Genomic DNA, 53841 nt, shown 5'->3' with positions numbered 1-53841 from the left:
GCCGCCTACCTGGACGCGGAAGCCGAGCTCGCCAGCCTCGTTCCTGATCAGCTTCAGGCCCACGTCGTGCCAGCCGGTGGCGGCACGGTCTTCGGTGGCGCCGCTGATCGCGATCTTGAACTTGCGCGGCAGGAAGGCGAATTCGGGGTGCAGCGTGCTCCACTGCCGCATGATTTCGGCGAAGGGGCGCGGATCGGCCACTTCGTCGACCGCCACGCCCGCGCGCTCGTCGCTGGTGATGTTGCGGATGCAGTTGCCGCTGGTCTGGATGCCGTGCATGTCGACCGAAGCCAGCAGGTCCATCACGTCGGCGCTCTTGGCCAGCGGGATCCAGTTGTACTGCACGTTCTGGCGCGTGGTGAAGTGCGCGTAGTGCGTGGGCAGCTTGAGCGAACCCAACTTGCCCTGCGTCTCGATCGCCTTCTGGTAGACGGCCGCCTCGGGCTCGTCGTATTCGCGGGCGATGCGGGCCAGCACGCGCAGTTGGCGGCTCGAGAGCTCGCCGTAGGGCACGGCCACGCGCAGCATGGGTGCGTAGCGTTGCACGTACCAGCCGTTTTGCAGCCGCAGCGGACGGAAATCGTCCTCCGGGAGCTTGCCGGCCTGCCAGCGTTCCAGCTGGTCGCGAAACTGCGCCGCGCGCAGGTGCACGAACTGGCGATCGAAATCTGTGTATTGGTACATCGTGTGAAAGTCTTGAAGTGCGGTGCGTCCGGCGCCACCAAGAACCGGCGACTGTAGGAGGGCAAGGCACGGAAACCAACTATTTTTTGGTTCGCGGCTTATGTGGATAAGCTTATGCGCGAGCGCTCATGCGGGTTTCCGGCCCTTTCAAGACCTTTTCTGGATAAGGAAATCAGGGGTGTCGGCGACACCCCGACGGTGCGGGCTCAGCCCGTCACGAGGCTCAGGATGTTGCCATCCGGGTCCTTGAACCATGCGATGCGCATGCCTTGCGAATGGTGGACGTCGCCCTCGAGCTGCGTGTCGGGCATGTCCGGATAGTGCTCGAAGCGCACGCCCTTGGCGGCGAGCGCCCGCGCGATCTGCTCGATCTCCTCGCCGACCGCCCAGCTCATGGCGGTGGCCTGGTTGCTGCCGGCGAAGTCGGAGCGGTAGACGAAGAACTGCGAGGCGCCGCTCTGGAACGTCAGCACGTCTTCGCATTCCGATGCGACCTGGGTCAGGCCCAGCGTGTCCTCGTAGAACTGGCGCGCCGCCTCGATGTCCTTGACGGCAAGATTGGCAATGGCTTCCTTGTTGGCGAGCATGGCGGTCTCCTTCCGGAAATTCCGGGAAGCGATTGCAGCGCCGAACGCCCGGCGCTGGCGTAGGACAGGTGCTCTGTTGCGTCTGCCGGTGTCCGGTCAGCTCGCGTGCCGCTTGACCTGCACCGAGGCTTCGAGCCCCACATAGGCATCGGGCTCGCCGAACCAGCTGCCCGAGACCGGCGCCGCGAAGGCCGGGTCGCGCGCCACGCCGACGCGGATCAACTGGCTGCCGCCCAGCAGGTTGTTGGTCGGGTCGTAGGCCACCCAGCCCGCGCCGGGCAGGTAGGCCTGCAGCCAGGCGTGCGTGGCGCCGGCGCCGGTCATCGCGCCTTCGCCTGCGGGTGCGGCGACGTCGAGCGCGCTGTCGTAGAGGTAGCCCGAGACGAAGCGCGTCGCCACGCCCAGGCGGCGCATGGCCTCCATCATCAGCAGCGCGTAGTCGCGGCAGCTTCCGCCCCCGAGCGCCAGCGTCTGCAGCGGGGTCTGCGTGCCTTCCTCGTCGCGTGTCTCGTAGCGGAAGTTCTGGTTGATGTGCTGGTTCATGCGCCCCAGCAGGTCGCGCGTGCCGGTCGGGCCGTCGTGGCGGAAGAACTGGTGCGCCCAGGCGATCAGCGTGCCGTCGGGGTCGTCGTGGTGCGGGCGCAGGTAGTGCTCCAGGTCCAGCCGGTCCTGCAGCGAATAGGCGAAGGGCAGGAACTCGGCCGAGGGAGAGAGCAGGGAGAGGTCCTGGGTGACGTCGGCGCGCTCGATGGTGAACGAGGCCACCAGCCGCAGTTCCAGCGAGGGCTGGATCGGCTGGACCAGCGCCACCGAGTTGGAGTGCGGGTCCTGGATCATGCGCACGATCGCCTCGGGGCTGACCTGCAGGTCGGTCGCCAGCACCCGCAGGTCGTGGCTGTCGCGCGGACGGAACATGACGCGGTGCTCGCCGAAGGTGACCGGCGTGCTGTAGCGGTAGACCGTGGTGTGGGTGATGTCGTAGCGGGTGGGCATGGCCCATTCTGCGCGCGCCGTGCGACAGGTTGATCCAGTCGGGCTTTTTCTGCGTATAGCCTGCTAGCGGCGCCCCATCGCGGTGCCACCCAACGAGGACACGCGCATGCCGCAAGCCACTGAAGTCGCCATCCGCTCGGTCGAGCGGGGTCTGGTGCCCGATCGCCTGGTGCGCCTCGGCATTCGCCGCCTGCTGACGCAGCGCCTGGTCGAACTGCAGGACCACGATGCCGAGGCATCGGCCGCGCTCAAGCAGGCCTTCGTGCAGGAGCTGCAGGCCGCTTCGCTGGCGCCGCTGCCGGAGAAGGCCAACGCGCAGCACTACGAGGTGCCGGCCGCCTTCTTCGGCGAGGTGCTGGGCATGCATCGCAAGTACAGCAGCTGCCACTGGCCCGAGGGTGTCGAGACGCTGGCCGACGCCGAGGCGGCGGCGCTGGCGGCCACCTGCGAACGCGCGGGGCTGGTCGACGGGCAGGTGGTGCTGGAGCTGGGCTGCGGCTGGGGCTCGCTCACGCTGTGGATGGCCGAGCACTATCCGCACAGCCGTATCACGGCGCTGTCCAACTCCAATTCGCAGCGTACGTACATCGAGGCCGAGGCCAGGCAGCGCGGGCTCGCCAACGTGCGCGTGCTGACCCGCGACATCAACCAGTTCGACACCGCCGATCGCTTCGACCGCGTGGTGTCGGTCGAGATGTTCGAGCACCTGCGCAACTGGCCGCAAGCCTTCGCCAACGTGGCGCGCTGGCTGCGGCCCGATGGCCGCTTCTTCATGCACGTGTTCGCGCACCGTGGCGCACCGTACCCCTTCGTCGAGCGCGATGCGAGCGACTGGATGAGCCGCTACTTCTTCTCGGGCGGCATGATGCCCAGCGACGACCTGCCGCTGCGCTGCCAGGACGACCTGCGGCTGCTGCAGCAGTGGCGCTGGGACGGCACCCACTACCAGCGCACCTCCGAGGCCTGGCTGCGCAACATGGACCAGCGCCGCGCCACGCTGATGCCGCTGTTCCGCGAGACCTACGGCGAGGAGGCCGACGTGTGGTGGGTCCGCTGGCGGCTGTTCTTCATGTCGGTGGCCGAGCTGTTCGGCTACGACGACGGCCAGCGCTGGTGGGTCAGCCACTACCTGTTCGAGCGGCGCGCATGACGGTCGCCCTGGCCCCCATGGCGGCGCCTCCGACCTCGCCCGCGGCCATCGCCGGCCGACCCACGCGCACGGTGCTGCTGGCCAACGTCGCGCTGTCGCAGCTGGCCTGGTTCGCGGCGGTGCTCGGTGCCGCCCACCACATGCCGCTGGCCGGCACGCTGTGCGTGGTGGCCGTGATCTGTTGGCACCTGTCGGTGTCGGCGCAGCCGGGCCGCGAGGCGCTGCTGGTGGCGCTGGCCTGCGCGATCGGCTTTTCGGTCGAGACGGTGGTGGCGCTGCAGGGCCACGTCGCCTACCCGTCGGGCCAGCCCGATCCGCACTTCGCGCCCTACTGGATGGTGGCTCTGTGGGGACTGTTCGGCATCGCGCTCAACGTCAGCCTGCGCTGGCTCCGGCCCCGGCTGTGGCTGGCGGCGCTGCTGGGCGCGATCGTCGGGCCGGTCGCGTTCTCCTCGGGCGTGCGGCTGGGCGGCGCGGCCTTCGTCCACACCGTGCCGGCGCTGTTCACGCTGGCGCTGGTCTGGGGCGGGGTGCTGCCGCTGCTGGTGCGGCTGTCGGTGCGTTTCGACGGCGTGCGCGCCGAGGAGCCGAAGCCATGAGCGCGTCGACCGCCTTCGCCGGTCTGGCGCTGACCGTGGCGCTCGCCGCGCTGACCTGGCTCGCGAGCCTGCGACGCGACGACGTCAGCCTGGTCGACAGGGTCTGGTCGCTGCTGATCGTCGGCGCGGGCTGGGTCTACCTGCTGCTGACGCCGGACGTCGGTGCGCGGGCGTTCTGGATGCTGGCGCTGGGCAGCATCTGGGCGCTGCGCCTCGCCCTGTTCATCACCTGGCGCAACTGGGGCCATGGCGAGGAGCGGCGCTACCGGGAGATCCGCGAGCGCAACCAGCCGGGCTACCGTTTCAAGAGCCTGTATCTGGTGTTCTGCCTGCAGGCCGTGCTGGCCTGGGTGGTGTCGGCGCCGTTCCTGGTCGGGGCGGCGGCTGCACGGCCGCTGAATGCGCTCGATGCCCTCGGCCTCGCATTGGCCGCCTTCGGCATCGTCTTCGAGGCGATCGGCGACGCGCAGATGGCGCGCTTCAAGGCCGACCCGGGCCACAAGGGCCAGGTGATGGACCTCGGCCTGTGGCGCTACACACGCCATCCCAACTATTTCGGCGAGGCCTGCGTCTGGTGGGGGCTGTGGCTCGCGGCCCTGGCCGGCGCGGGCTGGGCCGGGGCCTGGAGCGTCGTGTCGCCGCTGCTCATGACGGTGCTGCTGCTGAAGGTCTCGGGCGTGAAACTGCTCGAGAAGGACATCGCCGAGCGTCGGCCGGCCTACCGCGACTACATCGCGCGCACCAACGCCTTCGTGCCCGGTCCGGTGCGCCGCGCCGGGAAGGGGTCTGCGCCATGACATGGCTCCGGGTCTGCGCCTGGGGCCTGTGCGCGGCGGGTGGCGCCGCGACGGCGGCCGAATCCAACTTCACCGCCTTCCTGGACGGCAAGCCGATCGGCGAGCACCGCTTCGTGGTCGGCGGACCGCCCGAGGCGCGCGAGGTGCAGAGCGATGCGCGCTTCGCCGTCAAGCTGCTGGGCCTCACGGTCTACCGCTACCGGCACCAGGCCACCGAGCGCTGGCGCGGCGACTGCCTCGACCAGCTGAGCGCCACCACCGACGACGACGGCACTGTCAGCCGCGTGCGCACCGAGCCGGCGGGCGAGGGCCTGTCGGTGACGGCCGAGACCGGGGCGGTGCAGGCGGTGCGTGTGCTGCCGGGCTGCGTGATGAGCTTCGCCTACTGGAACCCCGCCATGCGCCAGCAGAGCCGGCTGCTCAACGCCCAGACCGGCAAGGCCGAGACGGTGCGCGTGAGTCGCGTCGGCAGCGGCCCGATCGAGGTCCGCGGGCAGCCGCTGACGGCCACGCGCTGGCGCATCGAGGGGCCGCCGCAGCCGATCGACGTCTGGTACTCGGCGCAGGGCGAATGGGTCGGACTCGATTCGACGCTCGAGGGCGGACGCCAGCTCAGCTACCGGCTCAAGTGATCCGCGGCAGGGGTCGATGCGTATGCAGCGCGAGGCCGCCGCGCCTCGTTCCCTCTCACGCACAGGAGCTACGCATGACCTTCCGGCAAACCGCCGTCGCCTACCTGGCCACGGCCGTGGTCTTCCTGGCGCTCGACGCCGTCTGGCTCACGACCATGGCCGACCGGCTCTATCGCCCGGCCATCGGCCACCTGATGCGCGAGCCCTTCGCGGTCGGCCCGGCCGTGCTGTTCTATCTGATCTATGTCGCGGGCGTGGTGGTGTTCGCGGTCATGCCGGCGCTGTCCAGCGGTCGCTGGGCCACGGCGCTGGGCTTCGGCGCGCTGCTCGGCCTGCTGGCCTATGCGACCTACGACCTGACCAACCAGGCCACGCTCAAGGACTGGTCGTGGCAGGTGACGATCGCCGACCTGTGCTGGGGCACCTTCGTGACGGCGGTGTCGGCGGCCGCTGCCGCGCGGCTCACGATGGCCTTCGGCGGGCGCTGAAGCTGCCGGTCGGCCTCACATGCCGACCAGCGACCCCAGCATGCGGGCCAGCGCGCCCCGGAACAGCACCTTGCCCTCGACCGAGGCCAGGCAGATGCAGTCGCCGCCGGCCTGCACCGTCGGCTGGTGGTGGAAGCTGCCGTCGGCCTCGTCGAAATCCCCCGGACCGAACAGCGCGCGACCGTCGTGGAAGGTGCCGTAGAGCACCTGCGTGAGTTCGCATTCGCTGTGGGTGTGCACCGGCAACTGCTTGCCGGCGCCGATGCGCAGCAGGAACACGTTGGCCTTCGGGTCGTCGGGCAAGGTCACGCGGCTCCAGCGCATGCCGGGCCCGAGCCAGCGCCAGGGCGTCGCGCTGCAGTCGCGCAGCGCGCGCGGCCATTGCATGTCGGGTGGCAGGGTGGGGTGGGGGCCCGCGTTCGGCGGGGCCACGGGCGTGCGGGGCAGCGCGTCGATGGCGGCCAGCGTGCGCGTCAGCGCGTCGGGCGCCAGCGTTTCGGGCGGCAGGGCCTCGAGCAGCGCGCCGCCCACGGCTTCCAGCAGGCGCAGACGCTCGCGGCAATGGCCGCAGCCTTCGACGTGGGTCGCGACGACCACCGCCGGGCCGCGTGACAGCCGGCCGGCCGTGTGGGCCAGCAGCAGGTCGTCGTCGGGATGGTGTTGGATCGTGGTCGTCATGGTTCGAGTCCGTCGAGCAGCCGGCGCAGGTGGTGCATGGCCAGCCGCACCCGCGACTTGACCGTGCCCAGCGGGATGCCCAGTTCCTGCGCGATCCGCGCATGGGGCTGCTCCTCGTAGAAGGACATGCGCAGCACCTGCAGCTGGTCGGGCGAGAGCCGGTTCATCGCTTCGCGCACGCCGGCTTCGCGCTGGCGCGCGAGCAACTGCTCGTCGAGCGCCGGCAGCGTGTCGGCCAGCTCGACTTCGTCGCCGATGTCGCTGGCATGGCCCTCGGAGAGCCGGTTGCCCTGGCGCCGGAAATGGTCGATGCGGAGGTTGCGGGCAATGGTGAAGATCCAGGTCGAGACGCTGGCACGGCTGGCATCGAAGCCGTCGGCCTTGCGCCATACGTTGACCATGGCTTCCTGCGCGAGTTCCTCGGCCAGGCTGTCGGAGGTGCCCAGGCGCATCAGGTAGGACTTCACGCGCGGGGCGAAGTGCTTGAACAGCGCGGCGAAGGCCTGCCGGTCGCCGCTGCGTGCGATGGCACGTGCCCACTCGTTCAGTTCATCGCTTGTCGGCATCTCGCTTTGGCTGTGATGCAGCCTCACGATCGACAGCCAGGGCGCACGCAGCGTTCTTCTGGCTGGCGCAAGGGAGGCCGCGGGGTGTCGGGCGGTGTTCATGGTGCTCCTACGCACCGCCCGCGGAATTAGATCACAGGGGCTTCGCCGTGCTCCCCCTGTTCGCCGGGCAAATCCAAATCGCCGATGGCTGCGTACAAGCAGCAACAACCCATTCGGAGCACCCCCATGACGACCGCCTTTGCGCCCGACGGCTCGGCCCCCACCCATGGGCACGACGGCTCTTCGCAGGACATCGCCGTGATCGGCAGCGGGATCTCCGGGCTGTCGGCGGCCTGGCTGCTGGCGCAGCGCCACCGCGTCACGCTGTTCGAGGCCGACAGCCGGCCCGGCGGCCACAGCAACACGGTCGAGGCGCCGACGGCGGCCGGTCCGGTGGCGGTCGACACCGGCTTCATCGTCTACAACGAGCCGGCCTATCCGAACCTGAGCGCGCTGTTCGCCCATCTGGGCGTGGCGACGCAGGCCACCGAGATGTCTTTCGCCGTGAGCCTGGACGGCGGCCAGCTCGAGTATTCGGGCACCGACCTGCGCGGCCTGTTCGCGCAGCGCGGCAACCTGCTGAGCCTGCGCTTCTGGTCGATGCTGCGCGACCTGGTGCGCTTCTACCGCCAGGCGCCGGCCGACGCCGAGCGCTTCGGCCTGATCCCGCTCGACAGCTACCTCGATGTGCGTGGCTTCGGCAAGGCCTTCCGCGAAGACCACCTCTACCCGATGGCCGCGGCGATCTGGTCGACCTCGGCGGCCCGCGTCGGCGAGTACCCGACCGAAGCCTTCGTGCGCTTCTGCGAGAACCACCATCTGCTCAAGCTCAGCGGCCGGCCCGCCTGGCGCACGGTCACCGGTGGCAGCGCGCGCTATGTCGAACGCCTGACGGCCGGGCTGGGACAAGGCCTGCGCCTGGACCAGGCCGTCACCGAAGTGCGGCGCACCGCCGAGGGCGTCTGGGTGCGCACCGAGGGCGCGGCCGCGCCGCAGCGCTTCGACCAGGTGGTGATCGCCACGCACGCCGACCAGGCGCTGCGCCTGATGCCCGACGCCACCGCCCACGAGCAGCGGGTGCTGGGCGCCTTCGACTACAGCCGCAACCGCGCGGTGCTGCACAGCGACCCGGCCCTGATGCCGCAACGCCGCGCCGTGTGGTCGAGCTGGAACTACGCGGCCAACCGCAGCCGCGCCGAGGCGCCCTGCGTGACCTACTGGATGAACCGGCTGCAGGCCATCCCCGACACCACGCCGATGTTCCTCACGCTCAACCCGACGCTGGAGCCGCGCAGCGAGCACCTGATCCGAAGCGAGATCTACGAGCACCCGGTCTTCGACATGAAGGCGATCCGCGCGCAGGACGAACTCTGGAGCCTGCAGGGCCGCCGCCGCACCTGGTTCTGCGGCGCGTACTTCGGCGCCGGCTTCCATGAAGACGGCCTGCAGGCCGGGCTGGCCGTGGCCGAGGCCCTGGGCGGCGTGCGGCGGCCCTGGAACGTGGCCAACGAATCGGGCCGCATCCGCATTCACACCCCGTCGAGCGCAGAGGTCGCAGCGTGACCACCGACAGCGCCGCCGTCACGGCGTCCGCGCTCTACGCCGGCCGCGTGATGCACCAGCGGCTGCGGCCCGCGAAGCACCGGCTCGGCTACCGCGTGTTCTCGCTGCTGCTCGACATCGACGAACTGCCCGCGCTCGCGCGCCGCTTGCGGCTGTTCTCGCTCAACCGCTTCAACCTGTTCAGCCTGCACGAGCGCGACTACGGCGCCGGTGACGGACTCGGTCTTCGGCCCTACGTGGAGCGCCAGCTCGTCGCAGCCGGCCTGCGCGCGGGCGGCGCGATCCGGCTGTTGAGCATGCCGCGCATCCTGGGCTATGCCTTCAATCCGCTGAGCGTCTACTACTGCGACCATCCGGACGGCAGCGGGCTGCAGGCCATCCTCTACGAGGTCAACAACACCTTCGGCCAGCGGCACAGCTACCTGATCGCGGTCGACGCCGAAGGGCGCGACGGCCGCGACATCGCCCAGCGCTGCGACAAGCAGTTCCATGTCTCGCCCTTCCTCGGGCTCGACCTGCGCTACGACTTCCGGATGCAGGCGCCCGATCCGGCGCGTCCCGGCCTGGCGATCGGCATCACGGTGGCCGACGACACGGGCCCGGTGCTCGTGGCGCGCTTCGATGCGACGCGCCGTGCGCTCGGCGATGCCGCGCTGGCCGCCGTCTTCTTTTCCCATCCTCTGCTGACCCTCAAGGTGGTGGGTGCCATCCATTGGGAAGCCCTGCGGCTGTGGCTCAAGGGCGCGCGCTTCCATGCCTGCCCCGCCGCCCCCGCGCACGCCGTGACCATCGCCGGAACCAAAGACTCATGAGCACTTCCTCCACCCCGTCGAACGGCCTGCAGGCCGAGTCCCTCGAGCAGGCCGCGGCCGCGTTGCGCCCGGGCTGGACGCGGCATCCGCTGCGCCGCCTGCTTGCGCGCCTGATGCGCGGCATGGCCTGCGGGACGCTGGTCGTCGAACTGCCCGACGGCCAGCGGGTCGAGGGCCGCGGCGCGGCGCCGGGCCCGCATGCGGCGATCACGCTGCACCGCTGGCGTCCGCTGGCGCGCATGCTGCTGCGCGGCGACATCGGGCTGGCCGAGTCCTACCGCGACGCCGACTGGTCGACGCCGGACCTCACGGCGCTGCTCGAGTTCGGCATCCGCAACGAAGCCGGGTGGGGCCGCGTGTTCGACGCCTCGCTGCCCGCGCGCTGGGCCGGCCGGTTGCTGCACCGCGCGCGCGCCAACACGCGCCGCGGCAGCCGCCAGAACATTTCCTTCCACTACGACATGGGCAACGCGTTCTATGCGAAGTGGCTGGACCCCGACATGGTCTATTCGAGCGCGCTCTACGCCTCGGGCGACGAGACGCTCGAGCAGGCGCAGGCCGCCAAGCTGCAACGCATCGTCGAACTGCTCGACCTGAAGCCCGACGCGAAGGTGCTCGAGATCGGCTGCGGCTGGGGCGCGCTGGCGCTGGCCCTCGCCAAGCAGGGCGCGCAGATCACCGGCCTCACGCTGTCGACCGAGCAACTGGCGCATGCCCAGCAGTGCGTGGTGGCCGAGCAGCGCGAACAGCAGGTCGACCTGCGGCTGCAGGACTACCGCGACGTCGACGGCCGCTACGACCGCATCGTCTCCATCGAGATGCTCGAAGCCGTGGGCGAGCGCTACTGGCCGGTCTACTTCGACACCTTGCGCGAGCGCCTGGCGCCCGGGGGCACGGCCGTGGTGCAGGTGATCACGATCGCCGAAGCGCACTTCGACCACTACCGCTGCACGCCCGATTTCATCCAGCGCTTCATCTTCCCGGGCGGCATGCTGCCGTCGATCGAGGCGATGCAGGCGCAGGCCGAGCGTGCCGGTCTCACGCTGCAGGTCGAAGAGCTCTTCGGTCTCAGCTATGCCGCCACGCTGGCCGAATGGCGCCGCCGCTTCCTCGCGTCCTGGCAGGACATCGAGCGGCTGGGTTTCGACGACGCGTTCAAGCGCCTCTGGGCGTACTACCTCTGCTATTGCGAAGCGGGCTTCAGGTCGGGGCGGGTCAATGTCGGGCTGTTCAGCCTGAAGCACGCACCGGCCGCCTGAGCGGCCCGCGTCAGCGCCGCTGCGTCGACAGCGCCTTCGCCAGCGCGTTCGACAGCGGCAGCGGCTCGCCATGCCACTGCGCGGCCAGCAGCTCGGCGCACAGCGCGGCGAAGCTCAGGCCGCGCGAGCCCAGCGCGGTGCAGACCCACAGCCCGGGTCGCTCTTCCAATGGACCGACCAGCGGCCTGCGGTCGGCCGAGGCGCAACGGATGCCGGCCCAGGGCGCGGCCTGGTCGAAGGTGCTGCCCAGCGCCGCGGCGGTGGCGGGGTGCAGCCGTTCGAGCTGCGCGCGGTTGGCCGCGTGGTCGGCCTCGCGCGGCGTGGTGTCGGTGCTGCCGCGCTCGTAGGTCGCGCCGCTGAGCCAGTGCCAGCTGCCATCGGCGCCGGGCACCTGCGGGATCAGATGGCCGTCGCCGTTGACCGGCGTGGCCGCCAGCGGCGCTGGCGACGCGCCCCAGGCGACCTGCCCGCGCACCGCTTGCAGCGGCAGCGCGGGCGCGAAGCCCAGGCTGTCGAAGCCGGCCGCGACGACCACGCGGTCGGCCTCGGCGACCAGGCGATTTTCCGCATCGAACAACTGCCAGCCCGGCGCCGAGGGCGCGAGCCGCGCGACGTCGACCGCCGTGCGCAGCCGGATGCCGGGCTGTGCCAGCCAGGCCGCGACCAGTGCCGCCGGCTTGACCCAGCCTGCACGCCCATGCCACAGCGCAGCGGCGTCGGCGGGCAGACCGGCCGCGGCCAGCCGGCCGGCATCGGCGTGCCATGAGAGGTTGGGGCCGGCGGGCGTCCAGCCCGGCGGCAGCCGCGGTGTCGGCACCGCCGGCCGGCGTTCGACCACACCGCTGGCGCGCCAGTCGCGGCCCTCGACCAGCAGGTCCTCGAGCTGTTGCCAGGTGGCGCGGATGCCCGCGCGCGTGAGGCGAGAGAGCAGGGCGTCGTCGGAGGAGACGTGCGGCGCGATCATGCCCACGGGCAGGCCCGAGGCCCCCGCGGCTGCACGGTCGGCGCGTTCGAGCACCTCGACCTGCCAGCCACGCCGCGCCAGGCTCGCGGCCACGGCCGCGCCCGCGAGGCCGGCGCCGATCACGACGCAACGGCCGGGCGTGGCCGCCGCAGTGGCGGGCGTGCGTTGGCGCGGCGTCCAGGCCGGGTCGAACACGCCGCGCAGGCAGTCGCGCTTGGGCGGAAAGCCCGGCGCCTTGCGGACCTGGAAACCGAGCTGCGCGAGCGTGTCGCGCACCGCGCGCGCGATGGTCCAGGTCGCGAGGCCGGTGCCGCGCCGGGCGAAGCGCGAGACCGCCTTGAGCGTGTCGGCCGACCACATGTCGGGGTTCTGCACCGGGCTGAAGCCGTCGAGGAACAGGCTGTCGGCCTCGAAGCGCTGGGCCTTGAGCACGGCCTGCACGTCGCCCACGCACAAAGTGAGCAGCACGCGGCCGCCGTCGAAGGCCAGGCGGTGGAAGCCGGGCAGCAGCTCCAGCCATTGCGCGGCCAGTTCCTCGGCCAACGCATGCAGTTCAGGGTAGGAGGACGCGGCGCGGCGCAAGTCCTCGGCGCCCACGGGATGGGCCTCGATCGACACGAAGTGCAGCAGCGCCGGACGCGCCGGGTCGTCGCGCCAGGCCTGCCAGGTCGCAAGGAAGTTGAGGCCGAAGCCGAAACCGGTCTCGAGGATGCGCCACTGCGGCAGGTCCGCCCAGGCGCCGGGCAGGCCGCAGCCGCCCAGGAACACATGGCGCGACTGCGCCAGCGCACCGGTTTCGGTGTGATAGATGTCGCCGAAGCGTTCGCTCAGCGGAACGCCATCGGCACGCCACGTGACGGGTTCGGTCATGGGGAATTCACTCCCTCTCCCTCCGGCAGGGGGCGGGGGTGAGGGCCGCCGGCGTGTCCATGGATGACACCGTGCCCCCATCCCGGCCTTCCCCCGGCGAGGGAAGGAGGAAGACGGTCGATTCGGTCATGGGGAGTGACTCCCTCTCCCTCCGGGAGAGGGCGGGGGTGAGGGCCGCCGGCGTGTCCATGGATGACACCGTGCCCCCATCCCGGCCTTCCCCTGGCGGGGAAGGAGGAAGACGGGTCAGGCCGTCGGGGGAACGTAGCCCTGCGCCACATCGGCGCCTTCGCCGAAGAAATGCTTCTCCATCTGGCGCTTGAGGTATTCCCGGGCGCGCTGGTCGGCCAGGTTCAGCCGGTTCTCGTTGACCAGCATCGTCTGCTGCTTGAGCCAGGCGGCCCAGGCTTCCTTGCTGACGTTTTCCCAGAGCCGCTTGCCCATGTCACCAGGGTAGGGAGGGAAGTCGAGTCCCTCGGCTTCTTTGCCGAGCTTGATGCACTGGACCATGCGAGCCATTTGGATTTGCCTTTGCGTGTGGGTTGCGGAGCGCCTTGAGTGGGGCTCCTTAGTTGATTTCGCTATTTAGAACTGAGAACTCGGTCGTTCCAAGTTCCTTATGCCGAATTCAGAATCGGCAGCTTCATCGATATGCCCCTTGCATTGAACAGAGAGCAGAACACCATGAGCCTTCGCCGCGACTTTATCAAGCTTTCCATCGGCACCGCCCTCGCGAGCAGCATGGCCCTCACGGCGCTGCCGTCGTTCGCCCAGACGGTGAACCTGCTCAATGTCTCGTACGACCCGACGCGCGAGCTCTACGTGGACTACAACAAGGCCTTCGCCGCCTACTGGAAGGGCAAGACCGGCCAGGACGTGGTGGTCAAGCAGTCGCATGGCGGCTCGGGCAAGCAGGCCCGTTCGATCATCGACGGCATCGACGCCGACGTCGCCACGCTGGCACTGGCCGGCGACACCGACGCGCTGGTCAAGCATGGCGGCCTGGTCAAGCCCGACTGGCAGAAGCGCCTGCCGCACAACTCGGCGCCCTACACCTCGACCATCGTGTTCCTGGTGAAAAAGGGCAATCCCAAGGGTCTGAAGGACTGGGACGACCTGATCAAGCCCGGCGTGCAGGTGATCACACCCAACCCCAAGACCTCGGGCGGCGCGCGCTGGAACTACCTCGCGGCCTGGGAATTCGCCAAGCGCAAGTACGGCGGGGAGGATAAGGCCAAGGACTTCGTCGGCAAGCTGTTCAAGAACGTGCCGGTGCTCGACACGGGCGCGCGCGGCTCCACCATCACTTTCGTCCAGCGCGGCGTGGGCGACGTGCTGCTGGCCTGGGAGAACGAGGCCTACCTGGCGCTGAAGGAATTCGGTCCGGACAAGTTCGACATCGTCGCGCCCTCGATCAGCATCCTGGCCGAGCCCACCGTGGCCGTGGTCGACAAGGTGGTCGACCGCAAGGGCACGCGCGCCGTGGCCGAGGAATACCTGAAGTACCTCTACTCGGACGAAGGCCAGGACATCGCCGGCCGCAACTACTACCGCCCGACCTCGGACAAGGCGAAGGCCAAGTACGACAAGCAGTTCCCGAAGCTGACGCTGTTCACCATCGACGACGCCTTCGGCGGCTGGGCCAAGGCCGACAAGGCGCACTTCGCCGATGGCGGTTCCTTCGACCAGATCTATACGAACAAATAAGTGCTCGCCTTCCAGGCTCCGGCGCACTGCGTGTCGCCTCCTCCCACCCCCCCTACCGGGGGGCGGGCCGGCCGCTTCGGGCGGCCGCGCGCGGCGGCCCTCACGCCTAAAAACCTCAGAAAGCTACAGTGACAGTTCTCCTCATTGCCGGCAGCCCGACCGCCCCCTCGCGTTCGTCGGCCCTGCTCGAAGCGGTGGGCCAGCGGCTCGAAGGCCGCGGCGCCCGCCTCGATCGCATCGCGGTGCGCGAGCTCCCGGCCCAGCCGTTGCTGCATGCGGACTGGAACCATCCGGCCGTCCAGCGCGTGATCGCGCAGGTGGCCGAGGCGCAGGTGGTGGTGGTCGCGACGCCGGTCTACAAGGCCGCGTACAGCGGCGTGCTCAAGGTGCTGCTGGACCTGCTGGCGCAGGACGCGCTCAAGGGCAAGACGGTGCTGCCCCTGGCCACCGGCGGCAGTCCGCACCACATGCTGGCGCTGGACTATGCGCTGCGCCCGGTGCTGCAGTCGCTGGCCGCGCGGCAGATCCTGCCGGGCGTCTACGCCACCGATGCGCAGGTCACGCTCACGCCCGAGGGCGCCTACCAGGTGCACCCCGACCTCGCACGCCGGCTCGACGACGCGGCCGAGGCGCTGGCCACGGAAGGCCTGAAGCTGGCGCCGCGGCGCGGCTTCGATCCGGTGCCGTTTTCGCAGGTGCGATGTAGTTTTTAGCTCCCCCCCGATAGCCGGCGCGCACTTCGTGTCGCTTGGCTTTCCCCCTCGAGGGGGCAACACCAGCGGCCCGGCGAAGCCGGTTCCGCGGTGTTTCACGAACAGAGTCCCGTGGCGCCGCCGTGGTGTGGCCATGGGGAAGGCTTTGCCTGTGTTTCGCAAAAGGACATCTCCATGCATCCCGTGAATTCCGAAGACTTCGCGATCGATTCCGATCCGCGCCCGCTGTGGCAGTCGCTGCGCGACCTCGCGCTGAGCCTGCTGGTGGTCGCGGCCATCGCGCTGATCACGGCCTTCCTGACCGCCACCTCGGCGCCCTTGAACTGATTCGCCCTTCATTCGACCTGTCCGAAGAAAGCCCGCCATGACATCGATCTCGATCCCCCGCCGCCGCCTGATCCAGGGCGCCGCCGCCGCTATCGCGCTGCCTTCCTTCGCCGCACTGGCACAGCCGCCGGCGCGCACGCTGCGCATCGGCAACCAGAAGGGCAACCTGAGCCTGCTCAAGGGCCGCGGCACGCTCGAGAAGCGGCTCGCGCCGCTCAACGTGTCGGTGAAGTGGACTGAGTTCACGGCCGGCCCGGTGCAACTCGAAGCGCTCAACGTCGGCTCGATCGACTTCGGCGACGTGGGCGAAGCGCCGCCGATCTTCGCGCAGGCCGCGGGCGCGCCGCTGGCCTACGTGGCCGCCACCGTGCCGCGCCCCGCGTCGGAAGCGGTGCTGGTGCCCAAGGGCTCGGCGCTGCGCACCGCGGCAGATCTCAAGGGCAAGAAGATCGCGCTCAACAAGGGCAGCAACGTCCACTACTTCATCGTCAAGCTGGCCGAGAAGCACGGCCTGGCCTATACCGACCTGAACCTGGTCTACCTGCCGCCGGCCGATGCGCGTGCCGCCTTCGAAAAGGGCTCGGTCGACGCCTGGGTCATCTGGGACCCCTTCCTCGCCGCCGCCGAGAAGACGCTCGACGCGCGCGTGCTGGCCGACGCCACCGGCGTGGTGGGCAACCGCGCCTTCTACTTCTCGTCGCTCGACTACGTGGCGAAGAACCAGGACGTGCTGTCCATCGTGACCGAGGAGATCAACGTGATCGACAAGTGGGCCGAAGCCCACAAGGACGCGTTCGCGACCGAGCTCGCGGCGCTGCTGGGCCTGCCCAAGCCGGTGCTCGACCTGACGGCGAGCCGAGGCCGCTACGGCACCGGTCCGATCACCAAGGCCATCCTGGCCGAACAGCAGCAGATCGCCGACACCTTCTTCGCGCTGAAGCTGATTCCCAAGAAGATCAACGTGCTCGAGGCCGCTGCGGCCAGCATCGCCTGAGTCCGCCGCCATGCAATTCTTCTGGTTCCTTCCCACGCACGGCGACACCCGCTACCTCGGCAGCGCCGAGGGCGCGCGGCCGGTCGAGTTGTCGTACCTGCAGCAGATCGCCGGCGCCGCCGACCGCCTCGGTTACGAAGGCGTGCTGATTCCCACCGGCCGTTCCTGCGAGGACCCCTGGGTCATCGCGTCGAGCCTGATCGGCGCGACCACCAAGCTCAAGTTCCTGGTCGCGGTGCGCCCGGGCCTGCACCAGCCCAGCCTGGCCGCGCGCATGGCCGCGACCTTCGACCGCCTCTCGGAGGGCCGCCTGCTGGTGAACCTCGTGACCGGCGGCGACCAGACCGAGCTCGAAGGCGACGGCGTGTTCCTCGACCACGCTTCGCGCTACGAGCAGTCGGCCGAGTTCATCCGCATCTGGCGCGAGATCCTGGCGCGCAGCCATGACGGCCAGAGCTTCGACTACGAAGGCAAGCACCTGACGGTGAAGGGCGCCAAGCTGCTGTACCCGCCGGTGCAGACGCCGTACCCGCCCGTGTGGTTCGGCGGCTCGTCCGAGGCCGCGCACGAACTCGCGGCCGAGCAGGTCGATGCCTACCTGACCTGGGGCGAACCGCCGGCCGACGTGGCGAAGAAGATCGCCGACGTGCGTGCCCGCGCGGAGCGCAAGGGCCGCAAGGTGGAGTTCGGCATCCGCCTGCACGTGATCGTGCGCGAAACCGACGAAGCCGCCTGGCAGGCCGCCGAAGACCTGATCAGCCGCGTCGACGACGCCACCGTGATCCGCGCCCAGGCCGCCTTCGCGAAGATGGACTCCGAAGGCCAGCGCCGCATGGCCGCGCTGCATTCGAAAGGCGCCAAGCGCACGCGCGCCGACCTCGAGATCTCGCCCAACCTGTGGGCCGGCGTGGGCCTGGTGCGCGGCGGTGCGGGCACCGCGCTGGTCGGCGATCCGAAGACCGTGGCGGCGCGCATCGAGGAGTACGCGGCACTCGGCCTGGACAAATTCATTCTCTCGGGCTACCCGCACCTCGAGGAGGCCTACCGCTTCGCCGAGCTGGTGTTCCCGCTGCTCTCGCACAAGGTGAAGGCACGGCTGGCCGGCGGCCTGCCGACCGGGCCCTTCGGCGAAGTCGTGGCCAATCTCGACGCGCCTTCGCGTCTGGCTTCGCAAAGCTGAGGACGGCCATGAACGAACAAGTGCAGAAACTGCCGGCCGTCGTCGCCACCGATAGTGTGGCTGGCGCGCTCAAGGGCTTCGGCGTGAGCGTCGCCAGGCGACTGATCCCCTGGCTCGTGCCCGTGGGACTGATCGTGCTCTGGCAGATCGCATCGTCCTTCGGTTGGCTGTCGACGCGCGTGTTGCCGGCGCCGATCGACGTGGTCAAGGCCGCCTGGACGCTCACGGTGTCGGGCGAGCTCTGGACCCATGTGAAGGTCAGCGCGGGCCGTGCGCTGGCCGGCCTCGCGATCGGCGGCGGTGCCGGGCTAGCGTTGGGCCTGCTGACCGGCTCGGTGAAGTTCGCCGAGACGCTGCTCGACTCCACCATCCAGATGGTGCGCAACATCCCCGCGCTGGCGCTGATCCCGCTGGTCATCCTGTGGTTCGGCATCGACGAGACCGCCAAGCTGTTCCTGATCAGCGTGTCGGTGTTCTTCCCGATCTACCTCAACACCTTCCACGGCATCCGCAACGTCGACCCGCAGCTCATCGAGATGGGCCGCACCTACGGCCTCACGCGCTGGCAGCTCTACCGCGAAGTGATCCTGCCGGGCGCGCTGTCGTCGATCCTGGTCGGCCTGCGCTTCTCGCTGGGCCTGATGTGGGTGATCCTGATCGTCGCCGAGACCATCTCGGCGCAGGCCGGCATCGGCTACCTGACGATGAACGCCCGCGAGTTCCTGCAGACCGACATCGTGCTGGTGGGCATCCTGCTGTACGCGCTGCTCGGCAAGCTGGCCGACCTGTTCGCGCGCGGCCTCGAGCACTGGTGGCTGCGCTGGCACCCCGGCTATCAATCCAGGTGAGCCGGAGACACACACCATGAACTCATCGCTCTATCTCTCGCGCGACGGCGCCCTCGGCGCGTCCGCGGACGGGGTGCCGTCGGCACCCCTGATCGCTGGCGGCGTGAAGCTCGAAGTGCGCGGCGTGCACAAGCGCTACGGCGCGCGCGACGTGCTGCGCAACACGCAGCTGAGCATCGAGCCCGGCCAGTTCATCGCCATCGTGGGGCGCAGCGGCTGCGGCAAGAGCACGCTGCTGCGCCTGGTGGCCGGACTCGAGTCGGCGACCGAAGGCACGCTGTCCACCGACGGCCGCGCCATCGACGGGCTGCACGACGACACCCGGATCATGTTCCAGGAGGCGCGTCTCTTGCCCTGGCGCCGCGTGCTGGACAACGTCACGCTGGGCCTGCCGACCGACCTGCGCGAGCGCGGCCGCGAGGTGCTGGCCCAGGTCGGCTTGGCCGACCGCGAGAACGAATGGCCGGCGCGGCTGTCGGGCGGCCAGCGGCAACGCGTGGCGCTGGCGCGCGCGCTGGTGCACCACCCGCGGCTGCTGCTGCTCGACGAGCCGCTGGGCGCGCTGGACGCGCTCACCCGCATCGAGATGCACCGGCTGATCGAGAACCTGTGGCAGCGTCACCGCTTCACCGCGCTGCTGGTCACGCACGACGTGCAGGAAGCCGTCGCGCTGGCCGACCGCGTGATCCTGATCGAGGACGGCCGCATCGCACTCGACGAGAACATCGCACTGGCCCGCCCGCGCTCGCAGGGCGACCCGGCCTTCGCGGCGATTGAGAAGCGCATCCTCGACAGGGTGCTGCAGAAGCCTGACGCGGAGGCCGGGAGCGCCGACGCCAGCTGGCTCAGAACCCCGGCGCACGAATTGCGCTGGGCGATTTGATGCCCCACAACCGTTTGATGCTCACTACCGTTTGATGCTCACAACCGATTGATGCTCACTACCGTTTGATGCTCACTCCGTTTGATCCTCACAACCGTTTGATGCTCACAACCGTTTGATGTTCACAACCGTTCGGGCTGAGCCTGTCGAAGCCTTGCGCAGCGCTTCGACAAGCTCAGCGTGAACGGACTGTTGTTGTTCTTCTTCCTCCTCCTCTTCTTCCTTTCTATTTCTTCTTCTTCATCTTCATCTTCTTCTTTCCACCCTGAAAGGCCTCCGCATGTCGCAAAAGAACTGGAAATTCGAAACCCTGTCGGTACACGCGGGCTACTCGCCCGAACCCACCACGCGCGCGGTCGCGCCGCCCATCTACCAGACCGTGGCCTATGCCTTCGACAGCGCGCAGCACGGCGCCGACCTGTTCGACCTCAAGGTGCCGGGCAACATCTACACCCGCATCAACAACCCGACCCAGGACGTGCTCGAGCAGCGCGTGGCCGCGCTCGAAGGCGGCATCGCGGCGCTGGCCGTGGCCTCGGGCCAGGCGGCCGTGACCTACGCGATCCAGACCATCGCGGAAGCCGGCGACAACATCGTCAGCAGCACCGCGCTGTATGGCGGCACCTACAACCTGTTCGCCCACACGCTGCCGCAGTTCGGCATCACCACGCGCTTCGCCGACCACCGCGATCCGTCGAGCTTCGAGAAGCTGTTCGACGAGAAGACCAAGGCGGTGTTCGTCGAGTCGCTGGGCAACCCGGCCGGCAACGTGACCGACATCGCGGCCATCGCCGAGATCGCGCACCGCCACGGCGTGCCGCTGATCGTCGACAACACCGTGCCTTCGCCCTACCTGAGCCGGCCCATCGCGCACGGTGCCGACATCGTGGTGCACTCGTTGACCAAGTACCTCGGCGGCCACGGCACCAGCATCGGCGGCGCGATCGTCGACTCGGGCAAGTTCCCGTGGGCCGAGCACAAGCAACGCTTCAAGCGCCTCAACGAACCCGACGTGAGCTACCACGGCGTGGTCTACACCGAGGCGCTGGGCCCGGCGGCCTACATCGGCCGTGCGCGCGTGGTGCCGCTGCGCAACACCGGCGCGGCCATCTCGCCCTTCAACGCCTTCCTGATCCTGCAGGGCATCGAGACGCTGGCGCTGCGCATGGACCGCATCAGCAGCAACGCGCTCGCGGTGGCGCAGCACCTGAAGGCGCACAAGGCCGTGAACTGGGTCAACTACGCGGCGCTCGAAGACCATCCCGACCATGCGCTGGCGCAGAAGTACTTCGGCGGCAAGTCGAGCGGCGTGCTGACCTTCGGCATCGGCAGCGGCCGGGAAGGCGGTGCGAAATTCCTCGACGCGCTGAAGCTCTTCACGCGCCTGGTGAACATCGGCGACGTGCGTTCGCTGGCCACGCACCCCGCGTCGACCACCCACCGGCAGCTCGACCCCGAGGAACTGGCCAGGGCCGGCGTGACCGAGGACACGGTGCGCCTGTCGGTCGGCATCGAGCACATCGACGACCTGCTGGCGGACCTCGACGTGGCGCTGGCCGCAGCGAGCTGACGGCCCGTTTTTTCCGACCCATCCCTTTATCCCGTTTCAACCCGAAAGAGAAATCACCATGTCCATCCAAGCCATCAACGTCCGCAATCAGTTCAAGGGCAAGGTCAAGGAAATCATCCGCGGCGACGTCGTCTCCGAAGTGGATGTCGAAACGCCCTGGGGCATCGTCACCTCGGTGATCACCACCCGCTCGGTCGACGAACTGCAGCTCAAGCCCGGCTCCGACGTGGTCGCGCTGGTGAAGTCGACCGAAGTGTCGATCGCCAAGCTCTGAGCGACGCTGCGCCTCAGGCGCCCGCCCGCTGCGCCTGCGCCGCCGCGCGCAGGCACTGCACCAGCATGCCGGCGGCGGGCGACAGCCGCGCACCGCGCCGGGTCACGATGCCGTAGGCCTCGTGGCGCGAGCGGATCTGCAGGGGCAGCCGCCGCGCGATCCTGTGTTCCTCGCAGAAGTCCATGGTCGCGGCCGCCATCAGCGCCACCGCCTGCGGGTCTTCCTTGAGCAGCAGCATGGTCGCCAGCGAGGATGCGGTCTCGATCGGGTAGGGCGGCAGCGGCAGCCCGGCCTCGAGGAACTCGCGCTCGAGCAGCTGCCGCAACGGCATGTTGCCCGGGTAGAGGATCCATCGGCTCTTGCCCAGCTGCGCGAGCGTCACGCGGCGCGCGTTCGCCAAGGCGTGCTGCGGGCCGACGGCCACCGCCACCGCTTCGTCCAACAGCGGTTCGTAGTCGAACTGCTCGGCCTGGCTCGACACCGTGGTGCGGCAGATCGCCAGGTCGAGCCGGCCTTCGTTCACCTGGTTGAGCAGCTCGATGCTGATGTTCTCGCGCACGTCGATCGACAGCGCGGGCTGCAGCCGCCGCAGCTCGGACAGCGCGCCGATCAGCACCGAATGCAGCGCGCCGGTGATCGAGCCCACCGCCACCCGCCCGCCGCCGCCGCGCAGCACGCCGTCGATCTCTTCGCGCAGGTGCCCGAGGTCGGCATCGATCAGGCGGGCGTAGCGAATGATGCAGAGCCCCAGCTCGTTGGGATGGACCCCCTTGGGCGTGCGCACGAACAGCTCGGTGCCGAAGGTCAGCTCGATCTCGCGCAGCGCCTTGGTCAGCCCGGGCTGGGTCATGCCCAGCCGGTCCGCGGCCTTGTGCAACGAGCCGCATTCCTCCAGCGCGATCAGCAGCGACAGCTGGCGAAAGCGCAGGCGGGAAGAGATGGAGGAAAGGCTGGGAACCATGGGGGATCACTCAAAGTTATTGCCAGATCAACAGGTCTCACTATGCAGCAAGGGCCGGGCCTTTGAGAATCCGCGGCAACAAGGAGACCTGAATGAAGTTGCTGCGCTACGGCCCCCCCGGCCGTGAGAAACCCGGCCTGCTCGACGCGGCCGGCACCCTGCGGGATCTTTCCGCCCACATCGCCGACGTCGATGGCAGCGTGCTCGACGCCGCCACGCTGGCCCGGCTGCGCGCCCTCGACCCGGCCGGCCTGCCCGCCGTCGACGGTTCGCCGCGGCTCGGCGCCTGCGTCGCCAACATCGGCAAGTTCGTCTGCATCGGCCTGAACTACGCCGACCACGCGGCCGAATCCGGCATGGCCGTGCCGGCCGAACCGGTGGTCTTCGGCAAGTGGACCTCGGCCGTGGTCGGTCCCAACGACGACGTGAAGATTCCCCGCGGCTCGGAGAAGACCGATTGGGAAGTCGAACTCGGCGTGGTGATCGGCAAGGCCGCGAGCTACGTGGAGGAGGCCGATGCGATGGACCATGTCGCCGGCTATTGCGTGATCAACGACGTGTCCGAGCGCAACTACCAGCTCGAGCGCGGCGGCACCTGGGACAAGGGCAAGGGCTGCGACACCTTCGGCCCCACCGGCCCCTGGCTGGTCACGGCCGACGAGGTGCCCGATCCGCACGCGCTGGGCCTGTGGCTGGAGGTCGACGGCCACCGCTACCAGAACGGCAACACCCGCACCATGATCTTCCGCGTGCCGCAGCTGATCGCCTACCTGAGCCGCTTCATGACGCTGCAACCCGGCGACGTGATCTCCACCGGCACGCCACCGGGCGTGGGCATGGGCTGCAAGCCCGCGCCGGTCTATCTGCGCCCCGGGCAGACCATGCGCCTGGGCATCGACGGCCTGGGCGAACAACAGCAGCGCACGGTCGCGGCCTGAAGGAACGACGCACATGATCACCTACGATTTCAACGGCAGCACCGCTGTCATCACCGGCGGCGCCCAGGGCATCGGCTTCGCGGTCGCGCAGCGCCTGCTGGCCGGCGGCGCACGCGTCTCGCTGTGGGATGCGGACCCCGCCGCCCTGGCGGCCGCGCAGGAAGCGCTGTCGGGCCAGACCGTGCACACGGTGCAGGTCAACGTGACCGACCTCGCCCAGGTCGAGGCGGCGGTCGTGCAGACCGAGTCGGCCTGCGGCCCGATCGCCATGCTGGTGCACAGCGCGGGCATCGCGGGCGCCAACGCCCCGGTGGCCGACTACTCGCCCGCCGAATGGCACAAGGTGGTCGACGTGAACCTCAACGGCGCCTTCCACGTCAACCGCGCGGTGGTCGCGGGCATGGTCGCGCGCAACTACGGCCGCATCGTGAACATCGCCTCGATCGCGGGCAAGGAAGGCAACCCCAACGCGGGGGCCTACAGCGCCTCGAAGGCCGGCGTGATCGCGCTGACCAAGAGCCTGGGCAAGGAAACGGCGAGCAAGAACATCGCGGTCAACGCGATCACGCCGGCGGCTGCGCGCACGCGCATCTTCGACCAGATGTCGCAGCAGCACATCGACTACATGCTGTCGAAGATCCCGCGCGGGCGCTTCCTCGAGGTCGAGGAGGTCGCGGCCATGGTGGCGTGGCTGGTGTCCGAGGACAACTCGTTCACCACGGGCGCGGTGTTCGACCTCTCCGGCGGTCGCGCGACCTACTGAGATCCCTTTTCCTCAAGAACAACAGAGACAAGACCATGAAATTCACACGACGCGACGTCATCGCCTCCGCCTGCGCGCTGGTCGCGACCGGCCTCGGCACCGCGGCCCAGGCTGCCAGCGAGTACCCCTCGAAGACCATCGAGCTGATCGTGCCGGTGGCGGCCGGCGGCGGCACCGACCTGGTCGGCCGCGCCTTCGCCGAGGCCTCGAAGAAGTACCTGCCGCAGCAGCCGATGATCGTCATCAACAAGCCGGGCGCCAGCGGTGCGATCGGCACGGCGGAGCTGATCAACGCCAAGCCGGACGGCTACAAGATCGGCATCATCATCTGCGAAATCACGATCATCCCGAACCTCGGGATCACGAAGTACACGGCGGCCGACCTGCGCCCGATCGCACGCCTGAACGCCGACCCGTCGGCGGTGACGGTGCGCGCCGATGCGCCCTGGCAGACCATCGACGAGTTCCTCGCCGATGCGCGCAAGCGCAAGGACCCGATGCCCGTCGGCAACGCGGGCATGGGCTCGATCTGGCACATGGCCGCGGCGGCCTTCGCCGAGAAGACCAACGTGAAGGTGAACCACGTGCCCTTCCTGGGCGCCGCGCCGGCGGTGGTGGCGCTGCTGGGCGGCCACGTCGACGCGATCACCGTGAGCCCGGGCGAAGTGGCGCAGCACGTGGCGGCCGGCAAGCTGCGCACGCTGGCCGTGATGTCGGACCAGCGTGTGGGCGGCATCTTCGAGAAGGTGCCGACGCTCAAGGAACGCGGCGTCGACCTGACGGTCGGCGTGTGGCGCGGTCTGGCGGTGCCCAAGGGCACGCCGGCGGACATCGTCCAGACCCTGAGCGACGTGGCGCGCAAGGCGGCCGACGACGCGGTGTTCCGCGATGCGTTGAGCAAGGCCAGCCTGGGCTGGGCCTACGCGGATGCCGCGGCCTTCCAGACCGTGATCGACAAGGACCGTGCCTTCTACGCCGCGCTGGTGCCCAAGCTCGAACTGAACAAGCAGTGAGGGGCACCGACGGCGCCTTCGCGCGCCGTCAGTCCGCGCGCGTGCCGACGCCCCAGTAGAAGGTCGGCCGCGTGCCGTTGAGCGCGTGGTCGCCGACCACGCGCGACTTGTAGATCACCGGGTTGTGCGAGGCCAGCGTTCGGGCGTTGCGCCAGTGGCGGTCGAGCCGGCGGTTCTCCTGCAGCGCGGTGGCGCCGCCCACGTCGAACAGCCGCGTGGCCGCGCCGAGCACGGCTTCGGTGACGGCGATCTGGGCCTTGCCCGAACGCAGTTCGACGTCGATCAGCAAGTCCTCGGGCAATGCAGCACCGCTCAGCCGCACGCGGTCGAGTTCGCCCAGGCCGCGTGCCACCTCGCGCGCCGCCAGCGTGGCGATGAAGGCCGTGCTCGCGAGCTGGCCGATCACCTGCTGCACCAGCGGATCCTCTCGCGGTACCGCGCCGCTGCCATGGCTGAACACGCGCTTGCGCGGCTGCACGAAGGCCACCGCATCGCGCTCGATGGCGCGCGCGATGCCGGCCAGCGTCGCGATGTGGAACAGCTGGAACACTGCGGTCATCAGCGTCGCGCCACTGCGCGAGAAATCGACGATGTGCGCCGCGTCGACCGGCACGCGATCGAAGCGCGTGGTGCCCGAGGCGGTCAGGCGCTGGCCGAAGCCGTTCCAGTCGTCCAGGCGCGTCACGCCGGGCGCATCGGTGCGCACCAGGGCGAGGGTGCGCCACTGTGCGGGATCGGTGTCTTCGCGCTGTACCGTGACCGCGACCCAGTCGGCGTACAACGTGCCGGTGCTGTAGAACTTCTCGCCGCTCAGCAGCCACGCACCGTTTTCCTGGAACACGCGGGTCTGCAGCTGGCCGAGCGCGCCGTCGCCGGCCTCGGTGGTGGCGTTGCCGAAGATCGCGCCGTCGGCCACCAGGCGCAGCCAGCGTGCGCGATGCTCGGGCGCGAATTCCACCAGCACGCGCTCGACGAAGCCGAAGTGCGCGCGCAGCGCCTGCGGCAGGTTGGAGTCGGCCTCGGCCAGCTCGATGATCAGTTCGTAGAGCTGCTCGGGCGTGGCGCCGAGGCCGCCGTGCTCCGCGGGCACGCGCAGCGCGCCGAAGCCGGCCTCGCGCAGCCAGCCGACGGCGTCGTGGGCGAGTGCGCGTTCGTGTTCGCGGCGGGGGGCGTGTTCGGCGATGCGGGCAAAGACGGGGCGGAAACGCGCAGCGAGTTGCGCGTCTGTGGGGGCAGGGTGGGGCATGTGAAAGGGCCGCGCGGTGCGCGGCGGACGGAACAGTGCGAAAGGTCCCATCCTAGAAAGCACATCCCGCTTTCCAAGGAAGAAAAACGAACGAGCAAATGCGCGCAGCGCATGAAGAGCGTGGGTGTGCCCCGCGCCGGATGTATCTCGCTTCCTCGCTGCGCAACTAAGCATCTGCCGAACGCTTCGTTCCCGCGGCGCAAGGCAGCACGAAGAATCCGCAGGCGTCGCCCTTCGCGCGACCCCCTTTCTTCTCCCCGCGACGGCGGTCCGCATCCGACGATGCCGTGCCCCGCGCAACTCACTCAGGACTCCAGGATGTCTCTTCCCTTCGTCTCCGGCCGCGTGCCAGGTCGCAGCCTTCGCTTCTCGTTCGGTGCCGCCGCAGCCTGCGTGCTGTTCCTCGGCGCCGCAACGGCGGCCGAGACACCGCGGTCGGGCGGCCAGGTCACCTTCGGCGTGACGACCGATCCGATCTGCTTCAACCCCCACCGCTCGACGCAGCAGAACTCCTACATCGTCATCCGCAACTACATCGACTCGCTGGTGGCCAAGGGCACCGGCGGGAAGTTCCTGCCCTGGCTGGCGCAGGAGTGGTCGGTGTCGGCGGACGGCAAGACCTACAGCTTCAAGCTGCGCCCCAACGTGGTGTTCCATGACGGCAGCAAGCTCGACGCCGAGGCCGTGAAGTTCAACTTCGACTTCGTGCGCGACACCCGGAACACCAACGCGGCCGGCGAGCTGCTGAAGTCGGTCACCGGCGTGCAGGTGGTGTCGCCGACCGAAGTGCGGCTGCAGCTCGAGCGGCCCGATTCGGGCCTGCTCGAATCGATCGCCAGCGTGCGCCTGGGGCTGATCTCGCCCAAGGCGCTGCAGGCGGGCGACGGCCTGTGCGCGGGCGGCCCGGCGCTGGCCGGCACCGGCCCGTTCGTGTTCGAGAACTACACGCGCGGGCAGTCGGCGTCGTTCGTGAAGAACAAGGACTACGCCTGGGCGCCGGGCTATGCGGCGCACCCGGGTGCGGCCTACCTGGACCGGGTCACGGTGCGCTTCCTGCCCGAGTACGCGGTGCGCGCGGGCGCGTTGTCCTCGGGCCAGGTGGACGTGATCGAAGGCGTGCAGCCGACCGACGTGGGCCTGTTCAAGGGCCGGCCGGGCTTCCAGTTCCTGGTCGGGCCTGCTGGTGCGCAGACCTCGTTCACGCTCAACGTGAACTACACCATCGCACCCGCGACCGACGTGCGCGTGCGCCGTGCGCTGCGCGACGGCGCCGACATCGGTGCGCTGGTGAACAGCGTCTACCGCGGCACCTACCGCCGCGCCTGGTCCAACATCGGGCCCGACAACCACTTCTACAACAAGGGGCTCGAGAACAGCTGGGGCAACGACGTGAAGGGCGCGAACCGGCTGCTCGACGAGGCCGGCTGGACCGCGCGCGACGCCGAGGGCTACCGCACCAAGGACGGCCAGCGGCTGGCTATCGAGGTCGGCTATCCGCAGCCCTTCATCCGCGACAACCGCGAGGTGCTGATCCAGGGCCTGCAGGCGCAGCTGCGCAAGAACCTGGGCTTCGACCTCAAGTTGCGCTTCATCACCGGCGGCGAATGGGCGCAGCAATTGCAGAAGGGCAACTGGACGATCTACCCGAACACCTACCTGCCGGCCGACGCCGCGCAGGAGCTGCAGGGCAACATCGGCGACAGCGGCTTTATCCGCGCGGTGGCCGACAAGGGCGACAAGGAGCTGTTCCGCCTGATCAACGACGCCCTGGCGTCCACCAGCCCCGAAGCCAAGAAGAAGCTGGTCGAGGACGCGCAGCGTCGCGCGGTCGACCAGGGCATCATCGTGCCGCTGTTCTCGGCCAACTACCAGCTGGCAGCCAAGGCCCACGTGCGTGGCCTGTCCTTCGAGACGCAGCTCGACTCACCCTCGAACTTCCACGACGTCTGGCTGGACGCCAAATGAGTTCCTCGCTCTCGCGGCGCGTGGCCTCGCGCCTCGGCGCAAGCTTGTTGGTGGCCTGGGGCAGCACCACGGCCGCCTTCCTCGGGCTGCACGCGCTGCCGGGCAACATCGCCGACATCCTGGCCGGCGACCTCGACTACCCGGGCCTGCGCGAAGCGATCGCCACCGAATGGGGGCTGGACCGCAGCCTGCCCGCGCAGTACGTCGACTTCCTGCGCCGCATCGTGACCGGCGACTTCGGCACTTCGTACGAACTGCGCACGCCGGTCGCCGACGTGGTCGCGTCGCAGATCGGGTCGACCGTGCAGCTCGCAGTGAGCGCCGGCGTGCTGGCCTTGGTGGTCGCCTTCGTGGTGGCGACGTTGACCTCGGGCCAGGGCCGTATCGGACGCGCAATCGCGGGCACCGTCGAACTCGTGTGCGCGTCGACGCCGGTGTTCTGGCTCGGCATCCTGCTGCTGATGGCTTTCTCGTTCACGCTGCAGTGGCTGCCGGTGTCCGGCGACGAGGGCTGGGCCTCGCTGGTGCTGCCGGCGATCACGCTCGCGCTGCCCACGGCCGGCCTGCTCGCGCAGGTGCTGCGCGAGGCGATGGAGAAGACGCTCGACCAGCCCTTCGTGGTCACGGTGCGATCCCGCGGGCTGACCGAATGGCGGGTGCGCACCCACCATGTGCTGCGCCACGCGGCGCTGCCGGTCATGACGCTGGGCGGCTGGCTCATCGGCGGCCTGCTGGGCGGTGCGGTGATCACGGAGAAGGTGTTCGGCCGGCCGGGCCTGGGCACCGTCACGCTCAACGCAGTGCTGAGCCATGACGTGCCGGTGGTGCTGGCCGTGGTGCTGCTCGCGGCCTTCATCCATGTGGCGGCGTCGACGCTGCTGGACCTGCTCTACGTACTCGTCGATCCGAGGTTGAAAACACCATGAACGCTTCTTCCCAGGCGATGGCCGGGCTGGTGCTGACCGGCACCGCCGAGGCCGCACCGCCACGGCGCCGGCGCCTGCCGCGCCCGCCCATCGCCGCGCTGCTGTCGGCGCTGTTCGTGCTCCTGTTGCTGGCCGCGGCCATCGCGCCGGGCTGGCTCACGCCGCACGATCCGCTGGAAGGCGACTTCCTCGCCGTGCTGGAGCCGCCCGGCGCCGAGCATCCGTTCGGCACTGACCGGCTGGGCCGCGATGTGCTGGCGCGCACGCTGTACGGCGCGCGCCATTCGCTGGCCATCGGCCTGGGCAGCACCGCCATCTCGGTGTTCTTCGGCGTGTTGCTGGGCATGGCCGCGGGCCAGCGTAACCGGCTGCTCGACGAGGGCATCTCGCGGCTGCTCGACGTGATCTCGTCGTTCCCCGGCGTGCTGCTGGCGATGCTGGTGGTGATCTTTCTGGGGCAGGGCATGGCCAACATCGCGATCGCGGTGGGCATCGCCGGCATCCCGAAGTTCGGCCGCGTGGTGCGCGCGCAGACGCAGGTGGTGCGCAATGCCGACTATGTGACGCACGCCTACATCTACGGTCGCAGCCGCGCCCAGGTCTTCCTGCGCCACGTGCTGCCGAACGTGCTGGTGGCGGTGCCGGTGACCGCGACCATCTATGTCGGCTCGACGATCCTGGCCACCTCGGGCCTGAGCTTCCTCGGGCTGGGCCCGCAGCCGCCGACGCCAGAGTGGGGCGTGATGCTGGCCGAGAGCCGCGACGTGCTGCGCGTGGCCTGGTGGCCGGGCGTCTTCCCCGGTGCCGCGATCACCCTGACCGTGATCGCGTTCACGGTGCTGGGGCACCATCTGCAGCGTCGTTTCGAAGGGCGAGCACCATGAGCGCGGTACTGGATGAAGGTGCCGGCAGTGTCGATGCCCTGGCCGCGCCGCTGGTCGACATCGAAGGGCTGAGCATCCACTTCGACGGCCCCGAGGGCCGGCGCGCGGTGGTCGAGTCGGTCGACCTGTTGATCCGGCCGGGCGAGTGCGTGGCGCTTGTCGGCGAGTCGGGCTCGGGCAAGAGCGTGACCGCGCGCAGCCTGCTCGATCTCGCGGGCCCGGGCGCGCAGGTGTCGGCCCGGCGCTTCCTGCTCGAAGGTGCCGATGCGCAGCGCTTCGACAAGGCCGCCTGGCGGTGCCAGCGCGGCACCTTCGCCGGCCTGGTGATGCAGGACGCGCTGGTGTCGCTCGACCCGTTGCGCTCCATCGGCCAGGAGGTCGGTGAGGTGCTCACCCACCACCGGCTGCTGCGGGGGCGCAGCGCCATCGTGCAGCGCACGATCGAGACGCTCGCGCGCGTCGGCATCGCCGATCCGGAAGTGCGCATGCGGCAGTACGCACACCAGTTGTCGGGCGGGCTGCGTCAGCGCGCCCTGATCGCCGCGGCCATCGCGGGTCGGCCGAGACTGATCATCGCGGACGAACCCACGACCGCGCTCGACGCCAGCATCCAGAAGCAGGTGATCGAGGTGCTGTCGCGGCGCGTGCGCGACGACGGCGTCGGCCTGCTGCTGATCAGCCACGACCTGTCGGTGGTGGCCGAGATCGCCGACCGCGTGCTCGTGATGCGCGGCGGCCGTGTGGTCGAGTCGGGCCTGACCGCCGATGTGCTGTCCAGGCCGCGCCACCCCTACACGCGCCAGCTGATCGCGGCCGTGCCCTCGGCCTCGTCCAAGGGCAGCAGGCTCGCGTCCGCACGCTTCGAATCTTCGGCCGACGACGGCCGCACGCACCTCGTGCGCGACCCGCTACCGCCGCGCGCGGTGTCGAGCGGCGATGTCGTGCTCGAGGTCGAGGGCATCGGCAAGCGCTTTGCCCGCAGCGGGCGGGGGGCGGCGGCACAGGATTTCGTTGCGCTGAGCGATGTGTCCTTTGCCATCGGCGCGGGCGAGGTGCTCGGGCTGGTCGGCGAATCGGGCTCGGGCAAATCGACCTGCGCGAAGATCGTGCTGGGGCTGCTCACGCCCGACGAAGGCCGCGTGCAGCTGCTGGGCCAGCCGTGGTCGGGCCGGTCCGAGCGTGATCGCCGCGCGCTGCGGCCCAGGCTGCAGTACATCCCGCAGGACCCGCTGAGCAGCTTCGACCCGCGCTACACGGTGCGCGACGTGATCGCGGAGAACCTGGGCGGATTGGCGGGTGCAGCCGCGTCGCGCCGCATCGGGTCGCTGCTCGAGCAGGTCGGCCTCGGCGCCGCGGTGGCCGACCGGTCGCCGCGCACCTTGTCGGGCGGCCAGCGGCAACGGGTCGCGATCGCGCGTGCCCTCGCCGCCGAGCCCGCACTCATCGTGTGCGACGAGCCGGTGTCGGCGCTCGACATCTCGATCCAGGCGCAGGTGGTCGATCTGATCGGCGAGCTGCAGTCGCGCCTGGGCACGGCGCTGCTGTTCATCTCGCACGACATCAACCTCGTGCACCACATCGCCGACCGTGTGCTGGTGCTCAACGCAGGGCGCATCGTCGAGCACGGGCCGGTGGACGACGTGTTCCTGCGGCCACGGCACGCCTACACGCGCGCGCTGCTCTCGGCCGTGCCCAAGCCGCTGGTGGCAGCGGACTGAGCGGAGGTCAGTCGACGTTCGCCAGCGCGGGCTTCGCGCTGTGCAGGTCGGCCGCCGGCACATGGCCGGGGTAACCCGGCAGCGCGATGCCCAGGTGCTCGCGCAGCGTGCGGCCGCTGTACTCGGTGCGGAACAGGCCGCGTTTCTGCAGGATCGGCACCACGCCATCGACGAAGTCCTGCAGCCCGTCGGGCAGCTGGTCGGGCATCAGGTTGAAGCCGTCGGCCGCACCGCCCTTGAACCAGTGCGTGATGTCGTCGGCGATCTGCTCGGGCGTGCCGACGATCACGCGGTGGCCACCGCCGCCCGCGAGTTCGCGCACCAGCTGGCGCACCGTGAGGCCGCCCCCGCGCGCCGCCGCCAGCGTGGCCTGGAAGAAGGTGTGGTTGCCGTTGCCGCCCGCGGGCAGCGCCAGGTCCTCCGGCAGCGTTTTGTCCAGCGGCAGCCGGTCGGGTGTCACGCCCAGGATGCCGGCCAGCCGGGCCACGCTGTAGTCCCAGGGGATCAGGTCGACCAGCGCATCGCGGCGCGCGCGGGCCTGCGCCTCGGTGGCGCCGATGATGGTGGTCAGGCCCGCGAGCACCTTGACGGCATGCGGGCCGCGGCCCAGTTCGGCGGCGCGGCGGTTCAGCGCCTGGCTGTAAGCCAGCGATTCCTCGAAAGACTGCGAGGCCGAGAACACCGCCTCGGCATGGCGCGAGGCGAGCTCGCGGCCGTCGGACGAGCCGCCGGCCTGGACCAGCACCGGGTGGCCTTGCGGCGTGCGCGGCAGTGTGGAGGCGCCGGCCACCGCGAAGTGCTCGCCGCGGTGGGCGATGGGCCGCACCTTGGCGGGGTCGATGAAGCGGCCGGAGGCCTTGTCGCCGATGAAGGCGTCGTCGGCCCAGCTGTGCCACAGCGCCTTGACCACGTCGGTGAACTCGCTCGCGCGGCCGTAGCGCTGCGCATGGTCGGGTGCGGCATCCCGGCCGAAGTTGCGGGCCGAGGGCACGTCGGCCGTGGTCACCACGTTCCAGCCCGCGCGCCCGCCGCTCACATGGTCGAGCGTGGCGAAGCGGCGCGCGATGTTGAAAGGCTCGTTGTAGCTGGTCGAGGCGGTGCCGATGACGCCGATGTGCGTGGTGGCCGCGGCGATGCTGGCCAGCAGCACCGTGGGTTCGAGCGCGGTGATCGGACGGAAGTGGATCTGGTCGACGATGGCCGCGTTGTCGGCCAGGAACACCGCGTCGAGCTTGCCGGCTTCGGCGATCTGCGCCACGCGGATGTAGTGCTGCACGTCGATGAAGGCGTGCGGGTCGCTCTCGGGCAGGCGCCAGGCCGAGGGCACGAAGCCCGAGTGCAGGATGTTGACGTTGAGGTGGAGTTGGCGAGGCGGGGTGGGGGAGCGGCTCATCGGTGCTTCGGGCAGGAAGGGTGGCAGGGCTGAGCGCCGCCGAAGCATCGCGAGGACCCATGGGCCGCCACGTCACGCACCGCCGAAGCGGGCCTGTGCCGGGGCCATGGCGTCGATGCCGCGGAAGGTCAGGCGATCCACTCTAGGCGGCCGCCGCCGCACGCCCAAGGAAGCTTTGCGTGCTTCGATATCTGCGCGGCAGATATCGAAGCGACGAAAAGCGGCACCCGGACGTCAGCCCGTCACTGTGCCGGGCAGCGCAGCCCCGCCTGCGCGATCAGGCCACGCAACTGCGCGGTGCTGGCCGAGTCGTCGGGGCCGATCGTGTTGCGGGTGAAGGTGCAGCCATAGCTCGGCTGGGCCACGGTGGCCGGCGTCACGACGTCGTCGCCCGCGGGCTTCACGCCGTCGCGCTCCCACTTGACCATCGCGTCGAAGGCCTCGGCCTGTTCGGCGACGGTGAAGTCGCAGTGCGTGGCGCCGCGGATCGCGCGCTGCACCAGCCAGCCGTCGTTGCCCTTGGCGGTCACGCGCTTCTTGTAGATCTGCTCCATGCTGAAGGGCACGTACAGGTCGCCCAGCGTGTGCAGCGTCACCACGGGGATCTTGAATTCGCCCGGGGTGGTGGGAATCCAGCGAAGCCCGTCGCGGCGCAGGCGGTTGGCATCGGCCACGCCCGTGACCTGGAGCGCGGCGGCATTGAGCGCGGCCGAGCCTGTGGGGTCGCCATCGATGGTGTAGACGAAGCGATGGGTGTCGACCCCGTCCTTGTTGAGGATGCCGTTGACCGTGCCGTCGCGGCCGAACACGCCCCACACGGCGGAGAAGGAGCCGCCGTAGGCCAGGCCGAGGTCGAACAGCGGACGTTCGCCGCCGGTGAGGTTCTTCAGCACCGACTTGTAGCGGTTGCCCAGCGCCGTGGTGGTGACCGGTGCGGTCGGGAACTGGGTGAACAGCGCGGTCGTGACCTTGGCCTGTACATCGCCCCAGTTCCTGAACGGGTTGTTCGCGACGCCCGCGATCGCCTGCGCCGTGACCTGCGCGCCGGCGAAGTAGTCGAACAGTTCGGTGTCGCCCAGCACGCCGCACATCGGCACGGCACCGTTGTAGCGGACCTTGTTCTTCGCAGTGGCGAAGGCCTCGTTCTCGATCGCGGCCGCCGTGATGTGGCCGCCCATCGAATGGCCGGTGATGTAGAGGCGCGTGGGCGCCGCGAGCGGGCGCTTGTTGTCCGAGGCGATGCGGTTGAAGGCCAGCGCCAGGGCGTTGGTGTCTTCCACGCCCACCCGCACGTCGTAGAAATTCTTGCTGTAGCTCGATGCCGCCCATGCATAGCCGTTGGCGATCAGGTAGCGGCGGATCGACGGGTTGGTCACGGCGAGCGCATTGCCTTCGCCTGCGTAGCCATGGGCGTACATCACAAGCTTGCCGTTCCAGTTGGCCGGCACTTCGACGCGGTAGGCGGCACCGCCGAGCACGCCGGCCCAGCGGCTGGTGGTGGCCGGGTCGACCGTGTCGCCCGCGCGGGCCATGGCGGCGAAGGTCGTGGCAGCGGGGTCGACCGGCGCGAAGCTGTTGCGGCTGTCCTGCAGGCGGGTTTCTTCCGGTGCGACCGGCGTGACGAGATCGCCGCCGCCGCCGCCACAGGCAGCCAGGCTCAGGGTCACGGTCAGGGCCAGCAGGGGGGCGCTTCTTGTCATGTGCATCGGGATGTCTCCGTACGTGGGGGTGGGGCACCCGGCCGCCGGGCAGGGGCCTGTCCGCAACCCCAGCCAGCCGGGTCGTCCACAGCCTATGGCGAGGGGCTGCCGCTTCACCCCGGGCTTACCCGTGACCGCTATCGCATGGGCGACAGAAGGTGACAGAGGGCGGCGGTGTGGTCGTGCAGGGCGCGGCGCTGCCCGTCTGTCGCGCTGAGTGGGGGGAGAGGGTGGCAGGGGAGGCCCTACCATTGCCTCCCCTCGCTACCCGACCCCGCCATGTCGCTGACCCTCCTGCTTCTTCAATTGACCGTGATCCTGGCGGTGGCCCGCGGCTGCGGACTGCTGCTGCGCGCCTTCGGCCAGCCGATGGTCATCGGCGAGATGGCCGCGGGCGTCCTGCTCGGGCCGATCGTGTTCGGCGCGCTGTTCCCGCAATGGCACGCCCAGCTCTTCCCGGCCGCCTCGCTGTCCGCGCTCTCGTCGCTGGCAATGGTGGGCGTGGTGCTGTTCATGTTCATCGTCGGCGCCGAACTGCGCGCGCCCAGCGGCATGGGTGCACAACTGCGCGCGGCCGGCTGGGTCGGCCTGTCGAGCATGGCGCTGCCGATGGTGCTGGGGCTGGCGATCGCGCCGATGCTGCACGCTTCGCTGGCGCCCGCGGGCGTGGCCTTCTGGCCTTTCGCGCTGTTCATCGGCGTGGCGCTCTCGATCACCGCTTTTCCGGTGCTGGCGCGCATCCTCAAGGACCGCGGGATGACGCAGACCCGCGTCGGCCAGCTCTCGCTCGCGGCGGCCGGCGTGGTCGACGCCTTCGCCTGGGTGCTGCTGGCTTTGGTGGTGGCGCTGGCGAGCGCGGGCGGCGGCTGGTCGGCCTTCGCGCGCATCGCCTGCGGCCTGGCCGCGCTGGTGACCGTGGTGTTCTGTGTGGTGCGGCCCTTGCTGGCCTGGGCGCTGCGTCGCTACGCGCCCGACGGCACGCCCACGCCGATGCTGCTGGCCGGTCTGATGATCGGGCTGTTCGCCTGCGCGATGGTCACCGAGTGGCTGCACCTGCATGCGGTGTTCGGCGCCTTCCTGTTCGGCATCAGCCTGCCGCGCGACAACCGGCTGCTGCATGCGCTGGTCGAGCGCATCGAGCCGCTGTCGATCATCGTGCTGATGCCCATCTTCTTCGCGCTGGCCGGGCTGGGCACGCACCCGGGCGCCTTCACCGACGCCGGCCTCGGCGCGCTGGGCCTGATCCTGGCGGTCGCGACCGTGGGCAAGATCGTCGGCGGCGCGGCCGGCGCGCGGGTCTGCGGCTACGACTGGCGCGAGAGCCTGTCGACCGGCGCTCTGATGAACTCGCGCGGCCTGATGGAACTCATCGTGATCAAGGTCGGGCTCGACGCGGGCCTGATCGGTCCCGAGCTGTTCACCATGCTGCTGGTGATGGCGCTGGCGACGACCGCGGCCACCGGGCCGCTGCTGACGCTGATCGAGCGGCGCGGCGGCGCGCGGGCCGGGGCGGCGGCAGGCCGCTAGGGCCTGTTCACACTATTTCCGCGACCCCGGAAATAGTGTGAACAGGCCCTAGCCGACGGCACAATGCGTGCCTCCGAATCAAACAAGACAAGACAAGAGATATGGACGCCATGGATGCAAGCCAAGAATGCGACGTGCTGGTGATCGGCGGCGGGCCTGCCGGCTCGACCATCGCCACGCTGCTCGCGCGCCAGGGCCGGCGCGTCGTGATGCTCGAGAAGGCGCACCATCCGCGCTTCCACATCGGCGAGTCGCTGCTGCCGGGCAACGTCGAGCTGTTCGACAAGCTGGGCGTGCGCGACCAGGTCGAGAAGATCGGCATGCCCAAGTTCGGCATCGAGTTCGTGCCGCCCGATCTGCCCTACCGCAGCTATGTCGATTTCTCCGAGGGCTGGAACCCGAAGCTCGATTCGGCCTGGCAGGTGCGCCGCTCGGAGCTCGACGAGCTGCTGTTCCGCAACGCGACGAAGGAGGGCGCGCTGACGCTCGAGGGCGCGCAGGTGCGGCAGGTCGATTTCGACGACAGCGGCGCCACGGTGCAGGCCGTGCTCGACGACGGCGCGCGCCGCAGCTGGCGCGCGAAGTTCGTGGTCGATGCGAGCGGGCGCGACACGCTGCTGGCCACCAAGCTCAAGTCCAAGAAGAAGAACACCGAGCACAACAGCACCGCGCTGTTCGGCCACTTCCGCGGCGCGCGCCGGCTCGAGGGCAAGCGCGAGGGCAACATCAGCATCTGCTGGTTCGAGCACGGCTGGTTCTGGTTCATCCCGCTGGCGGACGGCACGACCAGCGTGGGCGCGGTGTGCTGGGCCTACTACCTGAAGGCGCGCGACAAGCCGCTCAAGGACTACTTCTACGACACCATCGCGCTGTGCCCCGAACTGGCCGACCGGTTGAAGGACGCGACGCTGGTCGACGACGCGGTGCACGCCACCGGCAACTTCTCCTACGCCAGCACCCATGCGACGGGCGAACGCTACCTGATGGTCGGCGACGCCTTCACCTTCATCGACCCGATGTTCTCCTCGGGCGTGTTCCTCGCGATGCAGAGTGCCTTCGACGGCGCCGAACTGGTCGCCACCGCGCTCGACAAGCCCGTCGAGCTGCCGGCCGCGCGCCGTGCGCTGGAAAAACGCATGCGCGTCGGGCCGCGCGACTACTCGTGGTTCATCTACCGGGTCACGAACCCGACGATCCGCGACATGTTCATGCACCCCAACAATGCGTTCAACGCCAAGCAGGGCCTGATGTCGCTGCTGGCCGCCGACATCCACAACCAGGGGCCGGCCTACCGCCAGTCGCTGCGGATGTTCAAGCTGATCTACTACTTCGTGTCGCTGATCCACCCGCGCCGCACCTTTGCCGGCTGGAAGCGGCGCAGCGGCAACATCCGCGATCACGGCGCGCTCAGGGGCGAGACGATCCAGACCTCGGAATGAACGCGGTCGGATGTCCCGGCGCGCGGCGCGGACGAAAGCCGGGCCGGCCGCCGAGGTCGGGGGTTTTGCGCTAAAACCCGAAGCCGACCTGTTCTCTTTTCTCTGCGCCGCAAGGCGGATCCGACATGCAATCCTTCGACGTCGACGACATCGTCCGCGCCCTGCGCGACGCACGCCACGAGTGGCGCGACTCGCAAAAGCGCGCCCGTGAACCCGTGGGCCGTGAATTTCCCTCGCGCGAGGCCCTGACCGAGATCGTCGAGGCGCTCAAGGGCGCGCTGTTTCCGATGCGGCTGGGCCCGCCCGACCTGCGCCACGAGAGCGAGGACTTCTACGTCGGCCACACGCTCGATGCGGCGCTGATGGGCCTGGTGGCCCAGGCCCGGCTCGAGCTGCGCTATGTCGGGCGGCAACGCTCGCTCGACGAGGTGGCGCTCGATGCGCAGGCCAGCGCGGCGGTCAAGGCCTTCGGTGCCTCGCTGCCGCAGATCCGCCGACTGCTCGACAGCGACGTGCTGGCCGCCTACCAGGGCGACCCGGCGGCGCGCAGCGTCGACGAGGTGCTGCTGTGCTATCCGGGCGTGCTGGCGATGATCCACCATCGCCTCGCGCACCGGCTCTACGGCCTGGGCCTGCCGCTGCTGGCGCGCATCGTCGCCGAACTCGCACACGGCCAGACCGGCATCGACATCCATCCGGGCGCGACCATCGGCGCGGGCTTCTTCATGGACCACGGCACCGGCGTGGTGATCGGCGAAACGGCCGTGATCGGCGAGCGCGTGCGCCTCTACCAGGCCGTGACGCTGGGCGCCAAGCGCTTCCCGACCGATGCGGAAGGCCACCTGCAGAAGGGGCTGCCGCGCCATCCGGTGGTGGAGGACGACGTGGTGATCTATGCCGGCGCGACCATCCTCGGGCGCGTGACGCTGGGCAAGGGCGCGACCATCGGTGGCAATGTCTGGATCACCGACGACGTGCCGGCGGGCGCGAGCGTCACCCAGGCCAGCCTGCAGAAAAAACCGTGTACCTGATGCACACATCCTGAGACATGTCTCGGGGTCATACTGTGCGTTCCGCCTCTCTCTGGAGAACGCCATGAATGCCGCAGTGAATCCCAAGCGCCTGCTCGAACCCGACGATTCGACGGACCATGTGTTTGGCCCGCCCGGCGCGCGCGCCACGCTGGTCGAGTACGGCGACTTCGAGTGTCCGTCCTGTGCGCAAGCCTACCCGGCCGTGAAGATCATCCTCGACCACTTCGGGCCCAAGGTGCGATTCGTGTTCCGGCACTTTCCCTTGCGTGAGGTGCACCCGCATGCCGAACTGGCGGCCGAGGCCGCCGAAGCCGCGGGCGCGCAGGGCAAGTTCTGGCCTTTTCACGACCTGCTGTTTTCCCACCCGCATCGGCTGGGCGCGGCACACCTGCGCGACCATGCGCAGCAGGCCGGCCTGGACATGGCGCGCTTCGAGAACGAACTGCGCGACCATGTCTACCTGCAGCGCGTGCAGGAGCAGATGCAGGTCGCGACACAACTGCGCGTGCGCGCCACGCCGACCTTCTATCTCAACGGCGAGTTCGTCGACGTGTCCTTCGGGCTGCTGCACCTGCAGCAGGCGATCGAACGCGTGCTCGACCCCGCCTGAACCTCATTTCTTCCACTTCCATTTCCTCTGGAGAGATTGCATGAGTCAGTACAAGATCGCGGTGCTCATCGGCAGCCTGCGCAAGGATTCGTTCAACCGCAAGCTGGCCCTCGCGCTGGCCCACCTCGCGCCCTCGGACTTCACCTTCGAGCACCTGGAGATCGGCGACCTGCCGCTCTACAACCAGGACGACGACGGCAACCAGGCGCCGGCCGTGAAGCGGCTGAAGACGGAGATCGCGGCGGCCCAGGGCCTGCTGTTCGTCACGCCGGAATACAACCGCTCGTTCCCGGGCGTGCTGAAGAACGCGATCGACCATGCCTCGCGACCCTACGGCCAGAACGCCTGGGGCGGCAAGCCGGCCGGTGTGATCGGGGTGTCGGTGGGCGCCATCGGCACCGCGCTGGCGCAGCAGCACCTGCGCAATGTGCTGGCCTACCTCGACGTGCCGACGCTGGGCCAGCCCGAGGCCTTCATCCAGAACAAGGAAGGGCTCTTCGACGAGAAGGGCCACGTGTCGGAAGCCAGCAAGCAGTTCCTGCAAAGCTGGGTCGACAAGTACGTGGCCTGGGTCAAACGGCACAACTGAACACGCGCATGAACCTGCTGCGCACCCCGATCCCGCATCTGCGGTCCTCACCGCACGGGAGTGCGGCTCCGGTCCTCGATGCAGGCTCGGGGCGCTCGCGACGGTTCCTGCGCGCGTTCTAGATGCTGTGCTCCGACGGGCCCCAGGGCCCGTCGGGTTCAGGCGGCCAGCTGGCTGACGGCCTGGTTGGCCGCTTCGGCCGTGGCGGTACGGATGTCGGCGCGGGCCGATTCGATGGCCGCAGCCTTGGGCGCTTCGCCCATCGCCAGGCCCTCGGCACGCACGATGCGCACGTCGGTGATGCCGAAGAAACCGAACACCACCTTGAGGTAGCTCTCCTGGTGCTCGGTCGCCTGGCCGCCTTCGCTGGTCGAGTAGATGCCGCCGCGCGAGGAGGCCACGATCACGGTCTTTCCGCCGGCCAGACCGACGGCGCCCTTGTCGGTGTACTTGAAGGTGCGGCCGATCTGCGCGAGGCGATCGATCCAGGCCTTGAGCTGGGTCGGGATGCTGAAGTTGTAGAGCGGCGCGCCCACGACGATCACGTCGGCGGCCAGGAACTGGCTCACCAGCTTTTCCGAGACCGCATTTTCGCGCTTCTGCGCCTCGGACGGTTCGGTCTGCAGGCCGAGCTTGATGCCCAGCGCATTGGCGTCGAAATGGTTGGGGGCGTCCACGGCCAGGTCGAGGTAGTCGACCGTGGTGTCGGGATGCACACGGCGCCATTCGGCGACGATGTCGGCGGTGAGTTGGCGGGAGACGGAGTTGGCGCCCAGAACGCTAGCGTCCACTTGCAGCAGTTTCATGATCAGTCGCTCACTTTCGGGATTGGAGGCGTCGGCACGAAGGCCGGCATGTAGATAATTCTATTTTTGAGTCGAGTGGTTGATAAGCCAGGAAATCTGAGCCACATCGTTCTTTATTTGGGACAATAAGACGATGCAAGACCTCAACGACATGGTTTTCTTCGCCGAAGTGGCGGAGCGCGGCGGCTTCACTGCAGCCAGCAAGGCGCTGGGCGTGCCGAAATCGCGGCTGTCGCGGCGCGTGGCCGATCTCGAAGCCTCGTTGGGTGTGCAACTGCTTCAGCGCAGCACGCGGCGGCTGTCGCTCACGCCCGCGGGCGAGCTCTACCTGCGCTACTGCGTCGAAATGCGCGATGCGGCCCAGGCCGCCGCCGAGGCCGTCGCACAGGTCCAGACCGAGCCGCGCGGCACGGTGCGCATCACCTGCCCGGTCACCCTCGCGCAGAGCAGCGTGGGGCCTTTGCTGCCCCTCTTCATGCGTCGCTTCCCCAAGGTGCGGATCGAGATGCGGGTGGTGAACCGGCCGGTGGACCCGGTGGAGGAGGGCGTCGACCTGGCATTGCGGGTGCGCTCGACCATCGAGGACAGCGCCACGCTGGCGGCGCGCAACTTCGGCGAGAGCCGCGGCATGCTGGTGATGAGCGCCGAACGGCTGCCGCACCAGGGGCCGCTGCAAGGCCCGGACGATCTGGCGCGCATCGACACGGTGGCGATGTCCGCGGGCGACGGCCGTGCCACGCTGGCGCTGGCCGGTCCCGACGGCCGCCTGCACCAGGCGGTGCACCACCCACGCTACGTGGCCGACGACCTGCTGACGCTCAAGATTGCGATCATGCAGGGCGTGGGCGCCGGCATGCTGCCCGACTACATGTGCCGGCGGGAGCTCGCGAGCGGCGAACTGGTCGAGGTGCTGCCCGGCTGGGCGCCGCAGGCCGGTGTGGTGCACGCGATGTATGCGCCGCGCCGGGCGCTGGTGCCGGCGGTGCGCCACCTGCTCGATTTCCTGGCCGAACACCTCGACGGGCACGAGCCGGTGGGCTGCGCGAGCGAGGAAGAGACGGCGCTTCGCGTCGCCCTTAGTGCCAAAACGACATATTCAAACAATTAGATATTCGTTTGTTATCCGAGCCGGCCTTTCCACAATCGGTGCTCCAACCCCATTCCACTGAGGAGCGACGACCATGGCCACCCTTCGACTCGGCGACACCGCCCCCGATTTCCTGCAGGATTCCAGCGAAGGTCCGATCCAGTTCCACCAGTGGGCTGGCGAGTCCTGGGTCGTGCTGTTCTCGCATCCCGCGGATTTCACGCCGGTCTGCACCACCGAGCTGGGCAAGACCGCCGCACTGTCGGGCGAATTCGCCAAGCGCGGCGTGAAGCCGATCGCGGTCAGCGTGGACCCGGTCGACAAGCACCGGGGCTGGATCGCCGACATCAACGAGACGCAGAACACCACGGTCAACTTCCCGATCCTGGCCGATGCCGACCGCAAGGTGGCGGATCTGTACGACATGATCCATCCGAACGCGTCGACCACCGCCACGGTGCGCAGCGTGTTCATCATCGACCCCAAGCACGTCGTGCGCACCACGCTCACCTACCCGGCGAGCACCGGCCGCAATTTCGACGAGATCCTGCGCGTGATCGATTCGCTGCAGCTCACCGACAGCCACAAGGTCGCGACCCCCGCCAACTGGAAGGACGGCGACGACGTGGTGATCATCCCCAGCCTGCAGGATCCGGCCGAACTGGTCCAGCGCTTCCCCAAGGGCTTCAAGGCCGTGCGCCCGTACCTGCGCGTCACGCCCCAGCCGAACAAGTAAGAAGCAATGAAGCTGGCGTGGATCACCGGCGTGCGGGCGCCGTCCTCCGGACGGGCGCCGTGACCCATCGCGTCGTCATCGTTCCGGGCTGGCGCGATTCGGGCCAGGGCCACTGGCAGAGCCTGTGGGCCGAAGGCCTGGCCGATGCGGCCCGCGTGGTGCAGGACGACTGGGTGTCGCCCCGGCGCGAATCCTGGATCCGGGCGATCGGCGACCTGATCCTGGCGCAGGACGCCCCGGTGGTGGTGGCCGCCCACAGCCTGGGCTGCATCGCGGTCGCACACCTGCCCGCAGACGTGGCCGAGCGGATCGCGGGCGCCTTGCTGGTGGCGCCGGCCGACCCCGAGCGCCGGGCGGCGCTGGCCGATTTCGCGCCGGTGCCCTACGCCGCGCTGCCCTACCGCAGCATCGTGGTGGCCAGCAGCAACGACCCCTTCTGCCCGGTGCGCCTGGCCGGTGCCTATGCGCGTGCCTGGGGCAGCGAATTCGTCCGCATGCAGAATGCGGGCCACATCAACGTCGACTCGGGGCACGGGGACTGGCCGCTCGGCCTGGCACTGCTCCAGTCTTTGACCCAAGCACCCAACCAGATGCTGGCGGGCCGAACCTCTTCAGAACCTTTGGCAACCTCATGACTTTCAGAATCAAGACCCTCCTCGTCGCCGTTGCACTCGCCGCGGCCGGCTCCGCCGCGCTGGCGCAGACCACGACCCTGCTCAACGCCTCGTACGACGTGGCCCGCGAGTTCTACAAGGACATCAACCCGGCGTTCATCGCCAGCTACAAGAAGGCCACCGGCAAGGACGTGAAGGTCGATCAGGCGCACGGCGGTTCGAGCGCCCAGGCGCGTGCGGTGGGCGACGGCCTCGACGCCGACGTGGTCACCATGAACACCACCACCGACGTCGACTACCTCGCCGGCCTCGGCGTGGTCGCCAAGGACTGGTCCAAGCGCTTTCCCGACAACGCATCGCCGACCACCTCGACCATGCTGTTCCTGGTGCGCAACGGCAACCCCAAGGGCATCAAGGACTGGGACGACCTGACCAAGCCCGGCGTGCAGGTCGTGGTGGTCAACCCCAAGACCGGCGGCAACGGGCGCTATGCCTACCTCGCGGCCTGGGGCTACGTGAAGAAGAAGGGCGGCAGCGACGCGCAAGCCGCCGAGTTCGTGGGCAAGCTGTTCAAGAACGTGCCGGTGCTGGGCAAGGGCGGCCGCGACGCCACCACCATCTTCCTGCAACGCAACATCGGCGACGTGCTGATCACCTTCGAATCCGAAGTGCTGTCTATCGACCGCGAATTCGGCGCCGGCAAGGTCGACGCCGTCTACCCCTCGATCAGCGTGCTGGCCGAGAACCCGGTGGCGGTGGTCGAACGCACGGTCGCCAAGAAGGGCACTGCCGACGTGGCCAAGGCCTACCTCGACTTCCTGTACTCGGAAGAAGGCCAGGAAATCGCCGCCAAGCATGCGCTGCGCCCGCGTTCGCCGGCCGTACTCAAGAAATACGCCAGCACCTTCAAGCCGGTCCAGCTCTTCACGGTGCAGGAACTGTTCGGTAGCCTGGGTGAAGCGCAGAAGGTGCACTTCAACGACGGCGGCCAGTTCGACAAGCTCTATATCAAGTGACTCGAATCAAGTGACTCGCCCCCAGGCTGCGGCGCACTGCGTGTCGCCTTCTCCTTCCCCCTACCGGGGGCAACACCGGCGGTCCGGCGAAGCCGGCCCCGCGGTGTTCCACGACTGAATACACGGGCTGAACATGAGTGGTGTGACTTCTTCGGCGCTGTCGTCCGCGACAGCGCCGCTTTCGCGTACCGGGCGGCGCAACAACCGCGTGCTGCCGGGCTTCAACCTGACGCTCGGCTATTCGCTGTTGTACCTCTGCCTGATCGTGCTGATCCCGCTGTCGGCGCTGGTCTTCAAGACCTTCACGCTCACCTGGGACCAGTTCTGGGTGGCCGTGACCTCGCCGCGCGTGATGGCCTCGTACCGGCTGACCTTCGGCGCCTCGCTGATCGCGGCGCTGGTCAACCTGGTGTTCGGCCTGCTGCTGGCCTGGGTGCTGGTGCGCTACAAGTTCCCGGGCAAGAAGATCATCGATGCGCTGGTCGACCTGCCCTTCGCGCTGCCGACCGCGGTGGCCGGCATCTCGCTGACCGCGCTGCTGGCCGGCAACGGCTGGGTCGGCCAGTACCTCGAGCCGCACGGCATCAAGCTGGCCTTCACGCCCGCGGGCGTGGTGATTGCGCTGATCTTCGTCGGCCTGCCCTTCGTGGTGCGCACGGTGCAACCGGTGCTGGAAGACACCGAGAAGGAACTGGAAGAGGCCGCCACCTCGCTGGGCGCCACGCGGCTGCAGACCTTCACGCGCGTGATCTTCCCGTCGATCCTGCCGGCGCTGCTGACCGGCTTCGCGATGGCCTTCGCGCGCGCGATCGGCGAGTACGGCTCGGTGATCTTCATCGCGGGCAACATGCCCATGATCTCGGAGATCACGCCGCTGATCATCATCGGCAAGCTCGAGCAGTACGACTACGCCGGCGCGACCGCCGTGGCGCTGGTGATGCTGGCGATTTCATTCCTGCTGCTGCTGGTGATCAACGGCCTACAAGGCTGGCAACGCCGCCGATCGGAATCATGAACCACCCCCGATGCGCCTTCGGCGCCCCGTGCTCTCGGCCAGAGGCCGAGGCTCTTCTGGCCGTCCAAGCCTGCACTTGCAGACTCGGAGCCGCGGCCCTCAGCCCCTCGAGGGGGCGACATCCGTGGCCCGGCAAAGCCGGTTCCACGATGTCCCTGGTATCTCGAGCCATGGAAAAATAAATGAGCGCTCCCCAAAAAGTCATACGCCGCGCCACCGCCGGCACCACCGAAGCGCCCTGGGTCCGCTGGACGCTGATCGGGATCGCGCTGCTGTTCATGTTCCTGTTCCTCATCCTGCCGCTGGCCGCGGTGGCGACCGAGGCGCTGCGCAAGGGCTTCGGCGCCTACCTCGAGGCGCTCAAGGAACCCGACGCCTGGAGCGCGATCCGCCTCACGCTGATCACCGCGGCCATCGCCGTGCCGCTGAACCTGGTGTTCGGCGTCGCCGCGGCCTGGGCCATCGCGAAGTTCGAGTTCCGCGGCAAGGCCGTGCTGACCACGCTGGTCGACCTGCCGTTTGCGGTGTCGCCGGTGGTCGCCGGCCTGATCTACGTGCTGGTGTTCGGCGCCCAGGGCTGGTTCGGCCCGTGGCTGGCCGCGCACGACATCAAGATCATCTTCGCGGTGCCCGGCATCGTGCTGGCGACCGTGTTCGTGACCTTCCCCTTCATCGCACGCGAGCTCATCCCGCTGATGCAGGCACAGGGCACCGACGAGGAGCAGGCCGCGATCGTGCTGGGCGCGACCGGCTGGCAGACCTTCTGGCGCGTGACGCTGCCCAACATCAAGTGGGGCCTGCTGTACGGCGTGATCCTGTGCAACGCACGCGCCATGGGCGAGTTCGGCGCGGTGTCGGTGGTCTCTGGCCACATCCGCGGCCAGACCAACACCATGCCGCTGCACGTCGAGGTGCTCTACAACGAGTACCAGTCGGTCGCGGCCTTCGCCGTGGCCTCGCTGCTGGCCATCCTGGCGGTGGTCACGCTGGTCATCAAGTCGGTGATCGAGTGGCGCCACGAGCGCGAGATGAAGGCCATTGCCGAACTGCCGCCCGAGCGGCCCCAACCCGCCACGGCGGCTTGACGAAGAAGAGAACACCATGAGCATCGAAATCCGCAACGTCAGCAAGCAGTTCGGCGACTTCCGCGCGCTGAACGACGTCAATCTCGACATTGCCTCCGGCGAACTGGTCGCGCTGCTGGGCCCCTCGGGCTGCGGCAAGACCACGCTGCTGCGCATCATCGCGGGCCTGGAAACGGCCGACCAGGGCAGCATCCTGTTCTCGGGCGAAGACACCACCGACGTGCATGTGCGCGAGCGCCAGGTCGGCTTCGTGTTCCAGCACTACGCGCTGTTCCGCCACATGACCGTGTTCGAGAACGTGGCCTTCGGCCTGCGCGTGAAGCCGCGCAAGGAACGGCCAAGCGACGCGCAGATCAAGCAGAAGGTGACCGACCTGCTCAAGCTGGTGCAGCTCGACTGGCTGGCCGACCGCTACCCCTCGCAGCTGTCCGGCGGCCAGCGGCAGCGCATCGCGCTGGCGCGGGCGCTGGCGGTCGAACCCAAGGTGCTGCTGCTCGACGAGCCCTTCGGCGCGCTCGACGCCAAGGTGCGCAAGGAACTGCGCCGCTGGCTGCGCCGGCTGCACGACGAACTGCACGTCACCTCGATCTTCGTCACCCACGACCAGGAAGAGGCACTCGAGGTGGCCGACCGCGTGGTGGTGATCAACAAGGGCAGGATCGAGCAGGTCGGCTCGCCGCAAGAGGTCTGGGACCATCCGGCCAGCCCCTTCGTCTACGGCTTCCTGGGCGACGTGAACCTGTTCCACGGCCGTGCCCACGAGGGCGAGGTGCAGCTCGAAGGCATCCGGCTGCAATCGCCCGAGCACAGCAGCGTGCAGGACAGCAAGGCGCTCGCCTATGTGCGTCCGCACGACCTCACGGTCGAGCGCTATGTCACGGGTTCGACCGTCGGCGGCCTGGTCGCGACGATTTCGCGTGCGATCGTGGTCGGACCGATCGCGCGGCTGGAACTCCTGCCGGTCGAATCGAATCAGCATAATCCTGCGTCCGGAACCATCATCGAAGCGCAACTCCCTGCGCAACAGTTCCGGGACCTGGGTCTGGTCGAGGGCGACACGGTCGTCGCCACGCCACGCAAGGCCAAGGTATTCGTGGAAGACTGGGTATCCCCTTGATTTCTTGGTATTTCGCGGCACCGCGCCGCGCCCTGGCGCTGATCTGCCTGGCCTGTGTGGCCATGCTGGCCTTCGGCATGTACCTGCAGCACGTGGTCGGGCTCGAGCCCTGTCCGATGTGCATCGTGCAGCGCTATGCCCTGGTGCTGCTGGCCGTCTTCACCGGCCTGGCCGCGCTGTCGGGCAAGCCGGTGGTCCAGAAGACGGCCGCGGCGCTGGCGCTGGTCACGGCCGTCGGCGGCGCCTACACGGCAGCGCGCCAGAGCTGGCTGCAGTGGTACCCGCCCGAGTTCGGTTCCTGCGGCCGTGACATCTACGGGATGATCGAAACCTTCCCGCTGCAGCGCGCCATTCCCATGATCTTCCGCGGCAGCGGGGACTGCACCAAGATCGACTGGACCTTCCTCGGCCTGTCGATCGCGAACTGGTCCTTCGTCTGCTTCGTCGGCTTCGCGTTGCTGCTGACCGTGCTGCTGTTCAGGCGCGCACGCTGAGGTCAATCCGCGTTCAGAGCGTCGGCAGCAGGGCGCCGACGGCCGCCAGCGTGCCGTTGCTCTGGCCGTAGGCCAGCTTCGTCTGCGTGAGGTAGGCCGTCACCAGCAGCGGCGGCCGCTTCGGCGGCCAGACGATGGCCACGTCGTTGTTGGTGCCGAAGGCACCGGCCCCCGTCTTGTCCCCCACGGTCCAGCCGGCCGGCAGCCCGGCGCGCAGGCGCAGGTCGCCAGTCTGGTTGGCCACGAGCCAGTCGCGCAGCCGCTCGCGTGACGGTGGCTTCAGGGCGTCGCCGAGCAGCAGCTTGTTCAGCAGGTCGAGCATCGCGCCCGGCGTGGTCGTGTCACGCGGATCGCCGGCCAACGCCTCGTTGAGCGTGGGCTCGGTGCGGTCGAGCCGCGTGACCGCGTCGCCGAGCGAGCGCAGCCAGGCGGTCAGCGCGGCCGGCCCGCCGAAGCTGTCCAGCATCAGGTTGGCCGCGGCGTTGTCGCTCTGGACGATGGCGGCTTCGCACAGCGCGGCCATGCGCATGCGCTGTCCCACGCGGGGCTCGGTCAGCGGCGAGTGCGGCAGGATGTCCGCGCGTTCGATGGGCAGCGTGCGTTCGAGCGTCTCCTGGCCCGCCTCGACGCGCTGCAGCACCAGCGCCGCCGCCAGCCACTTGAAGGTGCTGCACATCGGGAAGCGCTCGTCGGCGCGGTGGCCGATGCGGCGGCCGTCCGCGGTGTCGAGGATGCACACCCCCAGCCGGCCGCCGCTCTCTGTCTCGATGCGCTGGAGTGCCTGTGCGATGCGGGTGTCCGCCGGGGTGCCGGCGCGGGCGCCCGTCGCGAGCGCGGCCAGTGCGCTGCCCATGGCCAATGAAAAATGGCGTCTCTGCATGATTCTCTTGTTCGTTGTGATAGAGCGTCGGACGATATCGAAGGGCGGGCGTCGAATCCAATGCTAAGAATGAGGGCGAGCCATAAGAAAATCTGGGCCTCAAGCATTCCGTCCAGCACCCATGCAACTCCCGCTCAATGCCCTGCGCGCCTTCGAGGTGTCGGCGCGCCATCTCAGCTTCACCCGCGCGGCGCTCGAGCTGCACGTCACGCAGACGGCGGTGAGCCAGCATGTGAAGAAGCTCGAGGAGCGCATTGGCGCGCCCTTGTTCCGGCGCCTGCCGCGCGGCCTGGCGCTGACCGACGAAGGTGCGGCGTTGCTGCCGGTGCTCGCGCAGTCCTTCGGCCGCATCGAGAGCGTGCTGGCGCAGTTCGGCGAAGGTCAGGCGCGCGAGCCGCTGACGGTGGGCGTGGTCGGCACCTTCGCGGTCGGCTGGCTGATGCCGCGGCTGCAGGATTTCCAGCAGCTGCATCCCTTCGTCGACCTGCGTCTGTTCACCCACAACAACCGGGTCGACATCGCCGGCGAAGGGCTGGACTATGCGGTGCGCTTCGGCGATGGCGCGTGGCACGGCACCGAGGCCGAGCCCTTGATGCCGTCGCCGCTGTCGCCCGTGTGCGCGCCGGTGCTGGCAGCCGGGTTGCAGCGGCCGGCGGATCTGCATCGCACGACGCTGCTGCGCTCCTACCGCAGCGACGAATGGCCGGCCTGGTTCGCGGCGGCGGGCGTCGAATGTCCGGTGGTGCGCGGCGCGGTCTTCGATTCGTCGATGACCATGGCCGAGGCCGTGGCGCAAGGGGCCGGCGTGGCCTTGCTGCCGGTCGCGATGTTCGGCCGCGAGCTGCGGCAGGGACGGCTGGTGCGGCCCTTCGCCACCGAGACGCAGAACGGCCGCTACTGGCTCACGCGGCTCAAGTCGAAGCCGGAGAGCGAGGCGATGAAGGCTTTCCGCGGCTGGCTGCTGCCGGCCGCGGCCTACAGCGGCAGCGTGTCGAAGGACGCGTAGGTCGTGGCCAGCCAGGTCTTCACACGCTGGCGTTCGAGCAGGCCCAGCGCATGCGGGCCTTCACGGTCGTTCACGGCCTTCCAGAAGCTGCTGTTCTGCGCATCGATCTTGCGCATGCTGGCATCGTGCAGGCGCGGCAGCGCGATCACGCGGGCGCCGTGCGCGGTCGCCTTGGCCAGCGATTGCGAGGCCAGCAGCATGCCGAAGTCGCTGCCGCGGCCGTAGTTCTGCACCACGATGTAGTTGGGGCGGTCGCCGAAGGTGTCGATCAGCGTGCCCAGCAGGTCGGTGGAATCGCGGCCGTCGTCCAGCACGTGCCAGAAGTTGACGGCCACGCCCATTTCTTCGAACAGGTCGAGCAGGTTCGATTCCTTGATCCAGCGCGACAGCGGTGCCAGCGTCTGCGCCGCGAGGTCGACGATCACGCTCTGCGTCGGGTTGTTCTCGAAGCCGTTGACCACCTTGTCCAGGCCCTCGAAGCTGTCGACCACCACGGGCGAGGCGAAGCCTTCGTAGAAGCGGGTGAAGGAGCTGTGCGAACGGTCGGTGTCGAAGCCGGTGAAGGGCCGGCTGTGATCGATGAAGTACTGCGCCAGCACCCGTGCGGTGACCGACTTGCCGACGCCACCTTTTTCGCCGCCGATGAAATTGAGGGAGCTCATGAGGGTGTGCCTGGTCAGGGGTTGGGAAGAAGGGGAGAGGATTCTCTGGAACCTGCGAAGCATTTTAGGTGCCACGTCTTGCCAGGCCCTCGAGCAAGGCGTGATCGCGAAGGCGGATCTCGAGTCGGGCCTTCCAAGGCGCGGGCAGCATGGCTGCCGCGATCATCGCGGGCCAGGCGGCGCGCGCGGCGCGTGCCGTGTCGGCGATGGCCCGGCGCACCCGCGGCTCGTGCAGGCCGGCCGCGAAGCAGAAGGCCCGCATGCGCGTGGGCGTGAACAGCGCGCTGCGGGGTGCCGGGGTGCGGGCGCCCGGTGCGGCCGGCATCAGCGGCAGGCCGTGGCCCTCGACGCCCTGCATCGCGGCGTAGGCCACGATGTCGTAGGCCGGCGCGAAGCGCGGCGTGCGGCCGTCGGGGTAGAGCACGCCGAAGTTCTTCAGGTGCGCATCGGGATTGCCCAGCAGGTCGTTCACCACCAGCCGGCGCACCAGCTCGAGCACCGCGTCTTCGCCCAGCGAGGGGAAGGCGCGCATCGCCAGCGCCATGTCGAGATAGCTGGCACCGTACTTGTGCTGCGGGTCGATCGCCAGCACCTGGGCGAAGTCCTCGAAGTGGATGCGCCGGGCGCCGTCGCGGTCGAAGCGGGTGACGGCCAGGAAGTCGGGCTCGTCGGGCAGCGCGTAGCTGTGCTCGGCGTGGATCGCGGCCAGCGGCGCGAGTTCGGCATGGCAGACCTCGACCCCGGCGGCACGCGCCAGGTCGAGCGAAAGCATCTCCAGCTGCGGCATGTGCGACCGGCCCGCCACCGGCAGCTTGGCGATCACGCGGGTGCTCTTGCCGGCGCGCGTGCGCGCCACGTAGCGCCCGCCCTGGCGCCGCAGCCCCAGCTTGGGCTGCACGCCCGACACCGAGATGCCCTGCGGCAACGGCAGCTCGACCACCGACATCTCCAGCGCGTCCTGGTCCTGCGTGATCAGGCGCTGCAGCGTGGCACGGTCGACTGTGGTCGGCCGCGCGCTGACCGCGCCCGGCAGGTCGCCGCCGCAGGCCGCGAGCAGCTCGAAGTGATCGTCTTCTCGGCAACCGCGCAACTGCGCGATGTGGGTGCGCAGCACGCCTTCGGGCAGCAGGTTCTGGAAGTAGGGCGGCAGCTTGCCGCCCTGCGCGTTGAACAGCGGGTTCTTCACGTCGGCCCAGAGCGCCGACTGCACCGCGGCGTCGGCGGCCACCATCGAGAGCGACAGCACCTCGGCGGGCGGTGCCGCGACCAGCGCCGGATCGGCCACGAAGCGGCACAGGTCGGCGTATTGGAACAGCTGGCCGAAGGGCCGGCCCCCCAGCGCGATCTCGAGGATCTTGACGTTCATGACGCGGACGAAGGGGGCTTGCCCGATGGGCTCGCCGCCACCGCCGCACCCACGCGCGTGGCTACGGGCCGGTAGGCCGGGTCGTCAGCCGCGCTGGCGGGGGCGCCGAAGCCGCGCGGCGTCAGATGGAACTCCAGCTCGAGGGCGTCGGCCAGCGCCAGCAGCGACGAGAGCTGGGGATTGGCCTGCGGACCCAGCGCATTGCGCACCGAGCGCTCGGTCAGGCCCGAGCGTTCCGCGACCTGGCCGAGCGTGAGCCCGAGCGCATCGCGCCGCGCCGCCAGTTGCTCGATGAGTGCCTTTTTGTCCACGGCAACATAATACCTTTTTATGGAAAAAAGGAAATATGTTTCCTATTGCTTGGCCATCGACAGGAAGGGGCCGAGGCTGCCCATGAGCCAGCCCTGGGCGAAGTCGAGCGCGGCGCGACGGTACTTCTCGTCGGCCTGCGCCGCCAGCAGGTCGAGCCGCGCCACGATCTTCGACAGCTCGCGGTCCACCAGCAGATTGCGGCCGCGCTCGCTGACCTCGGTGGCCAGCAGCAGCGGCTGGCCGTCGGGGCCCGTCCTGGAGCCGATCAGCCACAGAGAGATTTCCATGTTGCGCGCGGCGCGGTAGCTGTTCTCGGCATTCACGCCGTCGATCATGGTCTGCTCCCAGGTGTCGCCGTTCGCCTGTTTGAGCATCGTGGCCCAGCCATAGACCAGCGCGGCGATCCGGTCCCCGGCGTAGGGCGGCGGGCCGGCGTCGAAGGCCAGGCGCACCGCATCGATGCCGCTGGTGCCCCGGAGCGCGGCCAGCGGTGTGCCCTGCATGACCGCGTTCCAGGTGCGCTCGGTCGCGTCCTCGGGGCTGGTCGCCCACTTGCGCCATTCGCGTGGATTGCGGCGGTAGAGCGAGAGCTGCACCCGGCGGATCGACTGCAGGTTGTCGCGCAGCGCCAGGTTCGCGATCCGGTTGGCGCCGGATTGCCGCCACTCCCGGGTGTCGTAGTTTTCGGCCCGCTCGGTGCTGCGTGTGGCGGCGCAGCCGGCCAGGCCGAGCGCCAGCGCGGCCACGACGACGATCCGTGTGCGGCGAAGCGTGAAAGCGCGGCGGTCGCGGGCTCGGGGAAAGAGTGAATCGCGCATGGTGTGCACGTTATCATCGCGGCCTCGGGCGGCAGCCGGCCGGCTGTGCAATTTTCCTTACAAATCAACACCTTGGCTTTTTTGCCAGGTCGGAACGACCCCTCGTGCGTCTCAATTCCATCAAGCTTTCCGGCTTCAAGTCCTTCGCCGAGCCCACCAACTTCCTGCTGCCGGGCCAACTGGTCGGTGTGGTCGGCCCGAACGGCTGCGGCAAATCGAACATCATGGATGCGGTGCGCTGGGTGCTGGGCGAGTCGCGTGCCTCAGAACTGCGCGGCGAGTCGATGCAGGACGTGATCTTCAACGGCACGACGACCCGCAAGCAGGCCAGCCGTTCGAGCGTGGAACTGGTCTTCGACAACGCCGACCACCGGGCCGGCGGCCAGTGGGCGCAGTTCGCCGAGATCGCGGTGCGGCGCGTGCTCACGCGCGACGGCACTAGCAGCTACTACATCAACAACCAGCCGGTGCGCCGGCGCGATGTGCAGGACGTGTTCCTCGGCACCGGCCTGGGCCCGCGCGCCTACGCCATCATCGGCCAGGGCACGATCAGCCGGATCATCGAATCCAAGCCCGAGGAACTGCGCCTGTTCCTGGAAGAAGCCGCGGGCGTGTCCAAGTACAAGGAGCGCCGCCGCGAGACCGAGAACCGGCTGGGCGACACGCGCGAGAACCTCACGCGCGTCGAGGACATCCTGCGCGAGCTCAACGCCAACCTCGAGCGGCTCGAGAAGCAGGCCGAGGTCGCGGCGCGCTACAACGCGCTGACGGCCGACGCCACACGCAAGCAGCACCAGCTGTGGTTCCTCAAACGCACCGAGAGCGAGGCCGACCAGGCCAAGATCAAGGCCGATGCCGACCGCGCGTTGAACGACCTGGAATCGCGCACCGCCGACCTGCGGCGCATCGAGTCCGAACTCGAGACCGTGCGCCAGGCGCAC

At 69.1% G+C, this 53841-nt stretch carries 56 protein-coding genes (2 of these 56 cut by a window edge); 39 read left to right on the top strand and 17 right to left on the bottom strand.

Features of this window, described 5'->3' with window-relative positions:
- The 3 genes from ACSFBC_RS15175 to ACSFBC_RS15165 all read right to left on the bottom strand — a co-directional run.
- On the bottom strand, positions 1 to 684 hold the 5' portion of the coding sequence (locus ACSFBC_RS15175) for a nitrite/sulfite reductase (RefSeq protein WP_435511148.1). The gene continues 1110 nt to the left of window position 1, outside the view; 684 of the gene's 1794 nt are visible here — the first part of the coding sequence; its start codon is at positions 682 to 684; the stop codon falls past the left edge of the window.
- A gap of 206 nt (positions 685 to 890) precedes the next feature.
- The gene (locus ACSFBC_RS15170; protein WP_435511147.1) at positions 891 to 1271 is read right to left on the bottom strand and encodes a VOC family protein; all 381 of its coding nucleotides are present in this window, start codon (positions 1269 to 1271) and stop codon (positions 891 to 893) included.
- A 96-nt stretch (positions 1272 to 1367) separates the two neighbouring features.
- A complete protein-coding gene (locus ACSFBC_RS15165; RefSeq protein WP_435511146.1) occupies positions 1368 to 2264 on the bottom strand; it encodes a transglutaminase family protein in 897 nt (298 codons plus the stop codon).
- A 106-nt stretch (positions 2265 to 2370) separates the two neighbouring features.
- On the opposite strand from ACSFBC_RS15165, the gene ACSFBC_RS15160 reads away from it, so the two are divergent.
- The 5 genes from ACSFBC_RS15160 to ACSFBC_RS15140 all read left to right on the top strand — a co-directional run bounded on the left by ACSFBC_RS15160 (position 2371) and on the right by ACSFBC_RS15140 (position 5930).
- The gene (locus ACSFBC_RS15160) at positions 2371 to 3414 is read left to right on the top strand and encodes an SAM-dependent methyltransferase (protein ID WP_435511145.1); all 1044 of its coding nucleotides are present in this window, start codon (positions 2371 to 2373) and stop codon (positions 3412 to 3414) included.
- Complete coding sequence (locus ACSFBC_RS15155; protein WP_435511144.1) at positions 3411 to 4013, top strand: DUF2878 domain-containing protein; 603 nt, start codon at positions 3411 to 3413, stop codon at positions 4011 to 4013. The genes ACSFBC_RS15160 and ACSFBC_RS15155 overlap by 4 nt, the downstream gene beginning before the upstream one ends.
- Positions 4010 to 4810: a DUF1295 domain-containing protein gene (locus ACSFBC_RS15150; protein ID WP_435511143.1), complete on the top strand. Its 801-nt coding sequence runs from the start codon at positions 4010 to 4012 to the stop codon at positions 4808 to 4810. The genes ACSFBC_RS15155 and ACSFBC_RS15150 overlap by 4 nt, the downstream gene beginning before the upstream one ends.
- Positions 4807 to 5442: a DUF6134 family protein gene (locus ACSFBC_RS15145; protein WP_435511142.1), complete on the top strand. Its 636-nt coding sequence runs from the start codon at positions 4807 to 4809 to the stop codon at positions 5440 to 5442. Before ACSFBC_RS15150 ends, ACSFBC_RS15145 begins: the two co-directional genes overlap by 4 nt.
- A 74-nt stretch (positions 5443 to 5516) precedes the next feature.
- A complete protein-coding gene (locus ACSFBC_RS15140; protein WP_435511141.1) occupies positions 5517 to 5930 on the top strand; it encodes a DUF2177 family protein in 414 nt (137 codons plus the stop codon).
- Positions 5931 to 5945: 15 nt separating this feature from the next.
- Here ACSFBC_RS15140 and ACSFBC_RS15135 read toward each other — a convergent pair whose 3' ends face one another.
- Positions 5946 to 6608: a ChrR family anti-sigma-E factor gene (locus tag ACSFBC_RS15135; RefSeq protein ID WP_435511140.1), complete on the bottom strand. Its 663-nt coding sequence runs from the start codon at positions 6606 to 6608 to the stop codon at positions 5946 to 5948.
- A complete protein-coding gene (locus tag ACSFBC_RS15130) occupies positions 6605 to 7174 on the bottom strand; it encodes a sigma-70 family RNA polymerase sigma factor (protein WP_435511139.1) in 570 nt (189 codons plus the stop codon). The genes ACSFBC_RS15135 and ACSFBC_RS15130 overlap by 4 nt, the downstream gene beginning before the upstream one ends.
- A gap of 228 nt (positions 7175 to 7402) precedes the next feature.
- Between ACSFBC_RS15130 and ACSFBC_RS15125 the strand changes: the two genes are divergently transcribed.
- The 3 genes from ACSFBC_RS15125 to ACSFBC_RS15115 are packed head-to-tail and all read left to right on the top strand — an operon-like array spanning position 7403 to position 10850.
- Positions 7403 to 8779 (top strand): NAD(P)/FAD-dependent oxidoreductase, encoded by a 1377-nt coding sequence (locus tag ACSFBC_RS15125; protein WP_435511138.1) that lies wholly within the window; start codon positions 7403 to 7405, stop codon positions 8777 to 8779.
- The gene (locus ACSFBC_RS15120; RefSeq protein WP_435511137.1) at positions 8776 to 9591 is read left to right on the top strand and encodes a DUF1365 domain-containing protein; all 816 of its coding nucleotides are present in this window, start codon (positions 8776 to 8778) and stop codon (positions 9589 to 9591) included. Before ACSFBC_RS15125 ends, ACSFBC_RS15120 begins: the two co-directional genes overlap by 4 nt.
- Positions 9588 to 10850: a class I SAM-dependent methyltransferase gene (locus tag ACSFBC_RS15115; RefSeq protein WP_435511136.1), complete on the top strand. Its 1263-nt coding sequence runs from the start codon at positions 9588 to 9590 to the stop codon at positions 10848 to 10850. Before ACSFBC_RS15120 ends, ACSFBC_RS15115 begins: the two co-directional genes overlap by 4 nt.
- Positions 10851 to 10860: 10 nt before the next feature.
- On the opposite strand, the gene mnmC is transcribed toward ACSFBC_RS15115, so the two are convergent.
- Together mnmC and ACSFBC_RS15105 are read right to left on the bottom strand one after the other, a co-directional pair.
- The gene (mnmC, locus tag ACSFBC_RS15110) at positions 10861 to 12684 is read right to left on the bottom strand and encodes a bifunctional tRNA (5-methylaminomethyl-2-thiouridine)(34)-methyltransferase MnmC2/FAD-dependent 5-carboxymethylaminomethyl-2-thiouridine(34) oxidoreductase MnmC1 (RefSeq protein WP_435511135.1); all 1824 of its coding nucleotides are present in this window, start codon (positions 12682 to 12684) and stop codon (positions 10861 to 10863) included.
- A gap of 246 nt (positions 12685 to 12930) precedes the next feature.
- Complete coding sequence (locus ACSFBC_RS15105; RefSeq protein WP_435511134.1) at positions 12931 to 13203, bottom strand: oxidative damage protection protein; 273 nt, start codon at positions 13201 to 13203, stop codon at positions 12931 to 12933.
- 165 nt (positions 13204 to 13368) lie between these two features.
- Between ACSFBC_RS15105 and ACSFBC_RS15100 the strand changes: the two genes are divergently transcribed.
- The 9 genes from ACSFBC_RS15100 to ACSFBC_RS15060 all read left to right on the top strand — a co-directional run bounded on the left by ACSFBC_RS15100 (position 13369) and on the right by ACSFBC_RS15060 (position 21180).
- Positions 13369 to 14391, top strand: a complete 1023-nt coding sequence (locus tag ACSFBC_RS15100; RefSeq protein WP_435511133.1) for a sulfate ABC transporter substrate-binding protein — start codon at positions 13369 to 13371, stop codon at positions 14389 to 14391.
- A 128-nt stretch (positions 14392 to 14519) separates the two neighbouring features.
- Positions 14520 to 15104 carry an NADPH-dependent FMN reductase gene (ssuE, locus tag ACSFBC_RS15095; RefSeq protein WP_435511132.1) on the top strand — a complete coding sequence of 195 codons (585 nt, stop codon included), beginning with the start codon at positions 14520 to 14522 and terminating at the stop codon, positions 15102 to 15104.
- Positions 15105 to 15278: 174 nt separating this feature from the next.
- Complete coding sequence (locus tag ACSFBC_RS15090; protein WP_435511131.1) at positions 15279 to 15431, top strand: hypothetical protein; 153 nt, start codon at positions 15279 to 15281, stop codon at positions 15429 to 15431.
- Between the two features lie 37 nt (positions 15432 to 15468).
- Positions 15469 to 16425 (top strand): sulfonate ABC transporter substrate-binding protein, encoded by a 957-nt coding sequence (locus tag ACSFBC_RS15085; RefSeq protein WP_435511130.1) that lies wholly within the window; start codon positions 15469 to 15471, stop codon positions 16423 to 16425.
- 10 nt (positions 16426 to 16435) lie between these two features.
- Positions 16436 to 17605, top strand: a complete 1170-nt coding sequence (gene ssuD / locus ACSFBC_RS15080) for an FMNH2-dependent alkanesulfonate monooxygenase (RefSeq protein WP_435511129.1) — start codon at positions 16436 to 16438, stop codon at positions 17603 to 17605.
- A gap of 8 nt (positions 17606 to 17613) precedes the next feature.
- Positions 17614 to 18453: an aliphatic sulfonate ABC transporter permease SsuC gene (gene ssuC / locus ACSFBC_RS15075; RefSeq protein ID WP_435511128.1), complete on the top strand. Its 840-nt coding sequence runs from the start codon at positions 17614 to 17616 to the stop codon at positions 18451 to 18453.
- A 16-nt stretch (positions 18454 to 18469) separates the two neighbouring features.
- Positions 18470 to 19336 carry an ATP-binding cassette domain-containing protein gene (locus ACSFBC_RS15070; RefSeq protein WP_435511127.1) on the top strand — a complete coding sequence of 289 codons (867 nt, stop codon included), beginning with the start codon at positions 18470 to 18472 and terminating at the stop codon, positions 19334 to 19336.
- A 280-nt stretch (positions 19337 to 19616) separates the two neighbouring features.
- On the top strand, positions 19617 to 20906 hold the full coding sequence (locus tag ACSFBC_RS15065) for an O-acetylhomoserine aminocarboxypropyltransferase/cysteine synthase family protein (protein WP_435511126.1): 1290 nt from the start codon (positions 19617 to 19619) through the stop codon (positions 20904 to 20906).
- 58 nt (positions 20907 to 20964) lie between these two features.
- Positions 20965 to 21180, top strand: coding sequence for a TOBE domain-containing protein (locus ACSFBC_RS15060; protein WP_183026473.1), 216 nt, complete (start codon positions 20965 to 20967; stop codon positions 21178 to 21180).
- A gap of 13 nt (positions 21181 to 21193) precedes the next feature.
- Here the strand turns inward: ACSFBC_RS15060 and ACSFBC_RS15055 are convergent, their stop codons facing one another.
- A complete protein-coding gene (locus tag ACSFBC_RS15055) occupies positions 21194 to 22141 on the bottom strand; it encodes a LysR family transcriptional regulator (RefSeq protein WP_435511125.1) in 948 nt (315 codons plus the stop codon).
- A gap of 92 nt (positions 22142 to 22233) precedes the next feature.
- Between ACSFBC_RS15055 and ACSFBC_RS15050 the strand changes: the two genes are divergently transcribed.
- The 3 genes from ACSFBC_RS15050 to ACSFBC_RS15040 are packed head-to-tail and all read left to right on the top strand — an operon-like array spanning position 22234 to position 24855.
- Positions 22234 to 23079, top strand: coding sequence for an ureidoglycolate lyase (locus ACSFBC_RS15050; protein ID WP_435511124.1), 846 nt, complete (start codon positions 22234 to 22236; stop codon positions 23077 to 23079).
- Between the two features lie 13 nt (positions 23080 to 23092).
- Positions 23093 to 23842 (top strand): SDR family oxidoreductase, encoded by a 750-nt coding sequence (locus ACSFBC_RS15045; RefSeq protein WP_435511123.1) that lies wholly within the window; start codon positions 23093 to 23095, stop codon positions 23840 to 23842.
- A gap of 35 nt (positions 23843 to 23877) precedes the next feature.
- Positions 23878 to 24855 carry a Bug family tripartite tricarboxylate transporter substrate binding protein gene (locus ACSFBC_RS15040; protein ID WP_435511122.1) on the top strand — a complete coding sequence of 326 codons (978 nt, stop codon included), beginning with the start codon at positions 23878 to 23880 and terminating at the stop codon, positions 24853 to 24855.
- 28 nt (positions 24856 to 24883) lie between these two features.
- Here ACSFBC_RS15040 and ACSFBC_RS15035 read toward each other — a convergent pair whose 3' ends face one another.
- Positions 24884 to 26101 (bottom strand): acyl-CoA dehydrogenase family protein, encoded by a 1218-nt coding sequence (locus ACSFBC_RS15035; protein WP_435511121.1) that lies wholly within the window; start codon positions 26099 to 26101, stop codon positions 24884 to 24886.
- 318 nt (positions 26102 to 26419) lie between these two features.
- On the opposite strand from ACSFBC_RS15035, the gene ACSFBC_RS15030 reads away from it, so the two are divergent.
- Genes ACSFBC_RS15030 through ACSFBC_RS15015 form a run of 4 tightly spaced genes read left to right on the top strand, consistent with a single transcriptional unit; the run spans position 26420 to position 31594 of the window.
- Positions 26420 to 28066, top strand: coding sequence for an ABC transporter substrate-binding protein (locus ACSFBC_RS15030; RefSeq protein WP_435511120.1), 1647 nt, complete (start codon positions 26420 to 26422; stop codon positions 28064 to 28066).
- Positions 28063 to 28992: an ABC transporter permease gene (locus ACSFBC_RS15025; RefSeq protein ID WP_435511119.1), complete on the top strand. Its 930-nt coding sequence runs from the start codon at positions 28063 to 28065 to the stop codon at positions 28990 to 28992. Before ACSFBC_RS15030 ends, ACSFBC_RS15025 begins: the two co-directional genes overlap by 4 nt.
- Positions 28989 to 29876 carry an ABC transporter permease gene (locus tag ACSFBC_RS15020; RefSeq protein WP_435511118.1) on the top strand — a complete coding sequence of 296 codons (888 nt, stop codon included), beginning with the start codon at positions 28989 to 28991 and terminating at the stop codon, positions 29874 to 29876. Before ACSFBC_RS15025 ends, ACSFBC_RS15020 begins: the two co-directional genes overlap by 4 nt.
- Entirely contained in the window at positions 29873 to 31594 is a 1722-nt protein-coding gene (locus tag ACSFBC_RS15015; RefSeq protein ID WP_435511117.1) for a dipeptide ABC transporter ATP-binding protein, read from the top strand. The genes ACSFBC_RS15020 and ACSFBC_RS15015 overlap by 4 nt, the downstream gene beginning before the upstream one ends.
- Before the next feature lie 7 nt (positions 31595 to 31601).
- Here ACSFBC_RS15015 and ACSFBC_RS15010 read toward each other — a convergent pair whose 3' ends face one another.
- Positions 31602 to 32987 (bottom strand): LLM class flavin-dependent oxidoreductase, encoded by a 1386-nt coding sequence (locus tag ACSFBC_RS15010; RefSeq protein WP_435511116.1) that lies wholly within the window; start codon positions 32985 to 32987, stop codon positions 31602 to 31604.
- Between the two features lie 242 nt (positions 32988 to 33229).
- On the bottom strand, positions 33230 to 34693 hold the full coding sequence (locus ACSFBC_RS15005; protein WP_435511115.1) for an alpha/beta hydrolase family protein: 1464 nt from the start codon (positions 34691 to 34693) through the stop codon (positions 33230 to 33232).
- A 273-nt stretch (positions 34694 to 34966) separates the two neighbouring features.
- Between ACSFBC_RS15005 and ACSFBC_RS15000 the strand changes: the two genes are divergently transcribed.
- The 5 genes from ACSFBC_RS15000 (at position 34967) to ACSFBC_RS14980 (ending at position 39886) form a co-directional block, all read left to right on the top strand.
- Positions 34967 to 36214 (top strand): cation:proton antiporter, encoded by a 1248-nt coding sequence (locus ACSFBC_RS15000; protein WP_435511114.1) that lies wholly within the window; start codon positions 34967 to 34969, stop codon positions 36212 to 36214.
- A 110-nt stretch (positions 36215 to 36324) separates the two neighbouring features.
- Positions 36325 to 37653, top strand: a complete 1329-nt coding sequence (locus ACSFBC_RS14995; RefSeq protein WP_435511113.1) for an NAD(P)/FAD-dependent oxidoreductase — start codon at positions 36325 to 36327, stop codon at positions 37651 to 37653.
- A gap of 125 nt (positions 37654 to 37778) precedes the next feature.
- Positions 37779 to 38684, top strand: a complete 906-nt coding sequence (gene epsC, locus ACSFBC_RS14990) for a serine O-acetyltransferase EpsC (protein ID WP_435511112.1) — start codon at positions 37779 to 37781, stop codon at positions 38682 to 38684.
- Positions 38685 to 38748: 64 nt separating this feature from the next.
- Positions 38749 to 39297: a DsbA family protein gene (locus ACSFBC_RS14985; protein ID WP_435511111.1), complete on the top strand. Its 549-nt coding sequence runs from the start codon at positions 38749 to 38751 to the stop codon at positions 39295 to 39297.
- Positions 39298 to 39337: 40 nt separating this feature from the next.
- Positions 39338 to 39886 carry an NADPH-dependent FMN reductase gene (locus ACSFBC_RS14980; protein WP_435511110.1) on the top strand — a complete coding sequence of 183 codons (549 nt, stop codon included), beginning with the start codon at positions 39338 to 39340 and terminating at the stop codon, positions 39884 to 39886.
- Between the two features lie 158 nt (positions 39887 to 40044).
- Here the strand turns inward: ACSFBC_RS14980 and ACSFBC_RS14975 are convergent, their stop codons facing one another.
- On the bottom strand, positions 40045 to 40692 hold the full coding sequence (locus ACSFBC_RS14975; RefSeq protein ID WP_435511109.1) for an FMN-dependent NADH-azoreductase: 648 nt from the start codon (positions 40690 to 40692) through the stop codon (positions 40045 to 40047).
- A gap of 133 nt (positions 40693 to 40825) precedes the next feature.
- On the opposite strand from ACSFBC_RS14975, the gene ACSFBC_RS14970 reads away from it, so the two are divergent.
- The 8 genes from ACSFBC_RS14970 (at position 40826) to ACSFBC_RS14935 (ending at position 47856) form a co-directional block, all read left to right on the top strand.
- A complete protein-coding gene (locus ACSFBC_RS14970; RefSeq protein WP_435511108.1) occupies positions 40826 to 41800 on the top strand; it encodes a LysR family transcriptional regulator in 975 nt (324 codons plus the stop codon).
- Positions 41801 to 41873: 73 nt separating this feature from the next.
- Positions 41874 to 42515, top strand: a complete 642-nt coding sequence (locus tag ACSFBC_RS14965) for a peroxiredoxin (protein ID WP_435511107.1) — start codon at positions 41874 to 41876, stop codon at positions 42513 to 42515.
- 59 nt (positions 42516 to 42574) lie between these two features.
- Complete coding sequence (locus ACSFBC_RS14960; RefSeq protein ID WP_435511106.1) at positions 42575 to 43150, top strand: RBBP9/YdeN family alpha/beta hydrolase; 576 nt, start codon at positions 42575 to 42577, stop codon at positions 43148 to 43150.
- Positions 43147 to 44145: a sulfate ABC transporter substrate-binding protein gene (locus tag ACSFBC_RS14955; protein ID WP_435511105.1), complete on the top strand. Its 999-nt coding sequence runs from the start codon at positions 43147 to 43149 to the stop codon at positions 44143 to 44145. Before ACSFBC_RS14960 ends, ACSFBC_RS14955 begins: the two co-directional genes overlap by 4 nt.
- Before the next feature lie 133 nt (positions 44146 to 44278).
- Positions 44279 to 45160: a sulfate ABC transporter permease subunit CysT gene (gene cysT, locus ACSFBC_RS14950; protein WP_435511104.1), complete on the top strand. Its 882-nt coding sequence runs from the start codon at positions 44279 to 44281 to the stop codon at positions 45158 to 45160.
- 182 nt (positions 45161 to 45342) lie between these two features.
- On the top strand, positions 45343 to 46245 hold the full coding sequence (gene cysW / locus ACSFBC_RS14945) for a sulfate ABC transporter permease subunit CysW (RefSeq protein ID WP_435511103.1): 903 nt from the start codon (positions 45343 to 45345) through the stop codon (positions 46243 to 46245).
- Between the two features lie 16 nt (positions 46246 to 46261).
- Complete coding sequence (locus tag ACSFBC_RS14940) at positions 46262 to 47362, top strand: sulfate/molybdate ABC transporter ATP-binding protein (RefSeq protein WP_435511102.1); 1101 nt, start codon at positions 46262 to 46264, stop codon at positions 47360 to 47362.
- Positions 47359 to 47856 (top strand): disulfide bond formation protein B, encoded by a 498-nt coding sequence (locus tag ACSFBC_RS14935; RefSeq protein ID WP_435511101.1) that lies wholly within the window; start codon positions 47359 to 47361, stop codon positions 47854 to 47856. The genes ACSFBC_RS14940 and ACSFBC_RS14935 overlap by 4 nt, the downstream gene beginning before the upstream one ends.
- A 13-nt stretch (positions 47857 to 47869) precedes the next feature.
- Here ACSFBC_RS14935 and bla read toward each other — a convergent pair whose 3' ends face one another.
- On the bottom strand, positions 47870 to 48736 hold the full coding sequence (gene bla, locus ACSFBC_RS14930) for a class A beta-lactamase (protein ID WP_435511100.1): 867 nt from the start codon (positions 48734 to 48736) through the stop codon (positions 47870 to 47872).
- A 121-nt stretch (positions 48737 to 48857) separates the two neighbouring features.
- On the opposite strand from bla, the gene ACSFBC_RS14925 reads away from it, so the two are divergent.
- Positions 48858 to 49742 carry a LysR family transcriptional regulator gene (locus ACSFBC_RS14925; protein WP_435511099.1) on the top strand — a complete coding sequence of 295 codons (885 nt, stop codon included), beginning with the start codon at positions 48858 to 48860 and terminating at the stop codon, positions 49740 to 49742.
- On the opposite strand, the gene ACSFBC_RS14920 is transcribed toward ACSFBC_RS14925, so the two are convergent.
- The 4 genes from ACSFBC_RS14920 to ACSFBC_RS14905 form a co-directional block, all read right to left on the bottom strand.
- Positions 49712 to 50404, bottom strand: coding sequence for a P-loop NTPase family protein (locus ACSFBC_RS14920; protein ID WP_435511098.1), 693 nt, complete (start codon positions 50402 to 50404; stop codon positions 49712 to 49714). The genes ACSFBC_RS14925 and ACSFBC_RS14920 overlap by 31 nt on opposite strands.
- 64 nt (positions 50405 to 50468) lie before the next feature.
- On the bottom strand, positions 50469 to 51770 hold the full coding sequence (locus tag ACSFBC_RS14915) for a type II toxin-antitoxin system HipA family toxin (protein WP_435511097.1): 1302 nt from the start codon (positions 51768 to 51770) through the stop codon (positions 50469 to 50471).
- Complete coding sequence (locus ACSFBC_RS14910; protein WP_435511096.1) at positions 51767 to 52081, bottom strand: helix-turn-helix domain-containing protein; 315 nt, start codon at positions 52079 to 52081, stop codon at positions 51767 to 51769. Before ACSFBC_RS14910 ends, ACSFBC_RS14915 begins: the two co-directional genes overlap by 4 nt.
- 42 nt (positions 52082 to 52123) lie before the next feature.
- Positions 52124 to 52900 carry a hypothetical protein gene (locus ACSFBC_RS14905; protein ID WP_435511095.1) on the bottom strand — a complete coding sequence of 259 codons (777 nt, stop codon included), beginning with the start codon at positions 52898 to 52900 and terminating at the stop codon, positions 52124 to 52126.
- A gap of 104 nt (positions 52901 to 53004) precedes the next feature.
- On the opposite strand from ACSFBC_RS14905, the gene smc reads away from it, so the two are divergent.
- Positions 53005 to 53841 carry the 5' portion of a chromosome segregation protein SMC gene (gene smc / locus ACSFBC_RS14900; protein WP_435511094.1) on the top strand. 2676 nt of this gene lie beyond the right edge of the window, so only the first 837 of its 3513 coding nucleotides appear in the window; its start codon is at positions 53005 to 53007; its stop codon lies beyond the right edge, outside the window.

It is taken from the genome of Variovorax frigidus (assembly GCF_051216515.1).
Lineage (GTDB): Bacteria > Pseudomonadota > Gammaproteobacteria > Burkholderiales > Burkholderiaceae_C > Variovorax.
The sequence above is the reverse complement of the archived record's forward strand: the minus strand, read 5'-3'. Positions and strand labels throughout refer to the sequence as shown.

What these genes read in the sequence shown, in the direction of transcription:
- ACSFBC_RS14975 (WP_435511109.1), bottom strand. Translation starts at nt 40,692, where the DNA reads ATGAAACTGCTGCAAGTGGACGCTAGCGTTCTGGGCGCCAACTCCGTC.
- ACSFBC_RS15155 (WP_435511144.1), top strand. Translation starts at nt 3,411, where the DNA reads ATGACGGTCGCCCTGGCCCCCATGGCGGCGCCTCCGACCTCGCCCGCG.
- ACSFBC_RS14965 (WP_435511107.1), top strand. Translation starts at nt 41,874, where the DNA reads ATGGCCACCCTTCGACTCGGCGACACCGCCCCCGATTTCCTGCAGGAT.
- ACSFBC_RS14985 (WP_435511111.1), top strand. Translation starts at nt 38,749, where the DNA reads ATGAATGCCGCAGTGAATCCCAAGCGCCTGCTCGAACCCGACGATTCG.
- epsC (WP_435511112.1), top strand. Translation starts at nt 37,779, where the DNA reads ATGCAATCCTTCGACGTCGACGACATCGTCCGCGCCCTGCGCGACGCA.
- ACSFBC_RS15115 (WP_435511136.1), top strand. Translation starts at nt 9,588, where the DNA reads ATGAGCACTTCCTCCACCCCGTCGAACGGCCTGCAGGCCGAGTCCCTC.
- ACSFBC_RS14905 (WP_435511095.1), bottom strand. Translation starts at nt 52,900, where the DNA reads ATGCGCGATTCACTCTTTCCCCGAGCCCGCGACCGCCGCGCTTTCACG.
- ACSFBC_RS15055 (WP_435511125.1), bottom strand. Translation starts at nt 22,141, where the DNA reads ATGGTTCCCAGCCTTTCCTCCATCTCTTCCCGCCTGCGCTTTCGCCAG.
- ACSFBC_RS15100 (WP_435511133.1), top strand. Translation starts at nt 13,369, where the DNA reads ATGAGCCTTCGCCGCGACTTTATCAAGCTTTCCATCGGCACCGCCCTC.
- ACSFBC_RS14920 (WP_435511098.1), bottom strand. Translation starts at nt 50,404, where the DNA reads ATGAGCTCCCTCAATTTCATCGGCGGCGAAAAAGGTGGCGTCGGCAAG.
- ACSFBC_RS15050 (WP_435511124.1), top strand. Translation starts at nt 22,234, where the DNA reads ATGAAGTTGCTGCGCTACGGCCCCCCCGGCCGTGAGAAACCCGGCCTG.
- ACSFBC_RS14915 (WP_435511097.1), bottom strand. Translation starts at nt 51,770, where the DNA reads ATGAACGTCAAGATCCTCGAGATCGCGCTGGGGGGCCGGCCCTTCGGC.
- mnmC (WP_435511135.1), bottom strand. Translation starts at nt 12,684, where the DNA reads ATGACCGAACCCGTCACGTGGCGTGCCGATGGCGTTCCGCTGAGCGAA.
- ACSFBC_RS15145 (WP_435511142.1), top strand. Translation starts at nt 4,807, where the DNA reads ATGACATGGCTCCGGGTCTGCGCCTGGGGCCTGTGCGCGGCGGGTGGC.
- ACSFBC_RS15125 (WP_435511138.1), top strand. Translation starts at nt 7,403, where the DNA reads ATGACGACCGCCTTTGCGCCCGACGGCTCGGCCCCCACCCATGGGCAC.
- ACSFBC_RS15030 (WP_435511120.1), top strand. Translation starts at nt 26,420, where the DNA reads ATGTCTCTTCCCTTCGTCTCCGGCCGCGTGCCAGGTCGCAGCCTTCGC.
- ACSFBC_RS15035 (WP_435511121.1), bottom strand. Translation starts at nt 26,101, where the DNA reads ATGCCCCACCCTGCCCCCACAGACGCGCAACTCGCTGCGCGTTTCCGC.
- ACSFBC_RS15165 (WP_435511146.1), bottom strand. Translation starts at nt 2,264, where the DNA reads ATGCCCACCCGCTACGACATCACCCACACCACGGTCTACCGCTACAGC.
- ACSFBC_RS15000 (WP_435511114.1), top strand. Translation starts at nt 34,967, where the DNA reads ATGTCGCTGACCCTCCTGCTTCTTCAATTGACCGTGATCCTGGCGGTG.
- cysT (WP_435511104.1), top strand. Translation starts at nt 44,279, where the DNA reads ATGAGTGGTGTGACTTCTTCGGCGCTGTCGTCCGCGACAGCGCCGCTT.
- ACSFBC_RS15090 (WP_435511131.1), top strand. Translation starts at nt 15,279, where the DNA reads ATGCATCCCGTGAATTCCGAAGACTTCGCGATCGATTCCGATCCGCGC.
- ACSFBC_RS14940 (WP_435511102.1), top strand. Translation starts at nt 46,262, where the DNA reads ATGAGCATCGAAATCCGCAACGTCAGCAAGCAGTTCGGCGACTTCCGC.
- ssuC (WP_435511128.1), top strand. Translation starts at nt 17,614, where the DNA reads ATGAACGAACAAGTGCAGAAACTGCCGGCCGTCGTCGCCACCGATAGT.
- ACSFBC_RS15130 (WP_435511139.1), bottom strand. Translation starts at nt 7,174, where the DNA reads ATGCCGACAAGCGATGAACTGAACGAGTGGGCACGTGCCATCGCACGC.
- ACSFBC_RS15005 (WP_435511115.1), bottom strand. Translation starts at nt 34,693, where the DNA reads ATGCACATGACAAGAAGCGCCCCCCTGCTGGCCCTGACCGTGACCCTG.
- ACSFBC_RS15170 (WP_435511147.1), bottom strand. Translation starts at nt 1,271, where the DNA reads ATGCTCGCCAACAAGGAAGCCATTGCCAATCTTGCCGTCAAGGACATC.
- ACSFBC_RS15065 (WP_435511126.1), top strand. Translation starts at nt 19,617, where the DNA reads ATGTCGCAAAAGAACTGGAAATTCGAAACCCTGTCGGTACACGCGGGC.
- ACSFBC_RS15025 (WP_435511119.1), top strand. Translation starts at nt 28,063, where the DNA reads ATGAGTTCCTCGCTCTCGCGGCGCGTGGCCTCGCGCCTCGGCGCAAGC.
- ACSFBC_RS15150 (WP_435511143.1), top strand. Translation starts at nt 4,010, where the DNA reads ATGAGCGCGTCGACCGCCTTCGCCGGTCTGGCGCTGACCGTGGCGCTC.
- ACSFBC_RS14925 (WP_435511099.1), top strand. Translation starts at nt 48,858, where the DNA reads ATGCAACTCCCGCTCAATGCCCTGCGCGCCTTCGAGGTGTCGGCGCGC.
- ACSFBC_RS15015 (WP_435511117.1), top strand. Translation starts at nt 29,873, where the DNA reads ATGAGCGCGGTACTGGATGAAGGTGCCGGCAGTGTCGATGCCCTGGCC.
- ACSFBC_RS15135 (WP_435511140.1), bottom strand. Translation starts at nt 6,608, where the DNA reads ATGACGACCACGATCCAACACCATCCCGACGACGACCTGCTGCTGGCC.
- ACSFBC_RS14995 (WP_435511113.1), top strand. Translation starts at nt 36,325, where the DNA reads ATGGATGCAAGCCAAGAATGCGACGTGCTGGTGATCGGCGGCGGGCCT.
- cysW (WP_435511103.1), top strand. Translation starts at nt 45,343, where the DNA reads ATGAGCGCTCCCCAAAAAGTCATACGCCGCGCCACCGCCGGCACCACC.
- ACSFBC_RS15140 (WP_435511141.1), top strand. Translation starts at nt 5,517, where the DNA reads ATGACCTTCCGGCAAACCGCCGTCGCCTACCTGGCCACGGCCGTGGTC.
- ACSFBC_RS15160 (WP_435511145.1), top strand. Translation starts at nt 2,371, where the DNA reads ATGCCGCAAGCCACTGAAGTCGCCATCCGCTCGGTCGAGCGGGGTCTG.
- ACSFBC_RS15105 (WP_435511134.1), bottom strand. Translation starts at nt 13,203, where the DNA reads ATGGCTCGCATGGTCCAGTGCATCAAGCTCGGCAAAGAAGCCGAGGGA.
- bla (WP_435511100.1), bottom strand. Translation starts at nt 48,736, where the DNA reads ATGCAGAGACGCCATTTTTCATTGGCCATGGGCAGCGCACTGGCCGCG.
- ACSFBC_RS15010 (WP_435511116.1), bottom strand. Translation starts at nt 32,987, where the DNA reads ATGAGCCGCTCCCCCACCCCGCCTCGCCAACTCCACCTCAACGTCAAC.
- ACSFBC_RS14970 (WP_435511108.1), top strand. Translation starts at nt 40,826, where the DNA reads ATGCAAGACCTCAACGACATGGTTTTCTTCGCCGAAGTGGCGGAGCGC.
- ACSFBC_RS15070 (WP_435511127.1), top strand. Translation starts at nt 18,470, where the DNA reads ATGAACTCATCGCTCTATCTCTCGCGCGACGGCGCCCTCGGCGCGTCC.
- ACSFBC_RS15045 (WP_435511123.1), top strand. Translation starts at nt 23,093, where the DNA reads ATGATCACCTACGATTTCAACGGCAGCACCGCTGTCATCACCGGCGGC.
- ACSFBC_RS14980 (WP_435511110.1), top strand. Translation starts at nt 39,338, where the DNA reads ATGAGTCAGTACAAGATCGCGGTGCTCATCGGCAGCCTGCGCAAGGAT.
- ACSFBC_RS15085 (WP_435511130.1), top strand. Translation starts at nt 15,469, where the DNA reads ATGACATCGATCTCGATCCCCCGCCGCCGCCTGATCCAGGGCGCCGCC.
- ACSFBC_RS15060 (WP_183026473.1), top strand. Translation starts at nt 20,965, where the DNA reads ATGTCCATCCAAGCCATCAACGTCCGCAATCAGTTCAAGGGCAAGGTC.
- ACSFBC_RS15040 (WP_435511122.1), top strand. Translation starts at nt 23,878, where the DNA reads ATGAAATTCACACGACGCGACGTCATCGCCTCCGCCTGCGCGCTGGTC.
- ssuD (WP_435511129.1), top strand. Translation starts at nt 16,436, where the DNA reads ATGCAATTCTTCTGGTTCCTTCCCACGCACGGCGACACCCGCTACCTC.
- ACSFBC_RS15020 (WP_435511118.1), top strand. Translation starts at nt 28,989, where the DNA reads ATGAACGCTTCTTCCCAGGCGATGGCCGGGCTGGTGCTGACCGGCACC.
- ACSFBC_RS14955 (WP_435511105.1), top strand. Translation starts at nt 43,147, where the DNA reads ATGACTTTCAGAATCAAGACCCTCCTCGTCGCCGTTGCACTCGCCGCG.